Genomic DNA, 57,671 nt, shown 5'->3' with positions numbered 1-57,671 from the left:
TAGTTCAGACCTTTCAGTTTGTAAGACCCTTGGCGTGCCTGGATATGCCGGCCGTACTTGCCGTGGCTGCGCTTCGCAACCTACTTGATAATGCGCTGCGCCACAGCCCAGCAAATACGCAGGTGGTCGTTAGCGTGACCGACGATAGCGGGTTCGCGTTGGTGACGGTTAAGAACGTGAGCGTTGAGATGTCACAAGATAATATTCATCTCCTGACTGAGCGATTTTGGCGCGGTAGCTCAAGTACTGGCTGCGGTCTTGGCCTCGCCATCGTGCAAGCTATAGTCGAGAGATGCGGGTGCACAATAAAATTCACAACCACCAGTCAGTATTTCGAGGTGACGCTAGGCATGCCTTTGGTGCCCGCCAAAGGGGAAAGTTACGAATAGCGCTGTCTGATGCAGTACATTCAGCGTTGGTGCTTCAGCAACATGAAACACCGAAACACCGAAAGCAACGCCAAAACCCTTAGCACAATTTAGCTAACTTAAAGCTAATTAAATCATTAATCAAGCGCAGATGGCGCACCTATTAAAAGCATAGACATACCATCGCCTATAGCGAAGCTTGCAAACAGCTGCGCCCGGACACGCCAGCACCAGATTGTATTTACTTAAACAGCATTAACTTTTTTAATTTCAAATAATTTTAGTCGCCACGTCTTTCATAAGTTCGATCAATCACAGTGAAATAATTAATGACGGACGCTTCGATTTCACTTCGTCATCAAAAAACTGTTTAAAAGTAATGACATTACCATAGCCGTTGTAAGCCGATTCTTTAGCTTTCTTCAAAGACTCTGGCACCACCAAAAAAATAGCATTGCGATGCATTTCGTCAATAGCTTCACCCGACACGCGATCGTCAACAGTAGCTAGAAAAATTGCTCCGAGTGGTTTCTCTAAAGCTAACTGTTTCCAACGCTCACGCAGAGTAGTTTTCAATGACACAATCAAAGCATCTCCCTTTAGATTAAGGGCCTTGACGTCAGGTAAAACAAAATCCGGACGACGACCACCGAACACTACTTGCGCTTCGTGGCGGATATGACCATCCCTGAAAAGCCGCGCCACATGGTGCTCAAACGAAAGGCCAGCTCTACTTTTTCTGGTTTGCGCAGCGCTGAGGAATATTGAATCCAGCTCAGAAAACGCCCGAACAAGATTAGCGACAGGATCACCACCGCCGTGAAGCAGAATTCTTGCAACTTGAGCAGCACGATAGCGAAGCTCCGCCTGTTTATAAATAGAATACTCAATATCCCTGCTAATACACATAACTGCATCACCAGGCTGGGAGATTGAAAATGGATTCATATCGTCCAAGCTATTCTCATTGAGCCACTTGGTCTGCGCCCGCACTGCCAACGCTTCTGGAGATGGAAGAGCCTGCTTTTTGATGAATTGCTCAAGAGTACCCTCTTGAATTGCTTGGGATAACTCGAGGATAAGCTGATCGATTTCAGATGCAGATGCAGATGCAGATGCATCAAGTAAAGACGGATTAAATAGACCATAGTGAAAATCAGCTTTAAGCTCAAATAAAGTTTCAATAATTTCCGCTTCTTCGCTCACCGAATCAACAACAATGAACCAGTAGCGTGTGCCAAACTTTAATTGAGCAAGCTTCCCTACAATGAGTAACGAAGCAGGTGTTAGCCTTTGAAACTGTTCTTTGGGAACCCCAGTGTGTTGCCACTCATATCTGGGCCTAGCCTTAGCAATATCATTAGGGTTACGCATCGAAAAATATTTGATCGTCGAAGTCCTTACCTCGCCAGAGGCAGGCCAGAAAGTCTGATATTCCGCGTCAAATATGTGCGATTTATCCGGATTGGAGTTCTTCAACTCTGGGAAAAAATTAGATTCTGCAATTGCACGAGGGATTAAAAAACCATTCTGATGACCATTTTTTGGGCTATCAGCCCACGAAGTATCGTTGCGCGATAGCTTCTTGATGAAGATGCATTCACTGCTGCTGACGAGTTTAGAGATCTCACTCCACTCGGGATGAAAGCCCATAACCACCCTCCTATATGTATAGTTTCTATAAGGCTACTTTTGCTTCGACCCATTGCGCTAGCAAGATTAATTCAACAGTAGAAAAAAGTAAATCCTTACCTAAAAATACGATTTCGAAACACCATCCAAGACTTAGCACTAACACTAAAAATTTAAACCCCATGAAAACCAAATGCTATTTTGAAAACAACTTTGACATGACCTTTCATGCGCAGCATAAACACAAAGACAAATGCTAAACATATGGGAGGCTGCGCGCAGCCTCCCATATGTTTCCTATCACCTACACATCGCTTTATTTAAGATAAATCTTTTCAATATTTTTGAAAAAATCTATCACACTTTAACTCACTTCAATTAACTTCCAGACACAAAACATTAAAATGATTATTCAATTTCGCTCACGCCAACTTTGATATTCGGCCGGAAGCAGATCAGCAATTTTATTATCGGTCATCTGACGTAAGTTATAGGTACGCTCAAATTGTTTAAAGGTGAACGGTAAACGACGGACGCCACCTAATCCGGCCTTACTTTTCGGGTCACAGCTAGCTTCCTTTGTGCGCTGCGAAGTAACTCCTTTTTTTACTGAGCCATCAGGTAAAGAGTAAAGTGTATTAGCTACCGGCCAGAAACTTTTGTGAGCATATATTTCTTGGCGCGCAGTCATCTGCTCTGCCATCTCCCCCCAGGGTGATTTAGAGGAACCTAACGCAACCCTTGCCGCCGTTCCGTGCATGTGAACCAAGTCCCATGCAGTCCGGGTGATAAGGCGGTACACCAACCGTGGAGACTGAAAAGTATAGTGCGGCTTAGCCAAAGGCTTTCCACCGCCAGTTCCCTGACCCTTTTTTACAAGACTATCTATAAAAGCTAACGAAAGCCATGACCATATACCATAGCTAGATAAAAGCGTAAAACGGTCTTCCACTCCAATGAAGACCTCAGCCAAATAATCCCCCAGATCATAGCTCGTTGGAAAAATTTTAGACGTATCAATATGATACACGCCATCAATTGTGTCAGTAGCGCCATCGTCCTCCAGAAGATTTTTTGGAGCTTCGCCAATAGGGTTGTTGAGCCATGCATTGAACGTGGCGATACCCGACTCATTAAGTGATCTGACTTGGCTCATCATGGCTGCTCACCCTCCATATCTATCGACACTTTAGTCTTCTGGTATTTGAAAATACTCTTAGAAGCGAATTTTTCGACAACTTCCTCAGCCCAATTCTGAAAAGCCAAGATTTCGTCATTTTCTGAATAAGGAGGCTCACTAACACCCAATGCGGTGATAAAGTCCTTCCATGAGGAAATCCAAGTTTCAGAGTCATCTAGCGAAGATGAAGCTTGAGCGATTGCCATCGCAATCTGGCGCATTACTTCTGGCATCACAAGAATACTGAACCAAGGATGGTTTGCAGCAGAAGCGGCAGTAGGAAACAAAGACCTCTCTACCAGAACATTTGGTTTGTCGCCAGCCCCCGTGCCTTCCGGGAGCATAAGTTTCCAAGCAATGCCGTTTAGATCTGTGGGTTCAATATCTACCAAACTGGAGCCCAGATATCCAGTTTCGTCTAAAGCCTGCACGCCTTCCGCATAGCCAACTAACAGTGATTCATCTGGCTTGTTAAAAATGAATCTGAACTTTAAGGGCTTGTCGGTAGCAATAGTTCGAATGCTCGTAGGCGTTTTTCTAAAATCTGACACTGGGCCAAGTTCAAAATACTCTTCGGTACGTCCCGCGTATGCGATGCAGGCTAAATGTATATAGGGCTCAAGCTTCGCAGCCAAATAATCGAAGCTATCCAGCCAAAAAACCCTATTGCCGGAAACGTCCCTGTCTAGCCGTACCACGAACAGCTTTTTGTCGATTTGCTTCAGTCCTGTGGGATTAGTTGTCCTCGTTATCTGCCCCATCAAGCACCTCCTGATATTTCACACGAATTTCAAGCTGTCGTTTACTGTCAAAACCGGAAACGGATAGCCAAGAGGTTTCATCATCCAAACGAAAGCTCATTGTATTAAGCGCAGTTATCAGATTCGAAACAGCTGAATTCTTGCGAGGGTATAATAACTCATCACCGATCCAAAAATCCGCAGCATCCCAAAGTTTGAACGCGTCACCTACAGAAGTTGCATAGGCTAAAGTAATTTTACAATCTATAGGAAAGATAAATCCTTCGGATTTATTTGCATGAAGTTCAAAGCCATCATTTAGAATCTTGAGCACGACTGGCTTGGGTTTTGGTTTTGGAATTTCCTCGGGAAACTTAGGGCCTCCTTTAGGCGTATCCGAAACTCCTCCGCCTCCTCCCAACCGTTTGGCAGCTTCAGAACCAGGATCGGCGAAGTACACTGCCAAGGCAGCCTCATCTTTTTTGCCCTCTGGAGAAATCAATTGCACAAGCCGCAACGCCGCATTTCGAACTGCATTAAGCACATCGCCAGGCGCATTGTATTGAGTAACAACTTTAGGTCGACGTGCATTCCAATTGCGATGGGTGGGCTCTTCGGCAGCAACCAGCAAATCCGACAAATTAGAATCCTGAATGAAAGTAAGCGCCATTACCGGGGATATTGTGCGCGCAGCTTTCAACCTCTTTTCACCGTCAATCCCAAGGTCTTGTCGAACAAACAACTCTTGGCTCTGTTCTGCACTTTCATCCTGCTGGAGAAAAACCCGAAACTTGGCAGGCGAAGCCTCCTTGGAGTTTTTCTTCTTGACAGCAATTGTAAAATCAACTGAAACAAGATCGGAATCGCCGAATTTTTTCTTCAACGATACGAGTTCAGCATTCTCGAAAAAGCCGTCTGTCAGTTTCGCTTCCCGGTTCCATGACTCCTTTGCAGTAGCCGTAACAGCTTCAGCAGATCTTTGCGCAGTCAGAGCTAGAAAATCACGATAGCTTTTGACAAGTCGGCAGCTTTGCCCCCATCTCGTCTGCTACATTAGCAATGCTAGATGCGTTTAGAGCGACGCCACCAACTTTGACTTCAAGACGTCCTCGATTAATAGCAAAGAAGAACTCATTAACCACTGCATTACGCAGAGTTTCTTCCGTTATATCCCCTAACGGCAGTGGAATGAGAAAGGTTGTGCCCGCCTCAGCCCCTCTGGACAAACCCAATTCGGCCTTCATTGCCATAAGCATAGAGGCTTGGGTAATTGGAGTAGCTAGCTGATTTGGATCGCTGATCGCGCCCCATCTTGCCTCTTTGGCCCATCTACTATTATCACCAAGCAGTTTATAGTTTCGCTTAAAACGACAGCATCCAAAGAGAAGCTCGACCCCATCCGACTTTCTATTAGTTAACGCAAATACGCTTCTCAGCTGACTGGCCAAATATAGGGTGATTTTTCCTTGACCTGCACCACCATTCGACTTGGTAGTTTTCGCGCCTTCGCCTTCTCGGAACCAGAATGCGTTCCAGTTCTCAGCGGAACCTTCGCTTGATGAATCCGTGAAGCAGCCCTCCAAGCCAGTGGTTCCAAAATCCTCGATCACAAGAAACTTCATGGTGGTAGGCTGCTCGCCACTCACGATCAAATCACCTGCCCGAAAATGCTTGATCCAATCGTCGGAAAAAATTGATTGAGCAAATTTACTATTGCTCACATCAACCGTAACAAGCTTGTATTCTACTCGCACGACGTCATCAGTGCTGCGTGCGTCCAATGGATTTTGAAGAGTTTCACGGACCAAAATCTCAACGTTGGTGCGTTCTTCGTCTGCAAAGTTGTCGTCTGAAATGCTTGAACCCGAAGTCTCATTAGGATTCAATGGGCGAAACTGCCAATGAGCCAAATCAACTCTCCTTATTGAGAAGCCCTGCATAACCGCAGGGACAACATCCATTTATCGAAATCGCCTAGATTCGGCGTCTCCAGCAACCTATTCAGGCGCTATCTGCAATTCTCTACGAACAACGATACAGAAAGCAAGCCAATTGATAACATCAGACTATTCTTTACACCTCTAACAGGTAAAACTCTGCAGCAGGCTCCTGCGCTTTATCACAATCAATAAACACCCAAATACAAGTCAATAATCGATTTTTCATGCGAATCCTTACAGACTCATACTTTCATTCGTACCAACACACCATCATTCCTCTTACGACTTATTTGCACAACTTAACTCCACACAGATTCAATTTATCGTAAAGAACTGAATCCGACACTAAATATCTACCAGCTCATAATTATACAAAGCCATTTAGATCTACTTCTTCTAACTGGAGATATTCCGAACCGCTTACCACCCAGTTGCTAACAAGATCAACAAGCAATGTTGAATGTTGTTTTTTCATACACCGAACTGCACACTCCCAAATAACCAGCACCCTCCAGCCTAAAAATTGTAAAGAAGCTATTTGAGTTGAGTCTCTGGTTTTATTTTTGCCAATTTTTTCGAGCCAAAACTCTGTACGGGTTTTGGGGACTTTAAAGAAACGGCAATCATGGCCATGCCAAAAACAGCCATGAATGAAGATGACTGCTTTGTACTTCGGCAGTATCAGATCCGGTTTACCCGGGAGGTGCTTTGCATGAATCCGGAAGCGGAATCCTCGAGCATGCAAAGCTTTTCTTATTAAAAGTTCCGGAGAGGTATTTTTCCCCTGAATACCCGCCATCATCCGTGAACGGGTTGCAGAATCCACAACATCAATCATGCTTGCCCCTCATCGGGGCGAGTAGCCCCAATATCAGTAGAAGCATTTTCGACTTAAGCAGGCAGTGAAAATTCCAATTGAGGAGCATCTACAGCTTTTTCTTTTGCAGCGAGGATCCTGCTTTTCATCAGCTTGGCTACCGCCTCAAAAACCGGAACCGCAACAGAGTTACCAAACTGCCTATACGCCTGTGTATCCGAAACAGGGATGACAAATTCACTCTCACCAGGCTTGTCAAAGCCCATCAGCCGTGAGCACTCGTGAGGGGTCAGCCTGCGCGGGCGATTGATCTGATTCAGCTCACTGTTGAAATCAAGGTGCTCTACAAAACCTCGGTCTACCAGTATTTCAGATCCATCCTTGTGATAGCGCGCAGATAGCGTGCGGGCGACGTCGTTGGGACGTGTAAGCCCAAAGCCGAAGCCATTGCCTTTCTGACGGTGCTTCTCTGCGTAGCGGTAGAGATAGTCCCAAAGCTTCGGGGTAAGGATGTATTTGCTATCCACTTCCTTGTCCAGGAGATCCCCAAAGCTGGGGCGTTGCTTTGGTATAAGCTTTTCGATGTCACGAAGCGTGAAGCCCCCATGCACATTCAGATCCCGTCGAAATCCAACCAACACGATTCGCTCGCGGTGCTGAGGCACGAAATGCTTCGCATCGATCACCTTGGGGTCTGAACCCTTTGGGGCATTGACGTCGGCAACTTCATATCCGAGCTCGTCCAATGCTTCACAGATGATTCGGAACGTATTGCCCTTATCATGGCTTTTGAGATTCTTGACGTTTTCAAGAAGAAACGCAGATGGCCGTTTTGCCGCAATGATCCGAGCTACGTCAAAGAAAAGCGTCCCTTGAGTTTCACATTCAAACCCGTGCTTGCGGCCAAGCGAGTTCTTTTTGGATACGCCCGCCAGCGAAAATGGCTGGCATGGAAATCCAGCAAGAAGCACATCGTGATCAGGAATCTCGCGATCGATATGCCGATACGCTTCTTCGTCACTGATTTCTGGTTTGTCAGAGAGGGTTACCGTACGGATATCCTGATTGAATTTATGGCGCTTCGGATCACAGTAGTGGTTTGCCTTATAGGTTCTGACGGCATGGGTATTCCACTCCGAGGTGAAAACGCATTCGCCGCCAATCGCCTCAAACCCCTTACGAATGCCACCTATACCAGCGAACAGATCTATAAACGTAAATGACGGCTTATAGGTCGGAGGCTTTGGGAGCAACGACTCGAGATGCTTGTATTCGTTATACGTCAGGCGGGGCGTCGATTTACCCTTGACCCAGCGATTCACCGTCTCACGGCAGTGTAGTGATCCTATCTCGTTGAGCTTTGCTGCCAATTGCCCTTGATCATAGATCTCAAGAAGCCTGCGCAAAAGATCCATGTCTTGAGCTGGATGTGGATCAGAAAAGGAGACGGGCTGGCTCATTTGAGATGATTCGGGCATTGCGGCTTCAAAGAGATTCATGAGCCATTTTCCTCTGGGTCAAACGTGTGACGAACGATCACCATTCTATTCCTTTATCACGGGATGTAAATTCCTCATTTCGCTCAAAACGAAAAGGACGACACGCGATTTAGAGATAAGAAAGGCAGGCTTTTTTACTGTATGAAAACACAGTATATGGAGGTTTCCTGGTCTGTCCAGGTCATTTTTCAGCAATGTAGAGGTCTCGCTTTTTCCCAACCTTTTGACGCATATTCCTACAGATTTTGCGGTCTTTTCTGCACATGCAGGAGATTGACGACATCAACCAATCACCCTAACCTTCACGACCTGAGCCTAAGAAACTCGAAAACCAGAGCGGTCCTCCGCACCCGACAGCCATGCGGCTTTTTTGCGCCAGCGGTTTCCCTACGCCTGCAGGAAAGGTCACGTTTTATGCCGGGAGTGGGCGAATACAAGACCCGAAAGGGGAATATGTCCGGCCCGTCTCTGGTGGGTTTCTTAGCTCCCGGCACCTAAATCCTTGCCCTAAGAAAGCATCCAGAGGTTCACCATGACCAATCCGCGCTATAGATCCGTTTCTCGTCTACCGTCCGTTTCGGAGGTGGCACATGACTAAGCCCCTCACCCCAACCCCCTTCCACCGCCACAACCGCCAACTCCTCGCCCTCCTCCTCGAAAACCAACCCTGGTTCAGCGCCCGCGATCTGGGTCGCATGATCGGCTGGCCATTGAACGAGCGGACGCTGCGCAAGCTGGACGCTGACCAGCACCGCATGATCACGCTCGACCTGCACGGCGAAGCACAATCAGAGCTGATGGTCAGTGAGTCGGGGGCGTACGCGATGATGGTGCATCACTACCACGCGGAAAATCGTGGGTTACGACAGTGGCTTACCCATGAGGTGGTGCCTGCGTTGCGGGATGGGCAGGTACCGTTCGATGACTGCACGCCGAACCTGAGCCTGCTGCAGTGGCCGGGGTTGTCGGTGAGTCTGTTGCACTGGCACAGCGAGCCGTGGATACGGTTGCGGGATATGCCGATGCTGCTGGCGCACCCGCAGATGCAGGTTGAGGGGCGGCCACGTAGTTTGGGCAGGCCTTGGTGGCGGGCGGTGCTGCCTGCGTCTCGGCTAGGTTGAATGCGTGGTGATGGCCGTGCCATGTGGGTAACGGCCATTGTGTCTCGTGGGATCAGTCTTTCAGGCGGCGTCGATAGTCGTTGATCATTTCTTTGGTGACGTCATCCTTGTAGCAGATGGGTGCGTAGCCGCCTTTGCGGCTGTACGCGCTGCGTTTGCCACATTGACTGCCATTGCTGGCAGAGTTGTAGGGGCACGGGCAGCGGCCGGGGTAGCTGTCGATGGATTCCTGGATGATGGCTTTGACGATTGAGGCGTCTGTGATCTGGGTTTCTCTGGCGTTTGCGGAGAAGGCACAGAGGAATGCGAGTATGGCGACGAAGCCTGTCCCTGTCTTTTTCATGGCTATTCCTTAGCGAGTGCAGACGAGTTTCTGTTGCAAGGTTTTACCATGATGCTATTAGGCCATCAAATTTTGTTTATTGAGGTTCTCTGGTGGAGGCATGGATAGGCCAAGCCTGAAACTTGGTTTGTAGAGGATGTACCGCATGCACAGGTTTTGCTGCCGGTTCCCGGCATATCGCGAGCAATGCGGATCGCCGCCCCGGTTGCTCCTACGCCCTGCGGGCAGAAGCCTGAACTTATGAGTGATCCAGCATTCGCGTGATGGTTGGATATGACGCGGAGTGTCACGAAATGCGTGCCAACGCGGAGCATTGGCACGATAGGTATTACCGAGTGCCTGCGGGGCTACTGCCCCCCCGCAGGCATCCCACATCAGAACTGCCAATCCAGCGACAGACCCACGCCGTGGGTTTTATCGCGTGCACCTAGCAAGCCGTTGTAGTCCAGGTTGATGCGTGCGTCCCTGCCCAAGGCCAGGCTGGCGCGGGCACCGACTACGGCGGCGTCGCGGTCCATGGAGACGCTTTGCACGTTGAAGCTGTTGCCGGCGCTGGCGAAGGCCAGGTGTTGTTCGGACGAGGTGTCGCTCAGGTTGTGCTGCCAGCCGAGGGTGGCGGAGACGTCGAGTTTTTGTGTGTCGTTGAGGTTGAAGCGGTTACCGGCGCGCATGCCCAGGGTCGAGAGCACGGTGTCGCGGGTGTCATCGCTGCCTTTGAGGGCTGTAGCGCCGCCTTTTTCGGTGAAGCTGTCGCTGTCGAAGTGTACGTAGGCCAGGTTGGCGAATGGCTCCAGTGCCAGCGGTTGCAGGTTCAGGCGGTAGGCGGCTTCGGTGAAGACCTGGCTCGACTGGGCGTCACGCTTGACCTTCTGACGGTCGGAAAACGCGCCGAATTGCAGATCGCGTTTCACGTCGATGCGGTGCCAGCTGTGCGACGCGCCTGCGGTGAGGCGCAGTGCGCCCTGTTCGTGGCCGATGTAGGCGCCCAGGTGGTAGCTGTCTGCCGAGGCCCGCGAGTGGGTGTCGTCGCCCAGGCTCAGCGAGGTGTCGCTGTAACCTGCCATCGCGCCCAAACGGGTGTGTTCGCTGATCAGGCCGTCGACGCCTGCCAGCAGGCCACCCAGCGATGAGGTCGAGCTGGCGCTGTCACTGCTGCCGCTGTTTTTGCCCCAGGCACCCAGCGCTTTGACCCACACCGAGTTGTCTTCAGTGCCCGGTGCTGGCTGGTCGTACAAGCCTTCCACGCGCAGGCGATCACCCACGGCGTCGCGCAGTTGGCGGCTGTCGTTGATCAATTGCGTGGCGATGGCCGGGTGCACTTCGCCGGACAGTTGGGTGAATGCGCGGCGTGCGCTGGCGGCGTCCTGGCTGAGGATGATGCTCTCGTAGACCGAGTTGCCTGCACTCAGTTGCTCAATGGCTTGGGCCACGCTGCGTTGGTTGGACGTTTGCGCCGCGCTGGCGAAGCTGTCGCCATTGCGCTCCAAGGCCAGGGTTACGCCAGTGCCGGTGTAATTCAGGTTGCCGTCGAGGAATGCGTAGTTATCCGTCACCGAACCGAACTGACCCTGAATGCCGCCAGCCGCTTGCAGTACGTTGAACTGCTGACCCAGAACGCTGCGGGTCTGGTTGCTGCTGAGCAGTGCTGCGTTGTCGTTTTCCAGGGACAGGGCCATGTTGGCGCCGCTTACGGTCGCGGTGCCGCCGACCACGATGCGGTCGCTGGCAGTGGGCGAGAATTCAACCGCGTAGGTCGAGCCCGGTGCCAGGTTGAGGTTGCCCGCCACCTGCAGGGTGCCGATAGAGTTGCCCGGTGCAATTGTGCCGCCACGGTTGGCGGTCAGCGACGCGACGCTACCGTTGCCACCCAGAATGCCGCCGTTGTTGACGGTGACGGCAGAGGTCAGCGAGCCGTTGATGGCCAGGCGTCCTTGATTGACCAGCGTTGGGCCGCTGTAGCTGTTGGCCCCGCTCAACACCAGGGTGCCGATGCCTTGTTTGGTCAGGCCGCCGTGGCCGGAGATGTTGTTGCTCCACACGTCCAGCCCGCATTGCGGCCCGGTGCAGGTGCGCTGCGTCGGTTTGCCGGCATCGACGATCGCACCGACGCCAGGCAGGTCAGCCACGAACTGGCTATCGCCGTAGGCGCCGTCGATACGGAATTCGGCAGGAATATCTGCCTCGGTCACGAACATGCTCGGGCCGTTGATAGCCTTGCCGAGGTTGATCATGCCCCAGCCGTATAGCGCGTCGACGCCCGGTGCGCCAAGGTCGGTGGCGGTGGTCTTCAGCACGTCGGCAACCTGCGCGCCGGTCATGTACGGGAAGCGCTCCATCAGCACAGCCATGCTGCCTGCCACGTGTGGCGCGGCCATTGAGGTGCCGTTCTTGTTGGCCCAGCCGACGGTCAGGTCTGCAAGGCTGGTGCCGTTGAGCACCGAGCTGTAGATGCGCGTGCCTGGCGCCGAGACGCAGAAGCTGGCGGTGTAGCCGCAGCGCGACGAGAAGGTGCTCAGCGTGTAGGGCGTGGTGGCGGCCGCTGCGGCATCCGGGTTTTGTTGCAGGGCGGCGACGGTCAGCCAGTTGGGGGCGATCTCCGGTACGAAATAGCCGAGCCCGGCCATTGCGTCGGGGTTGTTGAGGTTGTAGTCGTTGCCTGCGGCGAAGATGGTCACCACGCCGCTGCGTGCCGCGTCGATGGCCCCCTGATACGCGCCACCCGGACGCGTGCCGAGGATCTGGCGGATCTGGTCGAACTGCACCTGTGCGTCCTGCACGGTGAAGTGCGGGAACGCCGGATCGCGACCGCCCTTGCTGAAACGGTCGGTAATGCCGATGCCCCAGCTGTTGTTGATGACCCGCGCGCCGCTGTTGACCAGCGCGTTCCAGCCGGCCTGATACACAGCGCCGTCGTTGCCCAGCACGATGCCGTCTTCCGGGCCTGGGTCGCCGTTGTCGGCGCTGATGATTTGCGCGTTGTAGGCCACGCCGTGCATCGGACCACCATCGCGATTGCCACCGGCGATGCCGCCGACGTGGGTGCCGTGGTTACCGAGTTTGCCGCCGGAGTCCAGGCTCGGTGCGCCGTCGTAGCGGAAAGCGTCGCCCGCCTTCACCGGGATATACGGGTCGGTGTATTCGCGGATGCCGCTGGTGACCAGATTGACCACCTTGTTGGGGCTGTCGAATTCCGGATGCGGGGCATAGACCGGCTGGTCGAAGATGCCCAGTTTGATGTCCTTGCCCGAGTAGCCTGCAGCGTAGGCCTGATCAGCATTGATCGCGCCCAGGCCCCAGTCGGCATTGAATTCGGCACTGCGCCAGCTGGCCGCATTGCCCGCCTGCCCTGCTTCCACATACGGTGCGGCATGCGCCACGCCCAGTGTCGCCAGGTAGCAGGCGAGCGCGCCGCAGGAGGCGCGATTGATCGCCCGAATGGCGTGGCCCAGGGGTTTGACAGAGGTGTGTCGGGTGTTGAATACATCTTTCATCAAGCTACCGTCCTTAGTTAACGCGCACGAATCTCCGCGCGCATGCATTTGCATGCGCGTCGTTCTTTTGGTTTTAGGGTTGCGTACTGCTTAGAACTGCCAGTTCAGACTCAGGCCCACACCGTGACTTTTCTCACGACTGGCCAGTTGACCGCTGTAATCGAGGCTGATCCTCGCCTCTTTGCTCAACGCCAGGCTGGCATGAGCACCCACCAGCGCAGCGTCACGCACCAGTGGCGAGCTTTCGATAGCGAAGCTGCTGCCACCGGAGGCAAACGCCAGATGCTGTTCGGAGTTGGTGTTGCTCAGGTTGTGCTGCCAGCCGAGGCTGCCGGACAGGTCGACCTTCTGGCGGTCGCTGATCGCGATGCTCTTCAGGGCACGCAGGCCCAGGGTACTGAGTACCGCATCACGGTTGTCGCTACCGGCAGACAGCGCCGCCGCATCGCCCTTCTCGGTGAAACTGTCGGTGTTGAGGTGGACGTACGCCAGATTGGCGAACGGCTCAAGGGTCGCGGGTTGCAAGTGGATGCGATACGCCGCCTCGGTGAACACTTGCGTGCTCTGTGCGTCGTGTTTGGTTTTCTCCTTGCCCGCTGCGCCGCCGACCTGCACGTCGCGTTGCGCATCGATGCGATGCCAGCTGTGTGCGGCGCCGAGGGTCAGGCGCAGTGCGCCGATTTCATGGCCGAGGTAAGCGCCCAGATGGTAGCTGTCCACCGAAGCCCGGGAATGCGTGCCGGAGCCCATGTTCAACGAGCTGTCGCTGTAGCCTGCGACGGCGCCCAGACGGGTGTCATCGGCAAGGTTGCCATCGACACCGGCGAGCAGCCCGCCAATCGAGGAGGTGTAACCGGCGGTGTCGTCGCGCGAGTCGGTCTTGCCCCATGCGCCCAGGGCTTTGAGCCAGACGTTATCTTGTGCGGCAGTGTTGCCATCGGTGCCAAACACGCTGGCGCCCAGGCGCTCACCCACCGCATCGCGGACCTGGCGGCTGTCGTTGATCAGCATGCTGCCGATGGCCGGGTAAATTTCGCCGGACAATTGCTGGAAGCTGTCGCGTGCGGAGGCGGCGCTCTGGGTAAGCAGCAGGTTTTCGTACACCGCGTTACCGGCGCCGAGTTGTTCGGCGGCAGTCGCCACGGCAGCCTGATTAGGAGTTCGCGCCACGCTGTTGAAAGCGGCGGTTTGCTCAACGTTCAGTGCCACGCCGGTGGCTGCGTAGTCGAGTCGGCCACCGAGGAAGGCGTAGTTGGAAGAGACGCTGCCAAACTGGCCGTTGATACCGTTGGCGGCTTGCAGCACGCTGTACTGGCGACCTACCACGCTTTGGATCGGTGCAGAACTCAAGGCCACTGGCGTTGTATTCTCCAGAGCCAGCGTCATGTTCGCGCCTGACACGATAGCGCTGCCAGTGGCGACGATGCGGTCACTGGCGGTCGGTGAAAGCTCCACGGCGTAGGTCGAACCCGGCTCGAGGGTCACATCACCATTGACCTGCAATGTACCGATGGAATTGCCCGGCGCGACGATACCGCCGTTGCGCGCTGTCAGCCCGCCGATCTGGCCATTGCCGCCCAGTGTGCCGCCGGCGTTGACCTGCACGGCTGACACCAGCGACCCATTGACCGACAGCACGCCGCCATTGACCAGCGTGTCACCGCGATAGGTGTTGGCGCCGTCGAGAATCAGGCGGCCTGCGCCGGATTTGATCAGGCTGCCCTGATACTGGCGTTGCGCAGCAGCAGCGGCGCGAGCGGTGCCGGTGGCGTAATCGGCCTGATCCTGCTGGCTGGCGGTGCTGGCAACGCCGTTCTGCCAGCCTTTGCTGATCAGGGTTTGCTGCCAGGTGGCCTGCTCGGCGCTGTCCTCGGCCTGACGCTGGATCAGCGCCTGATCGGAAATATCGTTGCTCCACACATCAGTCAAACCTGCGCCCAGATTGGCATCGAAGGTGCCGAGCAATTGGCCGGGACCGCGCATCGCCCGCTCCAGGTTTGCCACACCCCAGCCGACGCTGTTGGTCGGTGCCTGGGTGATCGAACCGTCGAGCTGGGTGGCGGTGGTCAACAGCACTTGCAGCGCCTGCTCGTTGTTCATGTACGGGAAGCGCTCCATCACCAGCGCCAGCGCGCCAGTGGCATGCGGCGCGGACATGGAGGTGCCGGATTTAATGCCGTAGCCACCGCCCGGCACGGTGCTGTTGACCAGCCGACCGGGCATGGTGATGCACCAGTATTTGGACAGGCCGCACTGGTTGTAGCGTTGACCGTTGCTGCTGTCGAGGCCCGACACGGCCAGCCAGTGGCCTTCGAGGTCCGGCTCGAAAAACGGCAGCGACGCCCGCACGCTGGCATTGGCGTAACCGCTGTTGCCGGCGCTGAACACGTTGATCACACCCTTGCGCGAGACATTCGCCGCTTCGTCCAGCCAGGTGCCGCGGTTGTAGTGTTGTGCGTAGGCAGCGCGCACACCTGCTTCGGTGGCGTAGGTCACGTCGGCCGGCTGGCTGCCCCAGCTGTTGTTGATGGCGCGCACGCCGGCATCCGCCAAGGCGCCGTACACCGCCTTGAAATACTGCGGGTCGGGGTTGGGGCCGAACAGGAAGCTGTCATTCTGGTTGGTGTTGCCGACGTAGATCTGAGCGTTATACGCCACGCCGTGCATGCCGACGCCATCGCGCGCCGCGCCCATGGTGCCGGTGACGTGCGTGCCGTGGGTGTCGTTGTTCGGGTTGATGGCACCGGTGATGCTGAACGGCGAGCCGTCAACGTAAGTACCGGTAGCGGTGACTGCGTGGTAGCGGGATGGCGTGGCTTCCGGGTGGGACGGGTCGAAACCCGAGTCCAGCGCACCGATCTTGACGCCGGCCCCGGTGATGCCAGCGGCGTAAGCCTGATCAGCCTGGATACGGCCCAGCCCCCAATCGCTCTGGAATTCTGCCGACCGCCAACTGGCCGCGTCACCCGGCTTGCCCTGTTCGACATAGTCAGCATAAGCCGAGCAGCCAAACGTAAAAGACAGCGCACAAAGCGCGCCTGTTGCTACAGGCTTGAACGAATAACGGACAACACCCACGCACTTCGACTTTTGCATCCCTGCACACCTGATACTGGTTGGCTCTTGATTGAGCGATTCCAGAACATAGTCTGCAGTTATGCACTTGGCAACAGATTTATTTCAATTCTGATACAAGTTTAAGTACATAAGGATAATGCATTACTGGATATATAATTCAGTGATATCCGTTTGAATGTATTGAGTTTTTTTTGATATGGAGGTAATTGAATTGATTAGTGGCAATTTAATTGCACGCTCTCCACTTTTTCTAGTTTTCCAGCCCATATCTTCAACAACTTCAGTTAAGCGCCTTATTTATTCGGATATACCAATAATTGTCCGACAATAATTGATAATCACCCAAATGGAGTCTGCGTTACGGCAAACAGATGACGCGGAGCGTCATGAACTGCATGCCCACGCGGAGCGATGGGCACGATAGGTGGTGGGGTTGGGTTTTGCGTAAACGCACGCAGCCGCAATACCCCCGACTCTCGTTACCAGGCTGCGCGTGGTAATGCCGCTCAGGACGCTCTGTGTCCAATCCAGAGAGTGCGGAACAGCGCAAGATTCCGGGGTCTGCGATCAGCGTACATGGCCAAATCCAACGCAGATCATCGTTACCACGCTCCGCGTGGTAATGCCGTTCCGGACGCTCTGCGTCCTCTGCGCATGCTTAGCGACTGAACCGCTCGGCCAGGCTGTGCAGGTAATGCGCCATTTCTTCCAGCTCGCTGCTGATCTGCGAGCCTTGCTGCGCCTGGCTGGCGCTTTCGTCGCAGAGTTGCGCGATGCGGGTGATTTGCTGGCTGATGGTTTCCGCAACGTGGCTCTGTTCTTCAGACGCCGACGCCATCTGCTGGCTCATGCCGGTAATGCGGGTCACCGACTGGCTGATGCCATCCAGCGCCTTCTGCACGGCTTCAACACTGGCGACACTCTCCTGAGAGATCTGCTCGCCCTTGCTGGCGGTCTGTACCGCTCGATCGGCGCCATCGCGCAGCGAGGTGATGATTTGCTGGATCTGCTCGGTCGACGACTGCGTGCGAGACGCCAGTGAGCGCACCTCATCAGCTACCACTGCAAAACCACGTCCCTGTTCACCGGCACGCGCCGCTTCGATGGCCGCGTTGAGCGCCAGTAAATTGGTTTGCTGAGCGATCGAGGTGATCACATCGACCACACTGCCGATCGATTGGGTCGCGTCAGCCAGTTCCCCCACAGCGTTGCCAATGTCGGTCACCGAGGTGGCCATGTGTCGAATCGCCAACAGGCTTTCATCGGCCAGACCACGCCCTTGCTGTGCCAGCTTGTCGGCTTCTTCGGCAGCATGGGCAGTGTTCTGCACGTTGTGGGTGACTTCCTGAATGGTCGCCGCCATCTGGTTGATGGCCGTGGCTGACTGATCGGCCTCACTGCGCTGCTGATCCAGCGACTCGGCCTGGCGCAGGGACAATTGCGCTGACCGCCCGGCATGCTGGCGCACGCTTTCCCCGGTATCCGCCAGACGCGTCAGGGCCGTTTGCAGGCGCGCCTCTTCGCTGAGCATGGCCAGGTCGAGCTGCGCCTGCGGGCCGCGATTGTCGCTGTAGGTCAGCGCAATCAGTGCACTGGTGAAGGCCTTGGGGTGTTCTTCAAGGGTTTTGCGGATGCTGCTGCGCTGGCGCACTTCAAGAAAAACGCCCAGCACAACCATCACAATCGGGATCATGATGATCGACGGCAAATCGTCGAGCAGGTAGACACCCACAGCCAGCGCAAGCGCGCAGAGGATCATCGGTAACTGACGAATCAGGTGATAGGTCGCTGAGCTGCTGGCGGAAACTGCCGACTTGCCCGCCCGCAAGCGCGCATACAGCGCTTCGGCGCGCCGCACCTGATCGCGGGTCGGCAGCGAGCGCACCGACTCGTACCCGATGATCCGGCCGTTTTCGTACACCGCCGTCACATAAGCGCTGACCCAGTAGTAATCGCCCTGCTTGGAGCGGTTCTTGACCACACCCATCCACGGCTTGCCCTGCTTGATGGTTTCCCACATATGCGCAAACACCGAGGCTGGCATGTCCGGGTGGCGCACGAGGTTATGCGGCTGCCCGACCAGCTCTTCGCGAGTGAAGCCGCTCAGCGTGACGAAGGCGTCGTTGCAATAAGTAATGTGGCTGTTGAGGTCGGTGGTGGAAATGAGGCGTTCAGAGGCAGGGAAAGTCCGTTCAGTCTGCGTGATAGGCATGTTGACGCGCATTGATAATCGCTCCGTGATGATGCTGATACTCCGGGCAGCTGTTGAAGGTGTAGCACTGCCTTTCAAAGTGACAACCGATCGTCATGATGCACTGTTATCGCCCACACGACTCAGGGATTTAACAGCTAGCGGGAATACGCTGTTCAAGGAACGTCAGGCATGATGGCGAAATCAAGTGTTTGCGCCACGACGAGGATGCCTGCACCATGCTGCCCTGATCGCGACCCGACCCAAGGCACTCCAATGGCACGCAACGCAGCCTCTGCGCTGAACGCACTGATCAAGACACTGCGCGGGTTATTGAGCCGGGTTGCAGGAGGCACGCCGCAGCGACAGCACCCGGAGCCCGCTGCGCCTGAAGCGCTCCCGCCTGAACCGCAAGTGCCTGTCAAAACCCGCCGTGCCAAACCCGGCAAACAGCCCCGCACACCTGCGCCGCCAACACCCACGGCAAAGCCGGCGGCGCCTGCGTGTCCGCATTGCCGGAAAACCATGGTGATCAAGGTGGCCCGCACCGGCAAGAACGCCGGAGAATTCTGGGGTTGTGTGGCCTATCCGAAATGTCGGGGGATCCGACCGATCTTTCGCTAAACGCCAGACCGGTCGCGCCTCGACAGCGTCGCTCAGGTAATGCTGGCCAGCAGCTCGCGCGCCATGCGCTGATGCTCTTCGTCGGACTCGTCAATGACTTGCTGGAGGATTTCACGGGCCGATTCGAGATCGCCGTCCTCAATCAGCACCTGCGCCTGATTGATCTGGCTGAGGAGCGGTTCTTCCAGATCCAGCAGGTCGAAATCGGCGTCATCGTTCATGAAGCTGTCGAGGAAATCGTCGCTCAGGCCGTCGGCGGCAGAAGGCGCAATGACCTCGACAGGCTCCACGATTTCGGGCTCGGAAAAATCACTGAGGAACTGTTCGTCCGAGAGTTCGAAGACTTCCGGCAGCTGGGTCAGGTCCGATGAAAAACCGGGGTCGACTTCAGCGGGCGCTGGCGCAGCGGCAGGCTTGGCACGCGGCGGCGGGCTGTCGAACGGGTCGACCAGATCCCAGTCGGCGTCCATCGACAGGTCATCCAGGTTCAACTGAAACTCGTCGGTATGCTGTGGATTCAGCGCCGCAGCAGCGCTTTCATCCAGCTGCGCGGCGGGTTTTGGCTCAGGCTCGGGCTGCAGGTAGAGCGCAGGCTCGGGTTCGGATTTGTCGAACGACAATGTGCTGGCCGCCACTGTGACAGCCGGGACGACCGCCGCCACGGGAGCGACCTCGGCAGCCTTGAGCTGTGGGAAGCGATCACGAATATCCTGAATGGTCTGCGGGTCGACACCATGCTCCAGCGCGGCCTGTTCTTCGCGAACGAAACCGCTGCCATCGCCCTGCTCCGCCAGCAACTCCAGCAGGCGGATGCGAATGTCATCACGCTCGGGCTGGGTTTCCAGGGCGCTGCGCAGAATGCCCATCGCCTCGGTGAAGCGTCCGTAGGCGATGTAAATGCTCACGCCATCCAGCGCATCCGGAGCAGAGCCTGGCGAGCGTTGCGCTGGCGACGGTTTGGCCGGTGCCGGTGACGGGGTCTGCACCACGGGTTGCGGCGCCACCGCAGGAACTTCGAACACAGGAAGCATGGCGGCCTGCGCGGGCTTGATCAATGGGTCGTCCGGGGTAACGGCGGGCGCTGCTGAGTCCTTGCGCTGCTGACGTCGTTTCGAATAAGCAAACGCCACCAGCAGAAGCACGATCAATACGGCAGCGAGCAGTATCGGCAGGCTCAGGAATGAGTCGTCACCCGATGCAGCAACAGGCTGAGCAGGAGTGGCCGGCGCAGCCGCAGGTGTTGCAGGTGCAGGCGTGGCTGTTGCAGGTGCAGATGGCGTGGCAGCGGATTGCGCGGCGGCCAGATCGCTGCGCAAGGCGATGATCTGTTTGTCCTTGCCGCTCATCTGCTCTTGCAGTTCCTGAGTCTGAGCCTTGAGCGCCTCCAGCGACTGAGCCAATTGCTGGTTTTCGATGGCCGCAGCTGACAACTGCTCGGCGGTACGCTGCAATTCAGCAGGTTTTGGCGACGGCGCAGCAGCGCTTGCGGCAGGCGCTGCGGCGGTTGGCAATACGGCTGCGTCCGGCAGCAACAGGTCCTGACCGACTTTAAGCGCAGAACCGGCGCCTGCGGCAAATACCTGTGGGTTGAGCGAACGAATACCGTCCGCCAGCTGGCTTGCCGACACCTTATTGCCCGGCCCCTGCAAGCGGCTGGCGATACCATTGAGCGTGTCGCCACTGGCGACCGTATAGTGTTTGCCCTGCACGGCCGCCGGTGGCGCGATCGGCATGCGGCTTTCCGAAGCGGAGGTGGCCGAGCGCTGCTGGTTGCGACTGCGCGTGGCGGCCAGACCTTGTGCCGAAGTGGCAGGATCAAGCAACACCGTATACTCGTGCAGCAAATCGCCATTCGGCCGCGCCAACTGGACGAGAAAACTCAAGTAGGGTTCGGTAACCGGCTTGCTGGAAACCACCCGGATCACGCCGCGGTCACCGCGCAGTACCGGCGTGAAGCGCAGGTCATTGAGAAAGAACACACGTTCTATACCCGCCTTGGCGAACGCTTCAGGCGATGCAAGCCGGGCGATCACGTCTTCATTGCTCAGACCGCCGGTTTCCAGCAACTGGATCTCGGCATTCAATGGCTGGTTGAGCGCCGAGTGCAAGGTGATTTCACCCAGGCCCAACGCAGACGCCAGCGTAGAGCAGGTCAGCAACGAGACCGCCAGCACGCCCTTGCCCAACGCCATGCGCGCCCTGCGACCTGCACCTTCGACAGCAGCCAGTGAACTCTTCAGCATGCGAACCCTTATGGAAACCACGGCAGGCTTCTCACGTAATCAGATGGACGTCAGTATCCGTTGAACGATTATGGTTGAGAATGCGCAGCTTCGTCTCAGGATCTTTCCAGATTGGCGAGAATCTGCGAATGCACGCGCATGCTGACGCGCAAATCCTCTTCGCTCACACCCTCGAACAGCTCGATGCGCAAGACATTGGCGATGTTTTCAATTTTTTCGATCAGGGGCAATGCCGTGTCACTGAGCAGGATCTTCTTCGCACGTCGATCCTCGAGCACCGCCTGACGCTGAACCAGGCCCTGTTTTTCAAGACTGTCGAGCAACCGCGCCAGGGTGGGGCCTTCTACGCCCACGCTCTGCGCCAGCTCGCGCTGGGTGGGCGGTTCGGTGAAGCGCGCGAGGTGCAGCAGGACCAGCCAGCGAGCCTGAGACAGGCCAAGATCGGCCAGCCTGCGATCCAGCTCGGCACGCCAGCCTCGCGTGAGGTGTCCGAGTTGCATCCCGAAACGATGTTCATCAGTCATTGGCATAAGGAAACTCGTGATTCAAACTAATTATTAGCGAGCTAAGCATGGTCCTTATGTTCAAGCAAGCACGGGACGGTGACGCTCCGCCGCACGCTGTTATACCTCAAACTCCGATTGCAGCGCTGCACGCACGCAATACAGCACGCCCTCAGGCACCCGCCCGGCGAACTGCTCGGCAATCGCCGACACCGGCGGTAGTTCTCCTTCGCCATCGAGAAAAGCGTCCTGCACCTCACCCAGCAGGTCCTCCGGCAAGTCCAGCGCCTGCTCGATGGATAACTGCTGCTTGCCGATGGCCTCGGCCAGCAGGGTGTAGACATTCTTTTCCGAGCACTGCAACTGACCGGCGATCTGCGTCGGGGTCATGCCCGCGCGCGCCAGGCTGATCAGTTCGTGACGCACATCGGCGACCACGCGTGGAGCCTCGGCCTTGCCACTGAGCACTTCAAGAAAGGCTTCGCCATAACGCTCCAGCTTGCGCGCGCCGACGCCGCTGACCTTGGCCATCTCGGCCATTGATCCGGGCTTGCTGCGCAGCATTTCCAGCAGGGTCGAGTCCGGGAAAATAACGTAAGGCGGGACGCCGTGCTCTTCAGCCAGCTTGCGGCGCAAGGCACGCAGGGCTTCCCACTGCTCGCGCTCTTCGCCACGCACCAGTTGACTGGCCGGGCTGCCGGAGCTGCTTCGCGACGTGGTTTGTGGTTTGAGGTCCTTGCGCAGTTCCAGAGAAACTTCGCCACGCAGCAGAGGGCGGCACGTCTCGCTGAGGCGCAGGCCGCCATAGCCTTCAAGGTCGATGTCCGCCAGACCACGCGCAACCAGCTGGCGGAACAGCGAGCGCCACTCGGCCTCGGTGCGCGCCTTGCCCACCCCGAATACCGACAGGTGCTGATGGCCGAAGCTCTCTACCTTGTCGTTGGACTTGCCGAGCAGCACGTCGACCAGATGACCGACGCCATAGCGCTGGCCGGTTCGGTAGATGGCCGACAGCGCCTGACGCGCAGGTTCGGTGGCATCCCAGGTCTGCACGCCATCGACGCAGTTGTCGCAATGGCCGCACGGGTTGGGCATGTCTTCGTCGAAATAGGCCAGCAGGGTCTGCCGACGGCAACGGGTTTCTTCGCACAGGGCCAGCATGGCATCGAGCTTGTGCTGCTCCAATCGCTTGTGGCGCTCGTCGCCTTCGGAGTTCTGCAGCATCTGCTTGAGCATCAGCACGTCTTGCAGACCGTAGGCCATCCAGGCATCGGCGGGCAGACCGTCACGCCCTGCCCGGCCGGTTTCCTGGTAATAAGCCTCAAGCGATTTGGGCAGGTCCATGTGCGCCACGAAGCGCACGTTGGGCTTGTCGATGCCCATGCCGAACGCGATGGTGGCGACCATGATCAGCCCTTCCTCGTTAAGGAAGCGCTTCTGGTTGGCCGCCCGGGTTTCGGACGGCAGACCGGCGTGATAAGGCAACGCAGGGTAGCCGTTTTCACTGAGGAAGACGGCGACCTCATCGACTTTCTTGCGCGACAGGCAATAGACGATACCGGCATCGCTGCGGCGCTCGGAAAGGAAAGCCAGCAGCTGTTTGCGCGGCTGTTCCTTGGGCACGATGCGATAGAAGATGTTGGGCCGGTCGAAGCTGGACAGAAAGCGCTCGGCGTTCTGCAGGTGCAGACGCGTGACGATTTCCTCCCGGGTGCGCTTGTCGGCGGTGGCGGTCAGCGCGATGCGCGGTACATCCGGAAACAGCTCGGCCAGTTGCCCCAGTTGCAGGTACTCAGGGCGGAAGTCATGGCCCCATTGCGACACGCAGTGCGCTTCGTCGATGGCAAACAGGGCGATCTTGAGGTTTTGCAGGAATGACAGCATGCGTGGCTGGACCAGACGCTCCGGGGCGAGGTACAGCATTTTGACTTCGCCCAGACGAATGCGATTGGCCAGGTCACGCTGCTGCTCGGCGCTGAGGGTCGAGTTGAGTGCAGCGGCCGACACGCCCAGTTCATCCAGCGTCGCAACCTGGTCGTCCATCAGCGCGATGAGTGGCGACACAACCACGCACAGCCCGTCACGCAACAGCCCCGGCACCTGAAAACACAGGGACTTGCCGCCACCGGTGGGCATCAGCACCAGCGCATCACCACCGCTGGCTACACGCTCAATAATGGCACCCTGGCGACCACGAAAGCTGTCGTAACCGAAGATGTCTTTAAGTACGCGTTGTGCCTGCTCAAGCATAAAAACCCCGGAATATCCTGCTGCACTGCAAAACGGAGGAGTATACCCGAGCGCTCGGGAGCAATGGATGACTGGGACATGAGCGGTCGAAATTAACTGCAATTGGCCTGCGCGCTGGCGCCACGGACGCTCAGGGCCTAGAATCCAGCATCGTTTATTTTCAAGGTAGCGCTTCCATGTCCTTCGCTGAGCAATTAACCCGCCTGCAAGTCTTCCTCGATGCAGATGAACTGCACGAAGAAGCACTGGACTACGTGGCCGCGCATGGCTACCTGACCGCCTTGTCCATCTGCGCTGAAGAGGTGCCGGAGCGCGAGTGGATCGACGCACTGTTCTCCGAGCCGCCGCAGTACTCCAGCGAAGCGCAACAAACAGAAGTCGAAGCGACGCTGATTGCCCTCAAGGCTCACATTGCCCGCCAATTGGCCTCGGACGAAGAGTTCGAGCTGCCGTGCGATCTGGACCTGGGCGACGACCCGGATGATTCCGATCTGCGCGGCTGGTGCATCGGCTTCATGGAAGGCGTTTTCCTGCGTGAAAACGCCTGGTTCGAAAGTGCTGAAGAAGAAGTCAGCGAAATGCTCCTGCCGATCATGGTCGGTTCGGGCCTGTTCGACGAACAGCCGGAGTTCGCCGACATCGCCCAGGACGCCAACCTGATGGACGACATGATCGTGCAGATCCCCGAAGCGCTGACCGCCCTGTACCTGCTCTGCCAGGCACCCGACGAAAAGCCGGCGATCCTCAAGCCCCGCCATCACTGAGTCGGCGCCTATGGCGCAAGGCTCACCGCGCACCAGCCGGCACAGAGCGGTGCGCTATCTGCTTGTAGCGGTAGGCTGGCTGAGCGTGGTACTGGGCGTCGTCGGTATTTTCCTGCCGGTGCTGCCCACCACGCCCTTTCTGCTGCTGGCCGCTGCCTGCTTCGCGCGCAGCTCTCCGCGCTTCTACGACTGGCTGGTCAACCACCCGCAGCTCGGTCCGTGGATTCGTGATTACCTCGAAGGCAACGGCATCCCGCTCAAGGGCAAGGTGTACGCCATCGGCCTGATGTGGCTCAGCATCAGCCTGTCCTGCTACCTGGTTCCATCACCCTGGGCACGAGTCTTCATGCTGACCAGCGCAGTGCTGGTGACGATCTATATTCTCAGGCAGAAGACGCGAGCACCGGGCAGTTGCAAGAGGTAGCGCCGAGCAACGCCGACGCCACCGCAACACTCAGACCATCACTTCTTCTTGTCCTTGTCGAAGGCCGCTTCCAGCGCTTCGTTGAGGGTGCGTAACACCTTGACCCTGGCCCAGCGCTTGTCGTTGGCCTCAATCAATGTCCACGGCGCGATTTCGGTGCTGGTGCGATCCACCATGTCGCCGACTGCCTGGCGGTAGTCAGGCCATTTCTTGCGGTTGCGCCAGTCGTCCTCGGTGATCTTGTAGCGCTTGAAAGGGATCTTTTCGCGCTCCTTGAAGCGTTCCAGCTGGGTCTGCTGATCGATGGCCAACCAGAACTTGACCACCACAACGCCTGCGTCGGTGAGCTGCTCTTCGAAGTCATTGATTTCCGAGTAGGCGCGCTTCCAGTCCGACTCGCTGCAAAAGCCCTCGACGCGCTCGACCAGCACACGGCCGTACCATGAACGGTCAAAAATAGTGAATTTGCCGCGCGCCGGTATCTGCCGCCAGAAACGCCACAGATACGGTTGCGCGCGCTCGTCCTGGGTCGGCGCGGCGATCGGTACGATGGCGTATTGGCGCGGGTCCAGTGCCGCCGCAACGCGACGGATCGCACCGCCCTTGCCTGCCGCATCGTTGCCTTCGAACACTGCCAGCAGCGCGTGGCTTTTCATGCGCTTGTCGCGCATGTTGCCGGACAGCCGCGCCTGCTCGGCAATCAACTGCTGCTGATAGTCGTCCTTGCTCAGGTTCAGGCTCAGGTCGAGGCTGTCGAGCAGCGTCAGCTCGTTACTGTGAATCGCGAGCGGCCCGACCGTCAGCGCAGCGGTCTCGGGCTCGGCCTTGTTCAGCGCGGCCTGCATGCCTTCCAGCAACAGGCGGCCGACGGTCAGGCTACGGTAGTTGGCGTCCACACCCTCGATCACATGCCAAGGGGCGTATTCGCGGCTGGTGCGACGCAGGACCCGTTCGCCGAAGCGCACGAACTTGTCGTAGGTCTTGGACTGCTGCCAGTCCAGCGGGCTGATGCGCCAGCTGTGCAGCGGATCATCCTTGAGGGTCTTGAGGCGCAGCTTCATCTGTTTTTTGGACAGGTGAAACCAGAACTTGAAGATCAGCGCGCCTTCATCGCAGAGCATCTTTTCCAATCGCTCGGCACCGCTGATGGCCTGATCGAGTACCGCGTCCTTGAAGCGACCGTGAACCCGGTCCTGGAGCATCTGGCTGTACCAGTTACCGAAGAAAATACCCATGCGGCCCTTGGCCGGCAATTGCCGCCAGTAACGCCAGACGGGCGGGTGAGCGAGTTCTTCGTCGGTCTGCTGATCGAAGGTGCGCACCTCGATCAGGCGCGGGTCCATCCATTCGCTGAGCAGTTTGACGGTCTCGCCCTTGCCTGCGCCCTCTATGCCGTTGATCAATACGATGATCTGTCGACCGGCCTGCTCGTGCAGGTCTATCTGCGCTTCCAGCAACGCTTCGCGCAGTTGCGGCAACGCTGCCTCGTACGTCTCATCGTCAATGGCATGACCGATTTCAGCGGATTCAAACATGCACAGCTCCTGATTGATGTTGGCTCAGAGAACGCCTGATGGGGATTGTGACCATTGATTGCAGGCATCGGTCAATCCGCACGTCCTTGATAGCACTTTTCTCTGCGCAGACGGCTAAAATGCCGCCACTGCCTCTGCCGAGCCCGACATGACCATTACCCGCCACGCCCAGATCGACTGGGACGAACACGGCAACCCGCGTTCCCGCGATTTTTCCGACGTATACTTTTCCACCGAGTCCGGTCTGGACGAAACGCGCCATGTGTTTCTGGTGCAGAACGACCTGCGCCGACGCTTCACCGAATTGCCGGACGACGGCAGGCTGATCATAGGTGAAACCGGCTTCGGCACCGGGCTGAATTTCCTCTGTGCCTGGCAGTTGTTCGACGAGTGCGCGCCCGCCAATGCGCGCCTACAGTTCGTCAGCGTCGAGAAATACCCGCTGAGCCGCGCCGACCTGCAGCGTGCCCTGGCGTTGTGGCCAGAGCTGTCGCCGTTCGCGGGTCAATTGCTCGATCAATATGTGGCTGTGCATGAAGGCTTTCAGCGTCTGGTGTTCGCTGGCGGCCGTTTAACCCTGACGCTGCTGATTGGCGATGCGCTGCAGATGCTGCCGCAACTGGACGGGCAGATCGACGCCTGGTTTCTCGACGGTTTTGCGCCAGCGAAAAACCCGGAAATGTGGACCCCCGAGCTGTTTGCCGAACTGGCGCGCCTGTCCACATCGAGCACAACGATTGGCACCTTCACCAGCACCGGCTGGGTGCGCCGCTCGCTGAATGCGGCAGGTTTCAAGATGAAGCGCGTGCCGGGCATCGGCCATAAATGGGAAGTGCTGCGCGGCACTTTTATCGCCTGGCCAGAGGACGTGGCGCACCCGCCTGCCGCCAAGCCCTGGTTCGCTCGCCCCGCGCCGATTGGCGGCGAGCGCAAAGCGCTGGTGATTGGCGCGGGGCTGGCCGGCTGCGCCACCGCGCAGAGTCTGGCGCAACGCGGTTGGCAGGTCAGCCTGCTGGAGCGCCACGCCGCACCGGCACAGGAAGCATCCGGCAACCCGCAGGGCGTGCTGTACCTGAAACTGTCGGCGCATGGCACAGCGCTGTCACAGTTGATCCTCAGTGGTTTCGGTCATACGCGAAGGCTGCTTGAACGCTTGCAGCGCGGAGTCGACTGGGACGCTTGCGGGGTGCTGCAACTGACCTTCGATGACAAGGAAGCGCTGCGTCAGAAACAGCTGGCCGATGCCTTCCCCGAATCACTCCTGCACCTGCTGGATCAGCCTGCAGCCGAAGCGCAGAGCGGCGTTGCGCTGAACAGTGGCGGGCTGTTTTACCCCGAAGGCGGCTGGGTTCATCCGCCTGCGCTGTGTCACGCACAGGCCGCGCACGCCAATATCCGTCTGATCGCTCATCAGCAGGCATTGGAGCTGAGACGCGTCGATGATCAGTGGCAGGTCTGGAGTGACGAACAGTTGATCGACAGTGCTCCGGTCGTGGTGCTGGCCGGGGCAGCTGATATCCAGCAGTTTTCGCAGAGCGCCGACTTACCGCTCAAACGCATCCGCGGGCAGATCACCCGTTTGCCGCAGACTCAGGCCAGCACGGCATTGCGCAGCGTGGTGTGCGCCGAGGGTTATGTGGCTCCGGCGCGTCTGGGCGAACATACGCTCGGGGCCAGTTTCGATTTCAACAGCACCGATCTGACGCCGAACCTGGCCGATCATCTGGACAATCTGGGGCTGTTGCGGGAGATCTCGGAAGACCTCACTACGCGCCTTGGGGCCGCCGATTTGGCGCACGAGCAATTGCAGGGGCGCGCGGCGTTTCGCTGCACCAGCCCGGATTACCTGCCCATCGTCGGCCCACTGGCCGACCGCAAGGCGTTCATGCAGACCTATGCCGCGCTGGGCAAGGACGCACGTCAGGTGCCGGACATCGCCTGCCCGTGGCTGGACGGCCTGTACGTCAACAGCGGCCACGGTTCGCGCGGGCTGATCACCGCGCCGCTGTGTGGCGAACTGATCGCCGCCTGGCTCGACAACGAACCACTGCCTTTGCCACGCAGCGTGGCCGAGGCCTGTCACCCCAACCGCTTTGCCCTGCGCGGGTTGATTCGCGGCGGCGGGAAGTAGCTTTATGATTGTCGTTCGGGAATGCTGGTCGCGACGCTCTGCGTAGCAAAGAGGACGCAGAGCGTCCTGAACGGCATGACGACGCGGAGCGTCGCACGATAGCTGATATCTGGTCGCGACGCGCTTGCGCTCAGGCGCTACTCTTTGAACTCAGTCAAGCATATAGAGCCGCTCATGCTGCAAGTGCGAAACGTATTCAAGCGCTACACCACGGCACAGGGACCGCTGGATGTCTTGCGTGGTGTCGATCTGCATCTGGCACAGGGCGAAAGCCTGGCGTTGATGGGTGAGTCCGGCAGTGGCAAGAGCACCTTGCTGCATTTGGTGGCGGGCCTGGATCAGGTCGACGATGGCAGCATCGAGGTTGCAGGCCAGCGTCTGGACCTGATGAACGAAAGCCAACTGGCCAACTGGCGGCGTACCGAGATCGGTCTGGTGTTTCAGCAGTTCAACCTGATCGGCAGCCTGAAGATAGCCGACAACCTGGCGTTTCAGGCACGACTGGCCGGGCGCGTAGATGCAGCCTGGCAGGCGCATTTGATCGAGCGCCTGGGTCTGGCCGCACTGCTGGATCGCTATCCCGAACAGCTCTCCGGCGGACAGCAGCAACGAGTGGCAATAGGCCGCGCGCTCGCCTCTCGACCCGGCCTGCTGCTGGCTGACGAACCCACCGGCAATCTCGACGAAGCCACCAGCGACGAGGTGCTGCAACTGCTGCTGGATATTCTCGCCGACAGCCCCACCAGCCTGCTGATGGTCACCCACAGCCCGCGTGTCGCGCAGCGCCTGTCGCGTAAAGTGGTACTGCATATGGGGCGTCTGGCTGACGAAGGCGAACGCTGATGCGGGTTTTCTATTGGACGCTGCGCGCCCTGCTGAGCCATTGGCGCCGTCATCCGGTGCAGTTTTTCAGTGTGCTGACCGGCTTGTGGCTGGCCACCGCGCTGCTTACCGGTGTGCAGGCGCTCAATAGCCAGGCGCGGGAAAGCTACCAGCGCGCCAGCCAGCTGATTGGCGGCGAGCCGCAGACCCGTATCGCCGCCAGCAGCGGCGGGCTGTTCCCGCAGGCATTGTTTATCGAGTTGCGCCGCGAAGGCTGGCCCGTATCGCCCATGCTGCAAGGCCGTATCGTGCTTCAAGGGCGCGAAGACCGTCGCCTGCAACTGATGGGTATCGAGCCGGTGACCTTGCCGACCGGCTCGGCACTGGCCGGGCAGACGCTGAACGCCGAACAGGTCGTGGACTTCCTCACGCCGCCGGGCATGACCTGGATTGCACCGCAGACCCTGCAAGCGCTGGGGCTCGAAGAAGGCCAGCAGCCGTTGACCGAAACCGGTGTTCCGCTGCCCCCCTTGCACGCCAAACCCGACATGGCGCCCGGCGTTTTGCTGACGGACATAGGCTTTGCGCAACCGTTGCTGGGCCAGCCGGGGCAATTGTCCGGAATGCTGCTGGCCAAGGATTTTGCCCGGCAGAACCCTGCGCTGCCGGCAGCCCTGAATGACCTGCTGGTGATCAAGAAAAGCGGCGAAGAAAACAATCTGGAGCGTCTCACCGAAAGCTTCCACCTCAATCTGAATGCGCTCGGGGTGCTGTCCTTCATCGTCGGCCTGTTCATTGTCCACGCGGCCATTGGCCTGGCCCTCGAACAGCGCCGTGGGCTGTTGCGTAACTTGCGTGCCTGTGGCGTCAGCGCACGCCTGTTGATCGCTGCGCTGGGCGTGGAGCTAGGTGCGCTGGCCCTGTTGGGCGGTATTTTTGGCGTGGTCAGCGGCTACTTGCTGGCCAGCCTGTTATTGCCGGATGTCGCGGCCAGCCTGCGCGGCTTGTACGGCGCGGAGGTCGCCGGCCAGTTGAACCTCAGTCTGTGGTGGTGGCTGAGCGGTATCGGCCTGAGTCTGCTTGGCGCGTTGCTGGCCGGTGCCAACAGCCTGTTGCGGGCTGCGCGCCTGCCGTTGCTGGCGCTGGCCGATGCACAGGCATGGCAGCAAGCCCATGCACGCTGGTTGCGGCGTCAGGCGTGGGTGGCGGTGCTGGGCGTTGTGGTTGGCGTGAGCGCGCTGTCGTTCGGCACCAGTCTGATGCTGGGGTTTGTGATGATGTCCGCCCTGCTGCTCAGTGCCGCACTGGCCCTGCCGGTTTTACTGGACGCCATGCTTGGCGGTCTGTTGAAGCGCAGTCGCTCGGTGCTCGGGCAATGGTTTCTGGCGGATTGCCGTCAACAGTTGCCCGCCCTGAGTCTGGCGCTGATGGCCCTGTTGCTGGCGATGGCCGCGAACATCGGCGCAGGCAGCATGACGTCGGGTTTTCGTCAGACGTTCAACAGTTGGCTGGAGCAACGCCTGACCGCCGAACTGTATGTCAGCCCGCAGAATCCGGAGCAGGCCGAGCCGCTGAACACTTGGCTGAGCCAGCAACAGGATATCCGCGCCGTGCTGCCCAACTGGCAAGTGCCGGTGCAAGTCCAGGGCTGGCCAGCGGACCTGTTTGGCGTGATCGATCACGACACCTATCGCCAGCACTGGGCGTTGCTGGAATCCGTCGCCGGTGATCCGTGGAATCTGTTGCGCGATGAAGACACAGTCATGCTCAGCGAACAATTGGCCCGCCGCCTTCAACTGGGGCTGGAAGATACGCTGAATATCCCGGTGCCCACTGGCAAGTGGACCCCACGCATCGTCGGGATCTATGCCGACTATGGCAACCCCAAGGGCCATCTGCTGGTCAATGCCCGGCACCTGCTCGCCCACTGGCCGCAATCGATGCCGGTGCGTTTCAACCTGAGGGTCGATCAGGCGACAATCCCGTCGCTGGTCACCCGGCTGCAAGCGCGTTTCAAGCTGGACGACAATCACATCATCGATCAAAGCCAGCTCAAGGGCTGGTCGAGCCAGGTCTTTGAACGTACGTTTGCCGCCACTGCCGCACTCAACAGCCTGACACTGGGCGTGGCTGGCGTGGCGCTGTTCATCAGCCTGCTGACCCAGAGCCAGAGCCGCCTCGGGCAGCTCGCCCCGTTGTGGGCGCTGGGCGTCACGCGACGGCAACTGATGCTGCTCAACCTGGGGCAGACCTGGCTGCTGGCGGTCCTGACACTGGTGCTCGCGCTGCCACTGGGGCTGCTGCTGGCCTGGTGCCTGGATGCGGTGATCAACGTTCGCGCCTTTGGCTGGCGCCTGCCGCTGCAGGTGTTCCCGCTGCAACTACTGCAATTGATGGCGCTGGCGATGCTGGCGACTTTGCTGGCCTCGGCCTGGCCGTTGCTGAGGCTGTACCGTAGTCGTCCAGCGGATCTAATCAGGACATTCGCCAATGAACAGTAAATGGCTGGTGCCGCTGGTCATCGCAGCGCTACTCACCGCCTGCGACGACAAACCGCAGCCTGAAAGCGGTTTCGCCGGTCTGGGCAATACGGCCGACAGCTATGCGCAGGTGACACCCGGCAAGGTCTTTTCATTCCCGCAGGACCACGGCCAGCACCCCGGCTTTCGTATCGAGTGGTGGTACATCACCGCCACCCTCAAGGATGACGCGGGCCAGCAGTTCGGCGTGCAGTGGACGTTGTTTCGCAATGCCCTGCGCCCCGGCCAACAGACCGGCAGCGGCTGGAATGACGGCACGATCTGGCTGGGCCATGCGGCGGCGACTTCAAGCAGCGGCCATTATGTGGCGGAGCGTTATGCGCGCGGCGGTATCGGTCAGGCCGACGTGACACTGGCCCCGTTCTCGGCGTGGATTGATGACTGGGCCTTTACCAGCAATGTCCGCAGCGGTGATCCGCTGACTGCCATGCAACTGAAGGCCAGCGGCAAGGACTTTCGCTACGACCTGAACCTGACATCCAGCAAACCGCTGGTGCTGCAGGGTGAACAGGGCTACAGCCAGAAATCGGAGGCGGGCCAGGCGTCGTACTACTACAGCCAGCCCTTCTTCGACGCCAAAGGCAGCGTGGAAATACAAGGCAAGTCCTATCAGGTCACCGGCCACGCCTGGCTGGACCGGGAATGGAGCAGCCAGCCACTGACCGCCAACCAGAGCGGCTGGGACTGGTTTTCGCTGCAACTTGCAGATGGCGATCGCCTGATGCTCTATCGCATCCGCCACAAGAACGGTGCCCCCTACCTGACCGGTAACTGGATAAGCGCCGACGGCACTACCCGGATGCTGCACGCCAACGAGATCAGCCTGGAGCCATTAAAGGAAACCGTGATCGGCGAGCATAAAGTGCCCACCCGCTGGAGAGTCAGGGTCCCGGACCGAAACCTGGACATCACCACCGATGCGCTGAATCCGGCCGCCTGGATGGGCGTGAGTATTCCCTACTGGGAGGGGCCGGTGAGGTTCAGCGGGAGTCAGGAAGGCGTGGGGTATCTGGAGATGACCGGGTATTGAGCACTCCGATTAGCCGTCATGCCCGGCCCAGTTTTTCCAGCGCCGCGTCGGCCAGGAAGGTGGAACGACTCTTGATGCTGTGATCCCGTACATAGCGATCGATCTGCTTGATCACGAAACCAGGCAGTGTGACGTTGACCTTCTCCGTCTTACCAAGATAAGGCGTTACGTCAATCTCGATCATGCCCCAGCCCATTCCGGCGAAATCGGTATTCCTGGCGTGCTCGGCAACAGTGCCGGCCTTGGGTATGGCTCCACCACCAGCTGCTATTTCCTGAAGCATGATATGAGCAATCTCCACCGCCGCGGCGTGGGCTTCCTCGAACGTATCGCCTGCGGTTACGGCACCTGGGATATCGGGAATCTGGATACCAAACGCCGTGGTTTCGCTTCCCCATTCTATGCACATTGGATATTTCATTTTTTTCTCCAAAAGGGTATCAGGGCAAAACTGGACTAAACCAGCCCGGCAAGCTTTTTGATGGCCCGCACCGTCCCGAATGGCAAGTCTTTCTTGGGATGCGGCACGGGGACTGTCTGAAGTTTTTCAGGATGCTTGAACATATGGTGACTGCCTGAAACACGATCCAGAATCCATCCATCTGCTTCAAGCTCCTTTATCAATTGCCTGCTCTGCACCCCCATCTCCAGTCATTCGACTTAAAAAAATATAACCCTGGGCGCATGTTAAGACAATACAAAAAAGGCACCCAGAGTTATCTTTTTTATTCCTTCACAACTTATTTCGCGAAGACTAGCCTGCGCTTGCCTGGCTCGACGAGGGAGCCAGCCAATGCAGCCAAACCAGCTGAAAACAAACTCTTATAACTTTTTGATCTAAAACTACCATGCCCTCACTCGGTCAGTTTCTGGGTGACTGCACTTTCTCAGTCACCTCCCCAACGGAAACCCGGTAAGGACTTATGTGCGGATTAGCAGGTGAATTACGTTTCGACCATCAACCAGCGGACCTGGCCGCTGTTGAACGCATTACCCATGAGCTGGCGCCTCGCGGCCCGGATGCGTGGGGGTTTCATAGTCAGGGGCCAGTTGCCCTTGGTCATCGTCGCCTGAAAATCATGGACCTGTCGGATGGCTCGGCGCAGCCGATGATCGACAGCAATCTGGGCCTGTCCATGGCCTTCAACGGCGCGATCTACAACTTCCCTGAATTGCGTGCCGAGTTGGAAAGCCTTGGCTATCAGTTCCATTCCGGCGGTGACACCGAAGTGTTGCTCAAGGGCTATCACGCCTGGGGCGCAGACATGCTGCCCAAGCTCAATGGCATGTTCGCCTTTGCCATCTGGGAACGTGACAGCAAGAATCTGTTCATCGCCCGTGACCGCCTCGGCGTCAAGCCTTTGTATCTGTCGAAAACCGACAAGCGCCTGCGCTTCGCGTCCTCGCTGCCTGCCCTGCTCAAGGGTGGTGACATCAGCGGGATGCTTGATCCGGTGGCGCTCAACCATTACCTCAACTTCCACGCGGTGGTGCCTGCACCGCGCACCTTGCTGGCCGGCGTCGAAAAACTTCCGCCAGCCAGCTGGATGCGTATCGACGCCAGCGGCAAGGTCGAACAGAAAGTCTGGTGGACCCTGCCCTACGGCCCGCACGAAGACGAGAAAAATCTCACCCTCGAAGACTGGCGCGACCGCGTACTGGACAGTACGCGTGAAGCGGTAGCGATCCGTCAGCGTGCTGCCGTGGACGTCGGTGTTCTGCTGTCCGGCGGCGTCGACTCGAGCATGCTGGTAGGTCTGCTGCGCGAAGTGGGTGTCGAGGACCTTTCGACCTTCTCTATCGGTTTCCAGGATGCCGGCGGCGAGCGTGGCGACGAATTTCAGTATTCCGACCTGATCGCCAAGCACTACGGCACGCGCCATCACCAGTTGCGTATCCAGGAACGTGAGATCATCGAGCAGTTGCCTGCGGCGTTCCGCGCCATGAGCGAACCGATGGTCAGCCACGACTGCATCGCCTTCTATCTGCTGTCGCGTGAAGTGTCGAAACACTGCAAGGTGGTACAGAGCGGCCAGGGCGCTGATGAACTGTTCGCCGGTTACCACTGGTACCCGCAAGTCGACGGCGCGAGCGATCCGGTGGCGGCCTACCGCGACGCATTCGTCGACCGCAGCTACGCGGAATACGCCGAGACTGTGCAGCCGAAGTGGCGCACTGCCAATGACGCCGCCGGTGATTTCGTTCGCGATCACTTTGCCCAGCCAGGCGCCAGCGCCGCCGTCGACAAGGCCTTGCGCCTGGACAGCACGGTGATGCTGGTCGATGACCCGGTCAAACGTGTCGACAACATGACCATGGCCTGGGGCCTGGAAGCGCGCACGCCGTTCCTTGACTATCGTCTGGTCGAACTGTCGGCTCGCATCCCCGGCAAATTCAAGTTGCCCGACGGTGGCAAACAGGTGCTGAAAGAAGCTGCGCGCATGGTCATTCCTTCGGAAGTGATCGACCGCAAAAAAGGCTACTTCCCGGTGCCTGGCCTCAAACACTTGCAGGGCGACACGCTTAGCTGGGTGCGCGAGTTGCTGACCGACTCCAGTCAGGACCGCGGCCTGTTCAACCCTGCCATGGTCGACAAGCTGCTGACCAACCCCGAGGGCCAGCTCACGCCATTGCGCGGCTCCAAGCTGTGGCAACTGGCAGCGCTGAACCTGTGGCTCAGCGAACAGGGACTGTGATCGATGAAACAGAACGCGACGACTTATAGCCAGCGCCTGTTGCGCGGCCAGTCGCCCTCGTACGAACGTCTGCAGGCACGACTCGCCGAAGACGGCAGCCAGATAGATGCAGACCCTCTGGCGCTGCATTGTGGCTGGGGACGCTTGCTGATCGGTCATACCTACCCTGATCCGGCCGCGCTGGCTCAGGACCTGCTCAACGAAAAACCCGGCGAGCGCGACATCGCCCTGTACGTGGCAGCGCCGCAACAGGTGTTGGCGCAGTCTCCGCAGCAGTTGTTTCTCGACCCGTCGGACACGTTGCGCCTGTGGTTCAGCGATTACCGCCCGGCGCACCGTGTGTTTCGCGGCTACCGCATACGTCGTGCGCACAATGAAAGTGACTGGCAGGCCATCAACAACCTGTATCTGGCGCGCGGCATGCTGCCCATCGACCCCGAGCTGCTGACCCCACGCCACGAAGGTGGCCCGGTGTATTGGGTGGCCGAGGATGAGGGCAGCAAAACGATCATCGGCAGCGTCATGGGCCTCAATCATCAAAAGGCCTTCAATGACCCGGAAAAAGGCAGCAGCCTCTGGTGCCTGGCCGTCGACCCGCAATGCACGCGTCCGGGCGTGGGCGAAGTACTGGTCCGGCACCTGATCGAGCATTTCATGAGTCGCGGCCTCAGCTACCTCGACCTGTCGGTGCTGCATGACAACGATCAGGCCAAGGCGCTGTACGCCAAATTGAATTTCCGCAACCTGCCGACCTTCGCCATCAAGCGCAAAAACGGCATTAACGAGTCATTGTTTCTCGGCCCTGGCCCGCAGGCGGACTTCAATCCGTACGCGCGGATCATTGTCGAGGAAGCCCACCGGCGCGGCATTGACGTGCAGGTGGATGATGCGGATGCCGGGCTGTTCACTCTCAGCTACGGCGGTCGTCGCATCCGCTGCCGCGAGTCGTTGAGTGATCTGACCAGCGCGGTGAGCATGACCCTGTGTCAGGACAAGAGCCTGACACATCGTGCCCTGAAGGCCGCCGGCCTGCGCTTGCCCGAACAGCAAAGGGCGGGCAACGCAGACGATAATCTGGCGTTTCTCGAAGCGCACGGGCAAATCGTGGTCAAGCCGCTGGACGGAGAACAGGGCCAGGGCGTGGCGGTTGATCTGCGCACTATCGAGGACGTGCAAGCCGCCATCGAACAGGCTCGTCAGTTCGATACTCGCGTGATCCTGGAAAGCTTTCACGAAGGCCTGGACTTGCGCATCGTGGTGATCGGCTTTCAGGTCGTGGCTGCTGCGATACGCCGTCCGGCTGAAATCATTGGTGATGGTCGCCACACCATCAAACAGTTGATCGAAGCCCAGAGCCGACGCCGCGCCGCGGCAACGGATGGCGAAAGCCGCATTCCGATGGATCAGGAAACCGAGCGCACGGTGCGCGAGGCCGGTTTTGACTACGCCGATATTCTGCCGATGGATCAGCGCCTGGCCGTGCGCCGTGCCGCCAATCTGCACACTGGCGGCTGCCTGGAAGATGTCACGGCCATTCTGCACCCGGTGCTCAGCGACGCAGCAGTACGTGCTGCACGGGCGCTGGATATCCCGGTCGTCGGTCTGGACCTGATGGTGCCGGCCGCCGATCAGCCTGAATATGTGTTCATCGAAGCCAATGAACGCGTAGGCCTTGCCAATCACGAACCACAACCCACCGCCGAACGTTTCGTCGATCTGTTGTTTCCGCACAGCCTGCCTGTGCATATCTGATCGCAGCTGCGGGCACGGCTGCAAATGGCGCATCAGCCTTTGCAGCCCGTGGCTTGCAACTGTTCCATGAGGAGCATCCATGACCCCTGCAAATATCCCCGATCCGGATCTGAAATACCTGCAGAAAGTTCTGTTGGAAATGCTCGCGATCCCAAGCCCTACCGGCTTTACCGACACTATTGTGCGTTACGTGGCCGAGCGCCTCGAAGAACTAGGCATCCCGTTCGAACTGACCCGCCGCGGCACGATTCGCGCCACGCTGAAGGGCAAGCAGAACAGCCCCGACCGGGCCGTATCGGCGCACCTGGACACCATTGGTGCCAGTGTTCGGGAAGTCAAAGACAACGGCCGCCTGGCGCTGGCTGCAGTCGGCTGCTGGTCGAGCCGCTTTGCCGAAGGCAGCCGGGTCAGCGTGTTCACCGACACCGGCGTAATCCGTGGCAGCGTTCTGCCGCTGATGGCTTCCGGACATGCGTTCAACACCGCCGTGGACGAAATGCCGATCAGTTGGGACCACGTCGAGCTGCGCCTGGATGCCTATTGCACCACCCGCGCCGACTGCGAATCACTGGGCATCGGCATCGGTGACTTCGTGGCTTTCGACCCGCTGCCGGAGTTCACCGAGAGCGGACACATCAGTGCCCGTCACCTGGATGACAAGGCCGGTGTGGCGGCACTGCTCGCCGCGCTGAAATCCATTGTCGACAGCGGTGCCGAGCCGTTGATCGATTGCCACCCGCTGTTCACCATCACCGAAGAAACCGGTACGGGCGCAGCCGGTGTGCTGCCTTGGGATGTGAGCGAATTCGTCGGCATCGACATTGCACCGGTTGCGCCGGGTCAACACTCCAGCGAGCACGCCGTCAGCGTGGCGATGCAGGACTCGGGCGGTCCTTACGACTACCACCTGTCTCGTCATCTGCTACGGCTGGGCGTGGACAACGAGCTGCCGGTGCGTCGTGACCTGTTCCGCTATTACTACAGTGATGCGCACTCGGCGGTGACCTCGGGGCATGACATCCGCACCGCCCTGCTGGCCTTCGGCTGTGACGCGACGCATGGCTACGAGCGCACGCATATCGACAGTCTGGCAGCGCTGAGCAAGTTGCTCGGTGCCTACATGCTCAGCCCACCGGTATTCGCCAGCGATGCCAAGCCTGCGCAGAGCTCGCTGGAGCGCTTCAGCCATCAGATCGAGCACGATGCGCAGATGGAATCCGACACCCGCGTGCCACCGGTCGACAGCCTGATCGGGCAGAATCGCGAAGAGAGTTGAGGCCCTGTGAATTGCGGTGCATGGCACCGCAGTTCTATCATCGCCGCTCATCGACACGAGAACCGCCATGCTGATCCCCTACGACCAACTGGAACCTGACACCCTCACTCGCCTGATCGAGGATTTCGTCACCCGTGAGGGCACCGATAATGGCGATGAAACACCGCTGCAAACCCGGGTACTGCGCGTGCGTCATGCGTTGACCAAGGGCCAGGCGGTGATCTTTTTCGACCTGGAGAGCCAGCAGTGTCAGCTGATGCTCAAGCACGATGTACCCAAGGAGTTTTTTGAATAACGCCTACGGTGCCTTAGTCGGGTTTTCGACAGGCCGAGTCAGGTCATCTGCCCATAAGATCGCTTGCTGACAACGCCGCTCACTGAAGCGGCGTCGTTGCCTGTTGCGAAAGCGTTCTGGCAATGCGCTTGTAGACCTCGGCGCGGTGCACCTTGACGTCTTTCGGGGCATTGATCCCGAGCCTGACCTGATTGCCGTTGATCCCCAGAATCTGCACGGTGATATCATCACCGATGGAAAACGTTTCGCCAATTTCCCGCATCAGTACCAGCATTTTTCCCACCCTTGCGTTGCGCAAAAGAGGCAGGGTGCATGGCGAAACGTGGCGCTTCAATGCGCTGATGGCAAATCAGTAATGTCCTGCAACAGCACCGGAAAAGACTGAAGGAAACGTCTTACTTTCCGGCCAAATCCGTGGGAAATTTCGTTCGCGGCGGTGGTTACTCAGGAGGCAGCCCAACGTGGCCCCAGCAGAATGATAGTCGCACCGAGGACGCAGAACGCCAGACCCAGCCAGTCCGTGCCCAGCGGCCTGACCCGCTCGACCAGCCCCAACCAGGCGATCGACGCAATAATGTAGATCCCGCCATACGCCGCATAGGCACGCCCCGCGTAAGCCGCCTCCACACGTGTCAGCAACAGTGCAAACAGCGTCAGGCTGACCAGCGCAGGGATCACCCACAGCGCGCTCTTGCCCTGGCGCAGCCATAGCCAGAAGGCATAGCAGCCGAATATCTCGAACAGGGCGGCGAGGAAGAACCACAGATAATTGAGCATGAAAGGTTCTCAGGACAGAGCTGAAAGATGCGCGCAACCCTATCAGAAAACCGTGCGGTCATGACCTTGATAACCTTGAACAGGCAACGCCGTAACCTCAAGAGGACGCGGAGCGTCCGGAAAGGCATGCGACGCGGAGCGTCGCACGATAGTTGCGGTTATCGTTCCCTACGCTCCAGCGTGGGAATGCAGATCGCGACGCTCTGCGTCGCATGATAGTTGAGGTGATCGTTCCTCACGCTCCAGCGTGGGAATGCAGGTCGCGACGCTCTGCGTCGCACGAGGACGCGGAGCGTCCGGGCTAGTCAGGCATGCCCCTTTTGCGCCTTGGCGCGCATCTTGGCGCACATGACGGTCATTTCGTCATACATCGCCTGTGGCTGTTTGCGCTTCAGGTCCCAGGCCATACGGCCCTCTTCGTGGGGCAGGATCATGAATTCGCCTTCGCCCACCTGCCTGAAGATGTAGTCGGCGATATCTGCGGCGGTGATCGGCGACTTCTCCAGCAACCTGCCGATCTGCGCCTTCATCGCGGGCGTAGGGCCACGGAAGGAATCCAGCAGGTTGGTTTGAAAGAACGATGGGCAGACCACATGAACACCAACGCCCTGGTCATGCAGTTCGACCAGCAGGCTCTCGGAAAGCGCGACGACCCCGGCTTTGGCGACGTTGTAATTGCTCATCGCCGGGGCCTGCATCAGCGCTGCCATCGAGGCGATGTTGATGATCCGGCCCTTGCTGGCCAGAAGCATTGGCAGGAACGCCTTGCAGCCTTTGACCACGCCCATCAGATTGATTGCAATCTGCCAGTCCCAGTCCTCCAGCGACAATTCGTTGAAGAAGCCACCGGACGCGACACCCGCGTTGTTGACGATGATGTCGATACCGCCAAAGCGCTGTTCGCAGGCCTGGGCAAACGCGGTGAGCTGGCTGTAGTCGCGAACGTCGCAACGCTGCACAAAACCGTCACCACCCACCTCGCGTACCAGCGCAAGGGTCTCCTGCAGGCCTGCATCGTTGACGTCCGACAGAGCCAGCCGCCAGCCTTCGCGCGCCCAGCGCAGTGCAATTTCACGACCCAGACCTGAGCCGGCGCCAGTAATCATGATGCGGTTTTGCATAGCCGAGAGCCTTGTGATGTGCAGGAGTTGCCTGAGTGTAATCACAGTGGAAGCGCCACAAACCCACCATCAAGACGCTGAATGCCTGGTGCAAACCGCAGCCCTATGAACGCCTCGCTCGTGTCACATACCGCACCAGCAACAGGCCATACACCAACACATTGAGCAGCACGACAATGCCGCCCAGCCAAAGCTGTATGCCCGGCGTAAGCCCGGCCGGGTAAATCAGCGGGATCAGATAATGCTCCACGAAGCCCCCGGTGTAGCCCTGCCCTCCAGCGTTGCTGCGCAGGGTGTTTTCCAGCGGTGTCAGCGGACAATACAGGTGCAGAAACTCGACCGCTGTCCCCCAGGCCGCAGCAGGAACGTGCAGCAGTGCCAGCCAGGGCCTTCTCAATACCAGCAGTCCGCCGAACAGGACGAACACAATGAACAGTAGATGAAACACGACCACGGCATCCGCCGCCACTCGATAAATCATCACGGTGTCCTCTTGTGGGCCATGCCTCAGGTAGAAAGTTCACGCTGCGCGTGAGACTTTCCAGGGTGTTTAGTTCAATTATTTTTAAGACTGAATCAAACGCATCAGGTCAAAAAAAGACCGAGTTATTGTCAGACAAAAATGCGACAAACCGCTGATTTTCAATGATTTTCAAATATGTAATAAATTATTAAAAATAGATCGAACCTTTCTCCGACGCCCAGAGTCCGATGAGTCAAGCAGGCAACTTCATACCGTCCGGCATGACGTTTCAACTGCATTTGTTAATTAACACTAATGTAAAGAGGGAACTCACCATGGGCATCGGCACTATTCTTATCATCGTTCTGATTCTGCTGCTAGTTGGCGGTTTGCCAGTATTCCCGCACTCGCGCAGCTGGGGCTACGGTCCGTCGGGCATCATCGGTACGATCCTGGTGATCCTGCTGATTCTGGTGTTGCTCGGCAAGATATGATCTGCTGCTCCACGCAGCAGCGCATGTAGCCAATAAAAACCCCGCTTTTTCAAGCGGGGTTTTTTATCGGCCATGAAAAAGCAGCCCGAAGGCTGCTTCGTTCACAACAACCTGAACTTAGTGCGAAACCGCACCACTGGCACCCAGCCCCGTCTGCGAGCGGACGAATTGTGGGAAGAACAGCGCGCGCTCGCCCTCTGCCGCTTTCGACTTGTCGGTGATGGAGAAGAACCAGATACCTACGAAGGCGATGGCGATGGAGAACAGCGCCGGGTATTCGTAAGGGAAAATGGCTTTCTCGTGATGCAGGATCTGCACCCAGATGGTCGGCCCCAGCACCATCAGCACCACTGCACTGATCAGGCCCATCCAGCCGCCGATCATGGCGCCACGGGTGGTCAGGTTTTTCCAGTACATGGAAAGCAACAGGATCGGGAAGTTGCAGCTTGCCGCGACCGAGAACGCCAGGCCCACCATGAAGGCGATGTTCTGGCTTTCAAACGCAATACCCAGAAAGATCGCCACGACCGCCAAAGCGATGGTGGTAATTTTCGAGATACGGATCTCGTCCTTCTCGTTGGCTTTGCCTGCCTTGATGACGCTGGCATACAGGTCGTGGGAAACCGCCGAAGCACCCGCCAGAGTCAGACCGGCAACCACTGCCAGAATGGTGGCGAAGGCTACTGCCGAGATGAAGCCCAGGAACAGACTGCCACCGACTGCATCGGCCAGGTGAACCGCTGCCATGTTGTTACCGCCCAGCAACGCGCCCGCTGCATCCTTGAACGCCGGATTGGTGCTGACCAGCAGGATCGCGCCGAAACCGATGATGAAGGTCAGGATGTAGAAGTAGCCAATAAAGCCTGTTGCGTAGAGCACTGACTTGCGGGCTTCCTTGGCATCGCTCACGGTGAAGAAGCGCATCAGGATGTGTGGCAGGCCTGCGGTACCGAACATCAGGGCCAGACCCAGCGAGAACGCCGAGATCGGGTCTTTCACCAGCCCGCCAGGGCTCATGATCGCCTCACCTTTGGGGTGAACCTTGATCGCTTCGGAGAACAGCATGTTGAAGTCGAAGTTGACGTGCTTCATGACCATCAGTGCCATGAACGACGCACCGGACAGCAACATCACCGCCTTGATGATCTGCACCCAGGTCGTGGCGAGCATGCCGCCGAACAGCACATAGAGGCACATCAGGATCCCGACCAACACCACCGCAACGGCGTAGTCCAGACCGAACAGCAGCTGGATCAGCTTGCCGGCACCGACCATTTGCGCAATCAGGTAAAACGCCACCACCACCAGCGAGCCGCAGGCAGACAGGGTACGAATTTCCTTTTGCTTGAGGCGGTACGAGGCCACGTCGGCAAAGGTGTATTTACCCAGGTTACGCAGGCGTTCGGCGATCAGGAACAGGATGATCGGCCAGCCCACCAGGAAGCCGATCGAGTAGATCAGGCCATCGTAGCCGGAGGTGTAGACCAGTGCGGAAATCCCCAGAAAGGAGGCTGCCGACATGTAGTCACCGGCAATCGCCAGCCCGTTCTGGAAACCGGTGATCTTGCCACCTGCCGAGTAATAGTCCGACGCGGTCTTGTTCTTTTTCGACGCCCAGTAGGTGATGTACAGCGTGAAGGCTACGAAGACCACGAACATGACGATCGCGGCGACGTTCAGGGGTTGCTTCTGCACTGCACCCGTCAACGCGTCTGCCGCCCAGAGGGTCGGCGCGAAGGCGGCAAGGCCAAGTGCTGCTGATAGGCGCCGGATCATTGCTGAGCCTCCTTCAGGATCGCGTTATTCAGGTCATCGAATTCACCGTTGGCACGGCGAACATAGATGGCGGTCAATATAAACGCGGAAAGGATCAGCCCTACGCCTATCGGCATTCCCCAGGTAATGGTCGAAGTGGGACTCAGTTTGGCCCCCAGAATATGGGGTCCGTAAGCAATCAAAAGAATAAAGGCCGCATACAGGCCAAGCATGATCGCCGAGAGAATCCAGGCGAACCGCTCTCTTTTGGATACCAGCTCCTTGAAACGCGGGCTGTTTTGAATCGAGAGGTAAATGCTGTCGTTCATTGTTTTTGTCCTCGCAGCACAGATGAGATGTCACGTAATGCACTTTAGTCGGGTCCGGCGCGCACTCCAGACGACCTTAGTATTAGAACGACATTAGCTGCAGATACCTCTTCTCGCACGGCCTGGACCCGCCGGCAGTCGGTCGCACCGAAAACACTCCGGGGCAGGAAAACAAAAGGCCGTCTGGCGATAACACCAGACGGCCTCGAGAACGGCTGTTCAGACACTTTGAGACTATTTGGCAGTCCATGCAGCAACACGGTCCGGGTGCTTGGCTACCCAGTCCTTGGCTGCAGCTTCAGGTTTGGCACCGTCCTGAATCGCCAGCATCACCTCACCGATTTCATCCTTGGATGCCCACTGGAATTTTTTCAGGAAGGCCACGACCTCAGGGGCTTTTTTCTCCAGCCCAAGGCTGCCAACGTTGTCTACGGTTTCAGCCTCACCGTAGACACCTTTCGGGTCGTCGAGGAAACGCAGCTTCCATTTGGCGAACATCCAGTGCGGCACCCAGCCGGTGACGACGATGGATTTCTTCGCCTTCTCGGCGCGGGTCAGCTCGGCAATCATGCCTGCGCCGGAGCTCGCCTGCAGTTTATAGCCGTCCAGACCATAGTCCTTGATAGCCTGATCGGTCTTGAGCATCACGCCCGAGCCCGCATCGATCCCGGTGATCTTCTTGTTGAAGGAAGCATCGGTCTTCAGGTCTTCGATGGTTTTGGCCTTCACGTATTCAGGCACGATCAGGCCAATCTTGGCGTCCTTGAAGTTGGGGCCATAGTTGACGACCTGGTCCTTGTACTTGGCGTAGTACTCGCCATGCGTGCCTGGAAGCCACGCAGACAGCATCAGGTCGAGCTTGTCGGTGGCCACCGCCTGCCACATGATCCCTGCAGCGACAGACTGCAACTTGACGTCATAACCAAGCTTTTGCTTGATCACTTCGGAGGCCACGAAGGTGGTGGCGACACTGTCGGACCAGCCTTCCACATAGCCGATGGTCAGGGTCTTGGTTTCAGCAACCGCCAGCGTGGAGCTGACCGCAAGTACCAGAGCGGCACCCGCCCCCAGTATTTTTCGCATCATCATTGTCGCTTCCCCGGAAGTCTGCACCGACGGGTGTCGGGGCATGGTTAACGTTGTTCTCCAGACCGCCCCGCGCCCGACCTTGGGGCACGCGGCGCCTTGCACGTTTTTATCGCTGCCGCGCGCAATCAAACGCACTACAACGCCACACTGATCATCGACCTGCCGGCCAGGCGGGCATGCTCTGTCTGCGACACCGGGGCAATGGGAAACGACAACATCGAGCCATCAACGACAACGCACAGCGAAAAACGCCTCGATCCAGCCATCAACGGCAGGAGACGCACCGTTGTGTCCAATGGCGAGCGCCGAACCCCATACCATCGTCGTATAGACGACAGAGACTTGCGGCGCACCATTCCGGCTCATACTGCGAAGGAAACACGATGTGTTACCGCAGGTTTACGATCACCACCGTGAACGGGTAACACGGAAACATTTTTTCCGGCTCTCTGACTAACCGACAATCATCAGAATTCATAAATAGCTGATTTAAAAGGATTTTCAAAAACTGGCACGGGTCCTGCTATATCTCTGGTACAACAAAAACAAGAAATGATGCAGCAAACCAATAAAAATAAGACGTAACGGCTCTGACACAACAAGAACAAAACGGACAGAGGCGCAGCTAACAGATTTTTTTGGAGTGGACCCGCTTTACAGGGACCTTTCAATGGAAGGCCTCGCGACCGGACCGAGAACAATAAAACTACCGTCAGGTAGCTCCAGAACCGGTGGGATCAACCCGTTGTGCAGACAGGTGATTAAAGCGAATCAGCGCTCAAAAAAATACGTTTGCTCTTGACCCCGGATGGGGGTCGCACAACAACGCTGTAAAGGGACTGGCCGCCAACAACAATAACAGGCCGCCCTATAACAATAAAAAGAGCACGTGAACCACATTGGAGGAGAGCTACGGCTCTCCTTTGTGCTTTCCGCAAGCCGGAAAATTCGCCGCCAGGCCAGGGCCTGCCTACCTTTCCCAGCCCGTGCAAACGTCGCGCCGGGGCAGCAAATACACTAGCCATGCAAAAATAAACCGCATATCTGCATTGCAAAATCCAAAGAACGTGTATTGTTCCGTCATATTTACAGGGTTAACCGGTGGATGGGGCACTTTGGCACTACACCTTGGTCATAGCCTGCGTATCTCATCAGCACTTCTTTCCCAAGGGATTTAGTCATGCTCCGTTTTCTGCGCCTCGCCACCGTTATAGGTGGCTTGTGTTTAAGTGCGTCCGCTCTGGCAACCAATGTCGACTCCGCCACCTATGGCTACCCGCTGACTAATCCGTTTGAAGCGACCATTGCGACCACACCGCCCGATCTGCGCCCCGACCTGCCTGACGATGAAGATATCGATCAGGATGTCTACACCCTGAACCTGCATCCCGAGCGCGAGTTCACCCTGCCCGACAACTTCTGGGCAGTGAAAAAGTTGCACTATCGCCTGGCCAAACAGGACCACGCTGCACCGCTGATCTTCCTGATCGCCGGCACCGGCGCGCCGTATAACAGCACCATCAATGAATTCCTGAAAAAGCTCTATTACGGCGCGGGCTACCACGTCGTGCAGCTGTCTTCGCCCACCAGCTATGACTTCATGAGCTCGGCCTCGCGCTTTGCGACTCCCGGCGTCTCCACCGACGACGCAGAAGACATTTATCGCGTCATGCAGGCCATTCGGGCTCAGCAGGCGCAACTGCCGGTAACCGACTATTACCTGACCGGTTACAGCCTCGGCGCACTGAATGCTGCATTCGTCAGCAAGCTGGACGAAACCCGTCGCAGCTTCAACTTCAAGAAAGTCCTGCTGCTCAACCCGCCGGTCAATCTCTACACCTCGATCAGCAACCTCGACAAACTGGTGCAAACCAACGTCAAGGGCATCAACAACACCACTACGTTCTATGAACTGGTGCTGGCCAAGCTGACTCGCTACTTCCGCCAGAAGGGCTACATCGACCTCAACGATGCACTGCTGTTCGACTTCCAGCAGTCCAAGCAGCACCTGACCAATGAACAGATGGCGATGCTGATCGGTACCTCGTTCCGCTTCTCGTCGGCGGATATCGCGTTCACCTCCGACCTGATCAACCGTCGCGGTCTGATCACGCCACCGAAATTCCCGATCACCGAAGGCACCAGTCTGACGCCATTCCTCAAGCGTGCCCTGCAGTGCGACTTCGATTGCTACCTGACCGAACAGGTCATCCCGATGTGGCGCGCACGCACCGACGGCGGTAGCCTTCTGCAACTGGTCGACCAGGTCAGCCTCTACGCCCTCAAGGATTACCTGCACAGCAACACCAAGATTGCCGTCATGCACAACGCCGACGACGTGATTCTGGGCTCGGGTGACCTCGGCTTCCTGCGCAAGACCTTTGGCGATCGCCTGACCGTTTACCCGTACGGCGGGCATTGCGGCAACCTTAATTACCGCGTCAACACCGACGCCATGCTGGAGTTTTTCCGTGGCTAAACGTCTTTTACTTCTTGCCGCTCTGCTCTGTGCCGGCACAGTCCAGGCCGCTGACGCGGATACCAGCAACAAGGCTCAGCACCCGGCCACTGTGGCCCGTCAGACCGATGCTGACGGTTTCACCCAGCCGCTGAAGTCGTTGCAATTCAACCCGGGGCTGGATCAGCGTGAGTTCGAGCGCGCCTCCATCAACGCACTGGAAGTCTATGATCCGCTGGAATCCTGGAACCGCCGGGTTTACCACTTCAACTACCGTTTCGATGAATGGGTATTCCTGCCGGTCGTGGACGGCTACCGCTACATCACCCCTGGCTTCGTGCGCAGCGGTGTGAGCAACTTTTTCAGCAACCTGGGCGATGTCTCCAACCTGCTGAACAGCCTGCTGCAGTTCAAGGGCGAGCGCTCGCTGGACACCACTGGCCGTCTGCTGCTCAACACCACCATCGGCATCGCCGGTCTGTGGGACCCGGCGACCATGATGGGCCTGCCGCGTCAGAGCGAAGACTTCGGCCAGACGCTGGGCTTCTACGGTGTGCCTGCAGGGCCTTATCTGGTGTTGCCATTGTTCGGTCCATCGAACCTGCGTGACACCGGTGGCATGCTGTTCGACTACACGGCTGAAAACCAGATCAACTTCCTGAACGTGGCCGAAGTCAGCAGCGACCATCCGGAAATCACCGTGTTGCGCGCCATTGACCGCCGTTACGTCACCAGCTTCCGTTACGGCCAGCTCAACTCGCCGTTCGAGTATGAAAAAGTGCGTTACGTCTACACCGAGTCGCGCAAACTGCAAATCGCCGAATAAGCGTAACGCAGCAAAACGACGGCCAGCCTGAGTGATCGGACTGGTCGTTTTTTTATGGGCACTTTTACCTGCCCGGTCACTCACATGCCTCAGGCGCAAACGCCTGTGTCATTAACAGACAAAAAAGGAATTTCCATGCGTTCTTTCGGTTTCAAGGCAATGGCTGTGTGTGTCGCACTGGCAGCATGTCAGAGCATGGTCAGCGTTCAGGCTGCCACCAAGCCGCAGGCTGCTGCGCCCACCGCTGCTGCGGTGCAAAACGCTTCACTGCTGGGCGGCAAACTGACCTTCACCATTCCTGCGGGCTACGTACAGGGTGAGATGCCCGAGATTGACGCAAAAGCCAAGGCCCAGGGTGTGACGGGGTCGCTGTACACCAATGCGGCTGAAAAGCGCGTGTTGATCGTTACCGAAACGCCGATGCCAATGGGCGTGCAGGCCAGCGATAACGACGGTGTAGTACTTGATGGACTGGTCACCGGCATCCTTGCCCAGCAGAGTACCGGCTACAAGGACTTCAAAAAACTGGGTGACAAGAAGATCGTCAAGAAGAACGGTCTTGGTGTGCGCCAGCTGGACACCTCAGCGACCATGAGCGACGCCCAGGTGCTGAGCACATCGATCGTCGCTGCATCGGGTACCCGCGCAGCGGTGCTGAACGTGGTCTCCAATGCAAAGAATCCGAAAGAGCATGCTGCGCTGGTGAAGACTGTCATCGGCCAGTGATCTGCGCGGACCGGTCAGCCGGTCCGATACGACTCAGTCCACCCGCAACGCCTCTGACAACCGCTCGACCAGCACCTGCACCTTGGGCAGGGACTCGCGGTTACGCGGCCAGGCCAGGTGCAAGGCCAGGCCATCGGTGGCCAGTTGCGGGAGGATCTCCACCAATTCGCCGCGCTGCAGCTGCTCCCTGATCAACCAGGTTGCCAGCTGGGCAATTCCCCATGCCGACGTCACCGCTGCCACTTGGGCCTCTGCGTTGCCGATAACCAGTCGTGCTTCTACAGCGCGTGCCTCCCGCTGCCCCTGCTCATCGACAAACAGCCAGGGGCTGGTACTGCCATCGCCACGGCCAAACAGAATGCAGGCATGACTGGCCAGGTCCTCGAACGTATGCGGGGTGCCGTGACGCTGCAGATACGCCGGTGCAGCGCAGAAGATCACCCGCTCGGTGCCCAGATACCGGTGCGCGACGCCTGCGGGCCAGACCCGTGGACCACCGATACGCACGGCCAGGTCGATGCCCTCTTCAAGGATATCGACGAAACGGTCGGTGAAGGTTATTCGCGGGCGCAACTTGTGATGCTGCCCGGTGAAGGCAAGAATCAACGGCAGCGCATGCAAACGGCCAAAGGTCGCAGGCAGATCGATGCGCAATTGTCCGGCGGGCTCTGTGCGTTGAGCCGCCAGCGCAGTTTCAGCAGCCTCCAGGTCGGCAAGCATCCGCACGCACACGGTGTGATAGGCCGAGCCCTCCTCCGTCAGCGCCAGACTGCGAGTAGTCCGCTCGAACAGGCGCATGCCGAGACGGCTTTCCAGGCGCGCCACACTTTTACTGACCGCAGAATTGGTCAGGTTCAAGCGCTCAGCGGCTGCGGTAAAGCTTCCCGCGTTGGCAACGGCAACGAACGTTTCGATACCTTTGAGGCGGTCAGTCGACAGCACATGAAACCTCGATTAGTGAAATTCAATCCATAATGCAGGGAAAATTTACCAAAGATAGGAATTCTTTTCTGCAATAAGCTGGCGGACTTATTTTTTACGGGGTCTGTACCATGCCTTCTCTGGAAACCACTGCTGCCGGCACCCGCAGCGAAAGCTCGACCGGTGCCGGTTTGTCCATCGCGATTCTGGCCCTGGCCGGCTTCGTGATCGTCACCACAGAATTTCTCATTATCGGTCTGCTGCCTTCAATGGCCCGCGATCTGGGAATTTCCATATCAACTGCCGGTTTGCTGGTGACGCTGTTCGCCTTCACGGTGATGCTCTTTGGCCCACCGCTGACGGCCATGCTCTCGCACCTGGACCGCAAGCGCACGTTCATCGTCATTCTGCTGATCTTCGCCGCCTCCAACGCACTGGCGGCGGTGTCGAGCAACATCTGGGTGCTGGCGCTGGCGCGGTTCATTCCGGCATTGGCCTTGCCGGTGTTCTGGGGCACGGCCAGTGAAACGGCAAGTCTGCTGGCCGGACCCAAGCGCGCCGGCAAGGCCGTTGCGCAGGTGTACCTCGGCATCTCGGCTGCCATGCTGTTCGGTATTCCGCTGGGTACAGTATTTGCCGATGCCGTGGGCTGGCGCGGCGCATTCTGGGCGCTGACGCTGCTATCAGCGTTGATGGCCCTGTTGCTGGCACTGTCGATGCCCCGTATCGAACCTACTGCAAAGGTCGGCCTCGCCGAGCAGGCAAAAATTCTCCGGGATCCGTTTTTCCTCTCCAACCTGCTGCTGTCCATCCTGCTGTTCACGGCCATGTTCGGTGCCTATACCTACCTGGCTGACACGCTGGAACGCATCGCAGGCATCGAATCGGCTCAAGTGGGATGGTGGTTGATGGGCTTCGGCGCGGTCGGCCTGATCGGTAATGCACTGGGGGGACGTTATGTGGACCGCAGCCCCCTCGGCTCGACCATGGCCTTTGCGCTGCTGCTCGCACTGGGCATGACCGCAAGCGTACCCGCCGCAGGCTCCATGCCGCTGCTGGCCGTGGTGCTGGTGATTTGGGGCATCGCGCATACGGCGCTGTTTCCAATCTGCCAGATCAGGGTGATGAAAGCAGCGCCTCAGGCCCAGGCACTGGCAGGGACCCTGAATGTCTCGGCCGCCAATGCCGGCATCGGCCTGGGCTCGATCATCGGAGGCCTTACCATCGAGCACCTGGGCCTGGGTGCCGTAGGGTATGTCGCCGCTGTTGTTGCGCTGCTGTCCATTGCCGTCGCATGGATGACCAGCATTCAGAAAAACAAGGCACCGTTATAACCGCCTGACTGTCGCTTTATTGAACTCGCCGGGCAGTGTGTCTGCAAACACCCAGACACCCTGCCCCGGTTATTTAACGTGTGTTGAATTATATATCGTCATATTTTTGAACAGGCTTTAGCACTGTTTCTGTCATTTAATTGACTTTTAAACAGTGATCTTTCCTCACCATGTAGCTATTTGACACCTCCAGGCAAAATACACTTCCCTTGCCACTAGCGAACGCTCAAACTCCAGCCTTTCGGTCAGGTGGTGGCGGTTTCTGACCGATTCAAAAGTAATGTCCGGTAAGCACCTATGAGCACCTATCACCGCAAAGGGATGGCATTCGCCAAGCGGATCTACGCCCCGAGATCACTCGGTGTAAGCGTTGGTTTTGTGACGGTTGCTGTGTCTTTATATTACGTGAATGCTGCACACTGGCTGTGGTTGTTGGCGCTGTTCAACGCTCTGGTATGGCCGCACGTTGCCTACCAGATTGCAAGAAAGTCGCGCGAGCCCTATGAAGCCGAATGGCGCAATTTGCTTTTCGATTCGCTGTTGGGCGGTTTCTGGGTGGGTGCGATGGGTTTCAGTGCGGTTCCCGGGGTCACCGTCCTTGCCATGATGGCCATGCATAACATGGCCGCCGCCGGGCCACGCCTGATGCTCCAGGGCTTATGCGCACAGGCACTGGGCGTGCTGATTTCACTGGCCGCGCTCAACCCTGTGGTCAATCTGCACGGCAACATGGCGCAGATCTATGCCTGTCTTCCTGTACTGGTGATCTACCCCATTTTCATTGGCTGGCTGAGCCATCAGGTCACCCTCAAGCTGTGGGAACACCGCAACATCCTTCGCAAGGTAAGCCGCACAGACAGCCTCACCGGCCTGCTCAATCATGGCGCATGGAAGGACCTGCTTGACCTGAAGTACGCCAGTAACCAAGGCGCGTATCAGGAGTGCGTCATCGCGCTGATCGATATCGATCACTTCAAGGTCATCAACGACACTTATGGCCACCTGATGGGCGACACGGTGCTGCAGAGTATCAGCGAAGCACTGATAGAAAACCTGCGCGACTCCGACTTGATCGGGCGTTGTGGCGGCGATGAATTCTGCGTCATTCTGCCCGATACCAGCTTGTTTCAGGCAAAGGAAATCCTTGAGCGCCTGCGCCTGGCGATAGATGAAATGACCTATACCCTGCATTGCGATCTCAAGGTCAGCCTCAGTATCGGCATTGCCGCCTACTCCCCTGAAATGCAGGATGCCTCCTCGTGGCTGCATGAAGCAGACAAAGCCCTGTATCTGGCTAAAAGCACCGGTCGCAACCGCGTAGTCAGCCCTCAGGATGCACCGTCAGACCACCAGTCGCTTGGCGCACAGGCCTGATCCGTCAACGCTTGTGCTTGAACAGCATGTCGAACAGGGATGAGAAACTCTTGACCCCCATCGCCTTGAAGAACGCCTCGCGCATATCGGCACGCAGGCTTTCCAGAGTTATTTCCTTGGGTTTGGTGGATTTTTTCACGGCGGTCGTTTCTTGGGTGTCTCCTTCGCCGGGCGTGTATTTCTCCTTGGACAGCGTCCTTATGTAGTCGCTCTTCTGGCTTTTATAGGTCGCGAAATCTGCGCCCAGTTGCTCGTCTCTTTCCCCCGCCGTTGAAAACCTGTTGATGACTTTTTCCATGAACTCAAAATTATTGTGGCCTATAGACCCGTAGTCCTTGTCGGTGATGAAGCGAACAAACCCCTGATCCAGCCGCGTTGTTTTTAACCCATCGCTTTCGGTAATACGCTTGGCGGTGGCCGCGTGCGACTCGGTAAAACTGTAGAACACCTTGTGGCCTTCCATGTCATATGTTTTGCCCTGGTTCTGGCGGCCCCATATTCTTCCATCATCTTTCTCTCTGTACGAGGCCAGTCCAAAAGCCAGATCATCAACATAGCCTAGATCAGCTCCCTGAGCGCTCGCCCACTCGTAAACATCACCCAGCAGCCTGCGATCATCCCGGGTTAAAAAAAACGCCTCGGGCATGGACATTCCACATTCGGCTTTTCCTAGCATGGGCGCAGAACCAGCAGAGTCCGCGCCCCCAAATACCCTGTGTTTCAGGAGGGCCTGGCCGCTGATGGTCACCGCAGAGTCTGGAGAGGTTGATCGGAGGGGGGAATTGGCAATTGAGGGCATGTTTTTTGCCGCTCTTTTATCGTCAAGTTGTTGCGCGGCTATCAGTGCATCTGCTCCGGAACTTATGACTCGCATGACGTTGGCTCCTGCCCCGAAAGATCCCTGGCGGTTCTCGCCAGGGATTAACAATCAATACGTTAAATGAAAGGTGACTGTTTCTGGCCCGGCAGGCTTGCGTTGCCAAGGTCCACTTTCAGCGCTGTGCCTAATCATGACGTCGGAGGCATAGCTAAAACCAAAACTGTTGAACCTCTCAGTACTGCCAGGCACGCCTGGCGTTATAGAGATACAATCAGAATCATGTACACCGCCTCTCCTAAAACAAAGATTTGCGCGTTCGTTCACGCTTTCCGGAAAAGTAGTCGCGGTCCAGGAAATCTTTTGCAACCGAGAGTTATTCGCCGCGCCGCGGGGGTAATCAGCCAATCTCAATTGGTGTCGGGAAAACGCACTGTGACCAGGCCCATTGATAAACGTCGGTGTTCGGGTAGTCGTAACAGAATAATCGCCCGCCTGGCTGGCAGCCGACACTAACAACACAAGCAAGGGTGCTATTTTTTTCATAGGTGTACTCCAATATTTATAAATCAAATTCATCGGCCGTGCGAAAGCCGCAGGCTTGAAAGCATCTGCACGAACCGTTATTTTTTATCATTCACCGAGCGCGCTAACACGCACTCTGATTAAACATGTTTTTTTAGAAAAGACCTGAACCGCTTGTAAAACCTCATCAACCGACTGGTATAAATACCCACGTCCGAGACCTGATTAGCCACACGCTTGATCGATGGAAAGTTCAAATGAGGACAGGTTATCCAACAGCCACTCAGGTGTATGCCTCTCAAGCAATGTGCCGATGGGCTGCTGCTTTATCAGTGCGCCATAGAGGGCTTCTTCATGATCGAGGTGTGCTTGCTGAACAGCGCGATAGTTGAGCGGATAGATGCTCTTCTCGATGGGCAACAGCCGGTCGAAGTGTTCGAGCAGACCATGAAAGACGATTCGCCGTTCGACGGTATTGCGCGTGGTAGCAATGAGTTTGACGAAGTACTCACTGTCCTGAGCCCGCAGCGCTTCGCTGGCGGCATAACGCTCGACCAGCGTGTGCGGCGATGGCTCATCGAATACGATGCAGCACAGGTCTTCGCGCACCAGGCCCTTGAACGGGTTCTCGGCTTCTGACCGACGGCCGTGCAGGCCCAGTGCGAATTGTACGGCGCGCTCGGCCAGCCATTGACGCTTACGGCCCTCAAGTCGGGTAACCTCTTCGAGTAACGGTGCTTGACGCCCCTGCGAACGAAGCTGCCGACAGAGTTTGGCAAACAGGCCAACAGGGCCGGACAGCTTTGCCTGTTGCTCGGCAAGTTGCGTCACCGAAAGCGCGGACTGCCGGGTTCTCAGATGCTGGAAGTCCGTTGTCATATTAAAATCAGGCCGCTGCGGATCCAGCCGCAACGCCGTGTCGGCACCTGACTCGCCCCGAACAAAACAAACAGTCATGAGTGGCTCCTTTTTTATTGTTTACAGTTCGTCGTGCGAGCAGGTTTCGGATATTCCTTTCTGCAGACAGCCGGGAAACAGTGGCCGACAGCAGTCACAGAGCAGCACGGTATTATTGATTGCACCGCAAAACGTCAGCAGTGCTCATTGCATTAACACGTTACAGGTTGCGACAAGACACATTATGTATGTGCTGGCTCGCTACGCAATCCGACAGATGTAGGGGGTCGGGCAGTGTTCCCCGGAAGCAATAGAGATACGCACCTGGCCATGAGCTCGGCACGCGTCCTTACCTGATTCTTTCTTAGCAGCGAAGATACGTGATCGCGAACGGTGTAGTCACTGATACTGAGCTGCCTGGCAATTTCCTTGTTCGTACATCCCTGCAACAACAGGCCAAGAACCTCCTGCTCTCTCATTGTCACCCACATGATACTTCCCCTTGCCATCATTTTGCCTAATAGGCAAATTTGTAGGATGTTTCTTACATTCGTCTTCCATGACCCAAACAGTCAATCGGCACAGAAATCATTTTATTTAGTCTTGTTTTGCATAAACACGAGATACACCTTCAAAGTCCTGCAATACAGCCGAAAGCTGTAAGAAAAATCTTCAATAATAAAATATTGAGGAAAGCTCCTACATGAAACGCGGAATAATTACGCCTACCAACGTATCGACACTGCGAATGATCCACCTGAAGAAACATTTCCCACAGGCACGACCCAAGAGCACATTAGATAAATAACGTAAACAGTATAGAGAGGCGCAAGATAGACTTGAGGAAACGGAATTACAATCACTTGTTACAATTGAAAGCGTCGGGTGCCAGGAACTTTTCGCTCATATTTGAACGGCTACTCACCCCACAGCAGAGGTGAGCAGCGGATGTCGCCGGTCTCTGCGAGAACGGCATTCGCCGTGTCAACCGGCCTGGTGTTATCCGGCTTTACCGCTTGCCAGGTCATCCACCACCACGCCCCGGCGCACACCGAATACCGCGGCGGTCATCAGGCCTGTGGCGCCCATGATCAGGCTATACAGCACGCACACCCAGATATTCCAGGGCATCAGAGCAATCAGCATCAATGGCGTGGTGCTGGCCCAGAACGCGTAGGCGATGTTGTAAGTGAACGAGATGCCTGACACCCGGATGTTCGCCGGGAAAAGTCCGACCATCACCGACGGCACCACACCGACAATCCCGCACGCCAGCCCGGCAATCGCGTAGGCGATGCCCAGTGGCATCCATTGCTCGATGAGGCTGGTGTAAAGCACGCCAATGCCCATCGGCATCAGCAGGCTGTAGAACATGATGCCGCGCCAGGCGCCGATGCGGTCGACCAGCATGCCTGCCAACACACAGCCTATATTGAGAAACACGATGCCGACGGCGCTCAGGGCAAAGGTATCGCTGGCGCTGATACCGAAGCGCTGCTGCATGACGGTCGGGGTGATCACCACCAATACCACCACTGCGGAGGTCAGCACAAAGGTCAGCAGCGCAGCAGGCAGCAAGGATTTGCGGTGCTCACGCAAGACCTGGCCAAGTGGCAGCGTTGTCAGATGTTCACGCTGGGCATGCATCGCGATAAATACCGGGGTTTCGTTCAACCAGCGGCGCAACCAGACGCCCACCACGCCGAATACGCCACCGAGCAGGAACGGAATACGCCATGCCCAGTCGAGGATTTCGCCAGGGCTGAAGACCCGTGCCAGCCATGTCGCGGTCAGTGCACCCAGCAGGTACCCGAACGTCAGGCCGGCTTGCAGTACACCCAGTGCATAGCCGCGGTGCCCCTTGGGCGCGTGTTCTGCCACGAATACCCAGGCGCTTGGCACTTCGCCGCCCACAGCGGCCCCTTGCAGGATGCGCAGCGCCAGCAGCACCAGCGGCGCCCAGTAACCGATCTGTGCGTAGGTGGGCATGATGCCGATCAGCAGACAAGGCAGGGCCATCATCAGAATGCTCAGGCTGAACACGCGCTTGCGGCCCAGCCGGTCGGCGAAGTGCGCCATGAGAATCCCGCCCAGCGGGCGCGCCAGATAGCCGGTCACGAAGATCCCGAAGCTTTGCAGCAGACGCAGCCACTCGGGCATGTCGGGTGGGAAAAACAGCTGGCTGAGGGTCAGTGCAAAGAATACGAAAATGATGAAGTCGTAGATTTCCAGCGCCCCACCCAGCGCCGCAAGACTCAGGGTCTTGTAGTCGCCTTTGGTAAAAGGTTGCGGAGTGGATTGAACGATGGCCGTCATGACGCCCCCGAAACATGGCTGAAAAAAGCGCCTGGCGCTCACAGGGCGCGAAGAATAGCAAAGCTTGCGGGCGCACTGATACGAAGCTGAGGCCTGTAGCGGGAACGATGATCGCAACTATCGTGCGACGCTCTGCGTCGCATGCCGTGCCGGACGCTCCGCGT

48 protein-coding genes (1 of these 48 running past the window's edge) are annotated in these 57,671 nt (G+C 57.7%); 19 read left to right on the top strand and 29 right to left on the bottom strand.

The features are described 5' to 3' along the window. On the top strand, nt 1–389 hold the 3' portion of the coding sequence (locus BT119_RS20795) for an ATP-binding protein (protein WP_046719116.1). Its footprint begins 952 nt before the window's first position; 389 of the gene's 1,341 nt are visible here — the last part of the coding sequence; its start codon lies off the left edge, out of view; it ends in the stop codon at nt 387–389. A 291-nt stretch (nt 390–680) separates the two neighbouring features. On the opposite strand, the gene BT119_RS20790 is transcribed toward BT119_RS20795, so the two are convergent. From BT119_RS20790 to dcm, 7 genes are all read right to left on the bottom strand, one after another. After that, nucleotides 681–2,021 (bottom strand): type II restriction endonuclease, encoded by a 1,341-nt coding sequence (locus tag BT119_RS20790; RefSeq protein ID WP_072366865.1) that lies wholly within the window; start codon nt 2,019–2,021, stop codon nt 681–683. Nucleotides 2,022–2,412: 391 nt separating this feature from the next. Continuing rightward, a complete protein-coding gene (locus BT119_RS20785; RefSeq protein ID WP_046719114.1) occupies nt 2,413–3,159 on the bottom strand; it encodes a hypothetical protein in 747 nt (248 codons plus the stop codon). Then, nucleotides 3,156–3,941, bottom strand: coding sequence for a hypothetical protein (locus tag BT119_RS20780; RefSeq protein WP_046719113.1), 786 nt, complete (start codon nt 3,939–3,941; stop codon nt 3,156–3,158). Before BT119_RS20780 ends, BT119_RS20785 begins: the two co-directional genes overlap by 4 nt. Next, nucleotides 3,916–4,803: a hypothetical protein gene (locus BT119_RS20775; RefSeq protein WP_072366864.1), complete on the bottom strand. Its 888-nt coding sequence runs from the start codon at nt 4,801–4,803 to the stop codon at nt 3,916–3,918. The genes BT119_RS20780 and BT119_RS20775 overlap by 26 nt, the downstream gene beginning before the upstream one ends. A 118-nt stretch (nt 4,804–4,921) precedes the next feature. Further along, on the bottom strand, nt 4,922–5,881 hold the full coding sequence (locus BT119_RS20770) for a hypothetical protein (RefSeq protein ID WP_072366863.1): 960 nt from the start codon (nt 5,879–5,881) through the stop codon (nt 4,922–4,924). A 346-nt stretch (nt 5,882–6,227) separates the two neighbouring features. Next, a complete protein-coding gene (locus BT119_RS20765) occupies nt 6,228–6,698 on the bottom strand; it encodes a very short patch repair endonuclease (protein WP_072366862.1) in 471 nt (156 codons plus the stop codon). A 53-nt stretch (nt 6,699–6,751) separates the two neighbouring features. Continuing rightward, nucleotides 6,752–8,176, bottom strand: coding sequence for a DNA (cytosine-5-)-methyltransferase (gene dcm / locus BT119_RS20760; protein WP_046719111.1), 1,425 nt, complete (start codon nt 8,174–8,176; stop codon nt 6,752–6,754). A gap of 590 nt (nt 8,177–8,766) precedes the next feature. Here dcm and BT119_RS20755 point away from each other — a divergent pair. Then, entirely contained in the window at nt 8,767–9,297 is a 531-nt protein-coding gene (locus tag BT119_RS20755; protein WP_072366861.1) for a BRO-N domain-containing protein, read from the top strand. 52 nt (nt 9,298–9,349) lie between these two features. Here BT119_RS20755 and BT119_RS20750 read toward each other — a convergent pair whose 3' ends face one another. From BT119_RS20750 to BT119_RS20730, 4 genes are all read right to left on the bottom strand, one after another. Next, nucleotides 9,350–9,640, bottom strand: a complete 291-nt coding sequence (locus BT119_RS20750) for a hypothetical protein (protein WP_003434330.1) — start codon at nt 9,638–9,640, stop codon at nt 9,350–9,352. A gap of 374 nt (nt 9,641–10,014) precedes the next feature. Further along, nucleotides 10,015–13,131 carry an autotransporter serine protease gene (locus tag BT119_RS20740; RefSeq protein WP_072366859.1) on the bottom strand — a complete coding sequence of 1,039 codons (3,117 nt, stop codon included), beginning with the start codon at nt 13,129–13,131 and terminating at the stop codon, nt 10,015–10,017. A 90-nt stretch (nt 13,132–13,221) separates the two neighbouring features. Next, complete coding sequence (locus BT119_RS20735) at nt 13,222–16,227, bottom strand: autotransporter serine peptidase EprS (protein ID WP_072366858.1); 3,006 nt, start codon at nt 16,225–16,227, stop codon at nt 13,222–13,224. Nucleotides 16,228–16,867: 640 nt separating this feature from the next. Next, nucleotides 16,868–18,421, bottom strand: coding sequence for a methyl-accepting chemotaxis protein (locus BT119_RS20730; RefSeq protein ID WP_371124878.1), 1,554 nt, complete (start codon nt 18,419–18,421; stop codon nt 16,868–16,870). Between the two features lie 255 nt (nt 18,422–18,676). On the opposite strand from BT119_RS20730, the gene BT119_RS20725 reads away from it, so the two are divergent. After that, nucleotides 18,677–19,024: a topoisomerase DNA-binding C4 zinc finger domain-containing protein gene (locus BT119_RS20725; protein ID WP_003434325.1), complete on the top strand. Its 348-nt coding sequence runs from the start codon at nt 18,677–18,679 to the stop codon at nt 19,022–19,024. A gap of 32 nt (nt 19,025–19,056) precedes the next feature. Here BT119_RS20725 and BT119_RS20720 read toward each other — a convergent pair whose 3' ends face one another. From BT119_RS20720 to recQ, 3 genes are all read right to left on the bottom strand, one after another. Further along, nucleotides 19,057–21,267: a motility hub landmark protein FimV gene (locus tag BT119_RS20720; protein ID WP_072366857.1), complete on the bottom strand. Its 2,211-nt coding sequence runs from the start codon at nt 21,265–21,267 to the stop codon at nt 19,057–19,059. A gap of 95 nt (nt 21,268–21,362) precedes the next feature. After that, complete coding sequence (locus BT119_RS20715; protein WP_003363288.1) at nt 21,363–21,797, bottom strand: MarR family transcriptional regulator; 435 nt, start codon at nt 21,795–21,797, stop codon at nt 21,363–21,365. Nucleotides 21,798–21,890: 93 nt separating this feature from the next. After that, nucleotides 21,891–24,020 carry a DNA helicase RecQ gene (gene recQ, locus BT119_RS20710; protein ID WP_003363290.1) on the bottom strand — a complete coding sequence of 710 codons (2,130 nt, stop codon included), beginning with the start codon at nt 24,018–24,020 and terminating at the stop codon, nt 21,891–21,893. Between the two features lie 176 nt (nt 24,021–24,196). On the opposite strand from recQ, the gene BT119_RS20705 reads away from it, so the two are divergent. Together BT119_RS20705 and BT119_RS20700 are read left to right on the top strand one after the other, a co-directional pair. Beyond that, nucleotides 24,197–24,784, top strand: coding sequence for a UPF0149 family protein (locus tag BT119_RS20705; protein WP_003314545.1), 588 nt, complete (start codon nt 24,197–24,199; stop codon nt 24,782–24,784). A gap of 10 nt (nt 24,785–24,794) precedes the next feature. Beyond that, nucleotides 24,795–25,208 (top strand): YbaN family protein, encoded by a 414-nt coding sequence (locus tag BT119_RS20700; RefSeq protein WP_003434320.1) that lies wholly within the window; start codon nt 24,795–24,797, stop codon nt 25,206–25,208. A 38-nt stretch (nt 25,209–25,246) separates the two neighbouring features. On the opposite strand, the gene pap is transcribed toward BT119_RS20700, so the two are convergent. Further along, entirely contained in the window at nt 25,247–26,743 is a 1,497-nt protein-coding gene (pap, locus tag BT119_RS20695; protein WP_003434319.1) for a polyphosphate:AMP phosphotransferase, read from the bottom strand. Between the two features lie 148 nt (nt 26,744–26,891). On the opposite strand from pap, the gene mnmC reads away from it, so the two are divergent. From mnmC to BT119_RS20675, 4 genes are all read left to right on the top strand, one after another. After that, entirely contained in the window at nt 26,892–28,874 is a 1,983-nt protein-coding gene (gene mnmC / locus BT119_RS20690; RefSeq protein WP_072366856.1) for a bifunctional tRNA (5-methylaminomethyl-2-thiouridine)(34)-methyltransferase MnmC2/FAD-dependent 5-carboxymethylaminomethyl-2-thiouridine(34) oxidoreductase MnmC1, read from the top strand. Between the two features lie 174 nt (nt 28,875–29,048). Next, nucleotides 29,049–29,717 (top strand): ABC transporter ATP-binding protein, encoded by a 669-nt coding sequence (locus BT119_RS20685; protein WP_003434317.1) that lies wholly within the window; start codon nt 29,049–29,051, stop codon nt 29,715–29,717. Continuing rightward, nucleotides 29,717–32,197, top strand: coding sequence for an ABC transporter permease (locus BT119_RS20680; protein WP_024661725.1), 2,481 nt, complete (start codon nt 29,717–29,719; stop codon nt 32,195–32,197). The genes BT119_RS20685 and BT119_RS20680 overlap by 1 nt, the downstream gene beginning before the upstream one ends. Further along, the gene (locus BT119_RS20675) at nt 32,187–33,266 is read left to right on the top strand and encodes a lipocalin-like domain-containing protein (protein WP_072366855.1); all 1,080 of its coding nucleotides are present in this window, start codon (nt 32,187–32,189) and stop codon (nt 33,264–33,266) included. The genes BT119_RS20680 and BT119_RS20675 overlap by 11 nt, the downstream gene beginning before the upstream one ends. Nucleotides 33,267–33,282: 16 nt before the next feature. Here BT119_RS20675 and BT119_RS20670 read toward each other — a convergent pair whose 3' ends face one another. Both BT119_RS20670 and BT119_RS20665 read right to left on the bottom strand, forming a co-directional pair. Continuing rightward, a complete protein-coding gene (locus tag BT119_RS20670; RefSeq protein ID WP_072366854.1) occupies nt 33,283–33,687 on the bottom strand; it encodes a type II toxin-antitoxin system HicB family antitoxin in 405 nt (134 codons plus the stop codon). Nucleotides 33,688–33,722: 35 nt separating this feature from the next. Further along, complete coding sequence (locus tag BT119_RS20665; protein ID WP_003434313.1) at nt 33,723–33,905, bottom strand: type II toxin-antitoxin system HicA family toxin; 183 nt, start codon at nt 33,903–33,905, stop codon at nt 33,723–33,725. Nucleotides 33,906–34,189: 284 nt separating this feature from the next. On the opposite strand from BT119_RS20665, the gene BT119_RS20660 reads away from it, so the two are divergent. From BT119_RS20660 to BT119_RS20645, 4 genes are all read left to right on the top strand, one after another. Then, nucleotides 34,190–35,962 carry an N-acetylglutaminylglutamine amidotransferase gene (locus BT119_RS20660; protein ID WP_024661722.1) on the top strand — a complete coding sequence of 591 codons (1,773 nt, stop codon included), beginning with the start codon at nt 34,190–34,192 and terminating at the stop codon, nt 35,960–35,962. A 3-nt stretch (nt 35,963–35,965) separates the two neighbouring features. Beyond that, the gene (ngg, locus tag BT119_RS20655) at nt 35,966–37,714 is read left to right on the top strand and encodes an N-acetylglutaminylglutamine synthetase (RefSeq protein ID WP_054082162.1); all 1,749 of its coding nucleotides are present in this window, start codon (nt 35,966–35,968) and stop codon (nt 37,712–37,714) included. A 79-nt stretch (nt 37,715–37,793) separates the two neighbouring features. Beyond that, entirely contained in the window at nt 37,794–38,990 is a 1,197-nt protein-coding gene (locus tag BT119_RS20650; protein WP_003412697.1) for an osmoprotectant NAGGN system M42 family peptidase, read from the top strand. 67 nt (nt 38,991–39,057) lie between these two features. Then, the gene (locus BT119_RS20645; protein WP_003314533.1) at nt 39,058–39,285 is read left to right on the top strand and encodes a YheU family protein; all 228 of its coding nucleotides are present in this window, start codon (nt 39,058–39,060) and stop codon (nt 39,283–39,285) included. 79 nt (nt 39,286–39,364) lie between these two features. Here BT119_RS20645 and csrA read toward each other — a convergent pair whose 3' ends face one another. From csrA to BT119_RS20625, 4 genes are all read right to left on the bottom strand, one after another. Beyond that, nucleotides 39,365–39,559: a carbon storage regulator CsrA gene (gene csrA / locus BT119_RS20640; protein ID WP_003363316.1), complete on the bottom strand. Its 195-nt coding sequence runs from the start codon at nt 39,557–39,559 to the stop codon at nt 39,365–39,367. 170 nt (nt 39,560–39,729) lie between these two features. Further along, nucleotides 39,730–40,062 (bottom strand): YnfA family protein, encoded by a 333-nt coding sequence (locus tag BT119_RS20635; protein WP_058416713.1) that lies wholly within the window; start codon nt 40,060–40,062, stop codon nt 39,730–39,732. 305 nt (nt 40,063–40,367) lie between these two features. Then, on the bottom strand, nt 40,368–41,183 hold the full coding sequence (locus BT119_RS20630; RefSeq protein WP_003363320.1) for an SDR family oxidoreductase: 816 nt from the start codon (nt 41,181–41,183) through the stop codon (nt 40,368–40,370). 103 nt (nt 41,184–41,286) lie between these two features. Further along, nucleotides 41,287–41,664 carry a DUF2784 domain-containing protein gene (locus BT119_RS20625; RefSeq protein ID WP_072366853.1) on the bottom strand — a complete coding sequence of 126 codons (378 nt, stop codon included), beginning with the start codon at nt 41,662–41,664 and terminating at the stop codon, nt 41,287–41,289. 317 nt (nt 41,665–41,981) lie between these two features. On the opposite strand from BT119_RS20625, the gene BT119_RS20620 reads away from it, so the two are divergent. Next, nucleotides 41,982–42,140, top strand: coding sequence for a DUF3309 family protein (locus tag BT119_RS20620; RefSeq protein ID WP_002552554.1), 159 nt, complete (start codon nt 41,982–41,984; stop codon nt 42,138–42,140). 117 nt (nt 42,141–42,257) lie between these two features. Here BT119_RS20620 and BT119_RS20615 read toward each other — a convergent pair whose 3' ends face one another. The 3 genes from BT119_RS20615 to BT119_RS20605 form a co-directional block, all read right to left on the bottom strand. After that, nucleotides 42,258–43,916 carry a cation acetate symporter gene (locus BT119_RS20615; RefSeq protein WP_003363323.1) on the bottom strand — a complete coding sequence of 553 codons (1,659 nt, stop codon included), beginning with the start codon at nt 43,914–43,916 and terminating at the stop codon, nt 42,258–42,260. Continuing rightward, a complete protein-coding gene (locus BT119_RS20610; RefSeq protein WP_003314526.1) occupies nt 43,913–44,224 on the bottom strand; it encodes a DUF485 domain-containing protein in 312 nt (103 codons plus the stop codon). Before BT119_RS20610 ends, BT119_RS20615 begins: the two co-directional genes overlap by 4 nt. Nucleotides 44,225–44,458: 234 nt before the next feature. After that, on the bottom strand, nt 44,459–45,313 hold the full coding sequence (locus BT119_RS20605) for a glycine betaine ABC transporter substrate-binding protein (protein WP_003434310.1): 855 nt from the start codon (nt 45,311–45,313) through the stop codon (nt 44,459–44,461). A 1,180-nt stretch (nt 45,314–46,493) separates the two neighbouring features. Here BT119_RS20605 and BT119_RS20595 point away from each other — a divergent pair. The 3 genes from BT119_RS20595 (at nt 46,494) to BT119_RS20585 (ending at nt 49,323) form a co-directional block, all read left to right on the top strand. Then, the gene (locus BT119_RS20595; protein WP_003363327.1) at nt 46,494–47,792 is read left to right on the top strand and encodes a hypothetical protein; all 1,299 of its coding nucleotides are present in this window, start codon (nt 46,494–46,496) and stop codon (nt 47,790–47,792) included. Then, the gene (locus tag BT119_RS20590) at nt 47,785–48,597 is read left to right on the top strand and encodes an MlaA family lipoprotein (protein WP_044309781.1); all 813 of its coding nucleotides are present in this window, start codon (nt 47,785–47,787) and stop codon (nt 48,595–48,597) included. Before BT119_RS20595 ends, BT119_RS20590 begins: the two co-directional genes overlap by 8 nt. 135 nt (nt 48,598–48,732) lie before the next feature. Further along, complete coding sequence (locus tag BT119_RS20585) at nt 48,733–49,323, top strand: DcrB/PsbP domain-containing protein (RefSeq protein WP_003434309.1); 591 nt, start codon at nt 48,733–48,735, stop codon at nt 49,321–49,323. A gap of 33 nt (nt 49,324–49,356) precedes the next feature. On the opposite strand, the gene BT119_RS20580 is transcribed toward BT119_RS20585, so the two are convergent. Beyond that, nucleotides 49,357–50,265: a LysR family transcriptional regulator gene (locus tag BT119_RS20580; RefSeq protein WP_072366852.1), complete on the bottom strand. Its 909-nt coding sequence runs from the start codon at nt 50,263–50,265 to the stop codon at nt 49,357–49,359. Between the two features lie 110 nt (nt 50,266–50,375). Between BT119_RS20580 and BT119_RS20575 the strand changes: the two genes are divergently transcribed. After that, a complete protein-coding gene (locus BT119_RS20575; protein WP_003363337.1) occupies nt 50,376–51,578 on the top strand; it encodes an MFS transporter in 1,203 nt (400 codons plus the stop codon). A 297-nt stretch (nt 51,579–51,875) separates the two neighbouring features. Continuing rightward, nucleotides 51,876–52,952, top strand: a complete 1,077-nt coding sequence (locus BT119_RS20570) for a diguanylate cyclase (RefSeq protein WP_044309779.1) — start codon at nt 51,876–51,878, stop codon at nt 52,950–52,952. Nucleotides 52,953–52,956: 4 nt separating this feature from the next. On the opposite strand, the gene BT119_RS20565 is transcribed toward BT119_RS20570, so the two are convergent. The 4 genes from BT119_RS20565 to BT119_RS20545 all read right to left on the bottom strand — a co-directional run bounded on the left by BT119_RS20565 (nt 52,957) and on the right by BT119_RS20545 (nt 57,507). Further along, nucleotides 52,957–53,826 (bottom strand): hypothetical protein, encoded by an 870-nt coding sequence (locus tag BT119_RS20565; protein WP_072366851.1) that lies wholly within the window; start codon nt 53,824–53,826, stop codon nt 52,957–52,959. 693 nt (nt 53,827–54,519) lie between these two features. After that, nucleotides 54,520–55,251, bottom strand: coding sequence for a hypothetical protein (locus tag BT119_RS20555; protein WP_072366849.1), 732 nt, complete (start codon nt 55,249–55,251; stop codon nt 54,520–54,522). Between the two features lie 182 nt (nt 55,252–55,433). Beyond that, a complete protein-coding gene (locus BT119_RS20550; RefSeq protein WP_003363345.1) occupies nt 55,434–55,703 on the bottom strand; it encodes a helix-turn-helix domain-containing protein in 270 nt (89 codons plus the stop codon). A 487-nt stretch (nt 55,704–56,190) separates the two neighbouring features. Further along, a complete protein-coding gene (locus tag BT119_RS20545; protein WP_003363347.1) occupies nt 56,191–57,507 on the bottom strand; it encodes an MFS transporter in 1,317 nt (438 codons plus the stop codon). Nucleotides 57,508–57,671 lie beyond the last annotated feature (164 nt).

Source organism: Pseudomonas sp. NFACC10-1 (assembly GCF_900119195.1).
In the GTDB taxonomy this organism is placed as follows: Bacteria; Pseudomonadota; Gammaproteobacteria; order Pseudomonadales; family Pseudomonadaceae; genus Aquipseudomonas; species Aquipseudomonas cerasi.
This window is presented reverse-complemented; position numbering and strand designations above follow the sequence as displayed.

Coding starts and splice junctions, on each gene's coding strand:
- BT119_RS20790 (WP_072366865.1), bottom strand. CDS start 2,021: ATGGGCTTTCATCCCGAGTGGAGTGAGATCTCTAAACTCGTCAGCAGC.
- BT119_RS20785 (WP_046719114.1), bottom strand. CDS start 3,159: ATGATGAGCCAAGTCAGATCACTTAATGAGTCGGGTATCGCCACGTTC.
- BT119_RS20780 (WP_046719113.1), bottom strand. CDS start 3,941: ATGGGGCAGATAACGAGGACAACTAATCCCACAGGACTGAAGCAAATC.
- BT119_RS20770 (WP_072366863.1), bottom strand. CDS start 5,881: ATGGATGTTGTCCCTGCGGTTATGCAGGGCTTCTCAATAAGGAGAGTT.
- BT119_RS20765 (WP_072366862.1), bottom strand. CDS start 6,698: ATGATTGATGTTGTGGATTCTGCAACCCGTTCACGGATGATGGCGGGT.
- dcm (WP_046719111.1), bottom strand. CDS start 8,176: ATGAATCTCTTTGAAGCCGCAATGCCCGAATCATCTCAAATGAGCCAG.
- BT119_RS20755 (WP_072366861.1), top strand. CDS start 8,767: ATGACTAAGCCCCTCACCCCAACCCCCTTCCACCGCCACAACCGCCAA.
- BT119_RS20750 (WP_003434330.1), bottom strand. CDS start 9,640: ATGAAAAAGACAGGGACAGGCTTCGTCGCCATACTCGCATTCCTCTGT.
- BT119_RS20740 (WP_072366859.1), bottom strand. CDS start 13,131: ATGAAAGATGTATTCAACACCCGACACACCTCTGTCAAACCCCTGGGC.
- BT119_RS20735 (WP_072366858.1), bottom strand. CDS start 16,227: ATGCAAAAGTCGAAGTGCGTGGGTGTTGTCCGTTATTCGTTCAAGCCT.
- BT119_RS20730 (WP_371124878.1), bottom strand. CDS start 18,421: ATGCCTATCACGCAGACTGAACGGACTTTCCCTGCCTCTGAACGCCTC.
- BT119_RS20725 (WP_003434325.1), top strand. CDS start 18,677: ATGGCACGCAACGCAGCCTCTGCGCTGAACGCACTGATCAAGACACTG.
- BT119_RS20720 (WP_072366857.1), bottom strand. CDS start 21,267: ATGCTGAAGAGTTCACTGGCTGCTGTCGAAGGTGCAGGTCGCAGGGCG.
- BT119_RS20715 (WP_003363288.1), bottom strand. CDS start 21,797: ATGCCAATGACTGATGAACATCGTTTCGGGATGCAACTCGGACACCTC.
- recQ (WP_003363290.1), bottom strand. CDS start 24,020: ATGCTTGAGCAGGCACAACGCGTACTTAAAGACATCTTCGGTTACGAC.
- BT119_RS20705 (WP_003314545.1), top strand. CDS start 24,197: ATGTCCTTCGCTGAGCAATTAACCCGCCTGCAAGTCTTCCTCGATGCA.
- BT119_RS20700 (WP_003434320.1), top strand. CDS start 24,795: ATGGCGCAAGGCTCACCGCGCACCAGCCGGCACAGAGCGGTGCGCTAT.
- pap (WP_003434319.1), bottom strand. CDS start 26,743: ATGTTTGAATCCGCTGAAATCGGTCATGCCATTGACGATGAGACGTAC.
- mnmC (WP_072366856.1), top strand. CDS start 26,892: ATGACCATTACCCGCCACGCCCAGATCGACTGGGACGAACACGGCAAC.
- BT119_RS20685 (WP_003434317.1), top strand. CDS start 29,049: ATGCTGCAAGTGCGAAACGTATTCAAGCGCTACACCACGGCACAGGGA.
- BT119_RS20680 (WP_024661725.1), top strand. CDS start 29,717: ATGCGGGTTTTCTATTGGACGCTGCGCGCCCTGCTGAGCCATTGGCGC.
- BT119_RS20675 (WP_072366855.1), top strand. CDS start 32,187: ATGAACAGTAAATGGCTGGTGCCGCTGGTCATCGCAGCGCTACTCACC.
- BT119_RS20670 (WP_072366854.1), bottom strand. CDS start 33,687: ATGAAATATCCAATGTGCATAGAATGGGGAAGCGAAACCACGGCGTTT.
- BT119_RS20660 (WP_024661722.1), top strand. CDS start 34,190: ATGTGCGGATTAGCAGGTGAATTACGTTTCGACCATCAACCAGCGGAC.
- ngg (WP_054082162.1), top strand. CDS start 35,966: ATGAAACAGAACGCGACGACTTATAGCCAGCGCCTGTTGCGCGGCCAG.
- BT119_RS20650 (WP_003412697.1), top strand. CDS start 37,794: ATGACCCCTGCAAATATCCCCGATCCGGATCTGAAATACCTGCAGAAA.
- BT119_RS20645 (WP_003314533.1), top strand. CDS start 39,058: ATGCTGATCCCCTACGACCAACTGGAACCTGACACCCTCACTCGCCTG.
- csrA (WP_003363316.1), bottom strand. CDS start 39,559: ATGCTGGTACTGATGCGGGAAATTGGCGAAACGTTTTCCATCGGTGAT.
- BT119_RS20635 (WP_058416713.1), bottom strand. CDS start 40,062: ATGCTCAATTATCTGTGGTTCTTCCTCGCCGCCCTGTTCGAGATATTC.
- BT119_RS20630 (WP_003363320.1), bottom strand. CDS start 41,183: ATGCAAAACCGCATCATGATTACTGGCGCCGGCTCAGGTCTGGGTCGT.
- BT119_RS20625 (WP_072366853.1), bottom strand. CDS start 41,664: ATGATTTATCGAGTGGCGGCGGATGCCGTGGTCGTGTTTCATCTACTG.
- BT119_RS20620 (WP_002552554.1), top strand. CDS start 41,982: ATGGGCATCGGCACTATTCTTATCATCGTTCTGATTCTGCTGCTAGTT.
- BT119_RS20615 (WP_003363323.1), bottom strand. CDS start 43,916: ATGATCCGGCGCCTATCAGCAGCACTTGGCCTTGCCGCCTTCGCGCCG.
- BT119_RS20610 (WP_003314526.1), bottom strand. CDS start 44,224: ATGAACGACAGCATTTACCTCTCGATTCAAAACAGCCCGCGTTTCAAG.
- BT119_RS20605 (WP_003434310.1), bottom strand. CDS start 45,313: ATGATGATGCGAAAAATACTGGGGGCGGGTGCCGCTCTGGTACTTGCG.
- BT119_RS20595 (WP_003363327.1), top strand. CDS start 46,494: ATGCTCCGTTTTCTGCGCCTCGCCACCGTTATAGGTGGCTTGTGTTTA.
- BT119_RS20585 (WP_003434309.1), top strand. CDS start 48,733: ATGCGTTCTTTCGGTTTCAAGGCAATGGCTGTGTGTGTCGCACTGGCA.
- BT119_RS20575 (WP_003363337.1), top strand. CDS start 50,376: ATGCCTTCTCTGGAAACCACTGCTGCCGGCACCCGCAGCGAAAGCTCG.
- BT119_RS20570 (WP_044309779.1), top strand. CDS start 51,876: ATGAGCACCTATCACCGCAAAGGGATGGCATTCGCCAAGCGGATCTAC.
- BT119_RS20565 (WP_072366851.1), bottom strand. CDS start 53,826: ATGCGAGTCATAAGTTCCGGAGCAGATGCACTGATAGCCGCGCAACAA.
- BT119_RS20555 (WP_072366849.1), bottom strand. CDS start 55,251: ATGACTGTTTGTTTTGTTCGGGGCGAGTCAGGTGCCGACACGGCGTTG.
- BT119_RS20550 (WP_003363345.1), bottom strand. CDS start 55,703: ATGATGGCAAGGGGAAGTATCATGTGGGTGACAATGAGAGAGCAGGAG.
- BT119_RS20545 (WP_003363347.1), bottom strand. CDS start 57,507: ATGACGGCCATCGTTCAATCCACTCCGCAACCTTTTACCAAAGGCGAC.